General features: G+C 40.4%; 54 protein-coding genes (1 of these 54 running past the window's edge). 27 read left to right on the top strand and 27 right to left on the bottom strand.

Going from position 1 to position 57,671, the window contains the following annotated elements; translation table 11 throughout:
- On the bottom strand, positions 1-641 hold the beginning of the coding sequence (locus J8L97_RS03540; protein ID WP_247688514.1) for a YjbH domain-containing protein. It extends 1,489 nt beyond the left edge of the window; the window shows 641 of its 2,130 coding nt (coding positions 1-641); the start codon lies at positions 639-641; its stop codon lies beyond the left edge, outside the window.
- A gap of 486 nt (positions 642-1,127) precedes the next feature.
- Between J8L97_RS03540 and J8L97_RS03535 the strand changes: the two genes are divergently transcribed.
- Positions 1,128-2,708, top strand: coding sequence for a hypothetical protein (locus J8L97_RS03535; protein ID WP_211047872.1), 1,581 nt, complete (start codon positions 1,128-1,130; stop codon positions 2,706-2,708).
- 251 nt (positions 2,709-2,959) lie between these two features.
- Here J8L97_RS03535 and J8L97_RS03530 read toward each other — a convergent pair whose 3' ends face one another.
- Entirely contained in the window at positions 2,960-3,637 is a 678-nt protein-coding gene (locus J8L97_RS03530; protein WP_210995430.1) for a hypothetical protein, read from the bottom strand.
- 317 nt (positions 3,638-3,954) lie between these two features.
- On the opposite strand from J8L97_RS03530, the gene dusA reads away from it, so the two are divergent.
- The 7 genes from dusA (at position 3,955) to J8L97_RS03495 (ending at position 9,418) form a co-directional block, all read left to right on the top strand.
- Positions 3,955-4,968: a tRNA dihydrouridine(20/20a) synthase DusA gene (gene dusA, locus J8L97_RS03525; RefSeq protein ID WP_211047871.1), complete on the top strand. Its 1,014-nt coding sequence runs from the start codon at positions 3,955-3,957 to the stop codon at positions 4,966-4,968.
- Between the two features lie 228 nt (positions 4,969-5,196).
- The gene (locus J8L97_RS03520; RefSeq protein ID WP_210995432.1) at positions 5,197-5,874 is read left to right on the top strand and encodes a PspA/IM30 family protein; all 678 of its coding nucleotides are present in this window, start codon (positions 5,197-5,199) and stop codon (positions 5,872-5,874) included.
- Positions 5,875-5,943: 69 nt separating this feature from the next.
- Entirely contained in the window at positions 5,944-6,159 is a 216-nt protein-coding gene (locus tag J8L97_RS03515) for a PspC domain-containing protein (protein WP_210995433.1), read from the top strand.
- A gap of 10 nt (positions 6,160-6,169) precedes the next feature.
- Entirely contained in the window at positions 6,170-6,490 is a 321-nt protein-coding gene (locus J8L97_RS03510; protein ID WP_211047870.1) for a hypothetical protein, read from the top strand.
- Between the two features lie 88 nt (positions 6,491-6,578).
- Positions 6,579-7,103, top strand: coding sequence for a copper chaperone PCu(A)C (locus J8L97_RS03505; protein ID WP_192508376.1), 525 nt, complete (start codon positions 6,579-6,581; stop codon positions 7,101-7,103).
- Positions 7,104-7,105: 2 nt separating this feature from the next.
- Positions 7,106-8,092, top strand: a complete 987-nt coding sequence (locus J8L97_RS03500) for a DUF2333 family protein (RefSeq protein WP_192508375.1) — start codon at positions 7,106-7,108, stop codon at positions 8,090-8,092.
- A 564-nt stretch (positions 8,093-8,656) separates the two neighbouring features.
- Positions 8,657-9,418: a TIGR04219 family outer membrane beta-barrel protein gene (locus J8L97_RS03495; RefSeq protein ID WP_211047932.1), complete on the top strand. Its 762-nt coding sequence runs from the start codon at positions 8,657-8,659 to the stop codon at positions 9,416-9,418.
- A gap of 51 nt (positions 9,419-9,469) precedes the next feature.
- Here the strand turns inward: J8L97_RS03495 and J8L97_RS03490 are convergent, their stop codons facing one another.
- Positions 9,470-10,348 (bottom strand): TIGR03899 family protein, encoded by an 879-nt coding sequence (locus J8L97_RS03490; RefSeq protein ID WP_211047869.1) that lies wholly within the window; start codon positions 10,346-10,348, stop codon positions 9,470-9,472.
- Positions 10,345-10,854 (bottom strand): hypothetical protein, encoded by a 510-nt coding sequence (locus tag J8L97_RS03485; RefSeq protein WP_211047868.1) that lies wholly within the window; start codon positions 10,852-10,854, stop codon positions 10,345-10,347. Before J8L97_RS03485 ends, J8L97_RS03490 begins: the two co-directional genes overlap by 4 nt.
- A gap of 208 nt (positions 10,855-11,062) precedes the next feature.
- On the opposite strand from J8L97_RS03485, the gene J8L97_RS03480 reads away from it, so the two are divergent.
- Both J8L97_RS03480 and J8L97_RS03475 read left to right on the top strand, forming a co-directional pair.
- On the top strand, positions 11,063-13,279 hold the full coding sequence (locus J8L97_RS03480) for an EAL domain-containing protein (protein ID WP_211047867.1): 2,217 nt from the start codon (positions 11,063-11,065) through the stop codon (positions 13,277-13,279).
- A 143-nt stretch (positions 13,280-13,422) separates the two neighbouring features.
- The gene (locus J8L97_RS03475; RefSeq protein ID WP_211047866.1) at positions 13,423-15,603 is read left to right on the top strand and encodes a YgiQ family radical SAM protein; all 2,181 of its coding nucleotides are present in this window, start codon (positions 13,423-13,425) and stop codon (positions 15,601-15,603) included.
- Between the two features lie 71 nt (positions 15,604-15,674).
- On the opposite strand, the gene J8L97_RS03470 is transcribed toward J8L97_RS03475, so the two are convergent.
- Positions 15,675-17,000, bottom strand: coding sequence for a peptidoglycan DD-metalloendopeptidase family protein (locus J8L97_RS03470; RefSeq protein ID WP_211047865.1), 1,326 nt, complete (start codon positions 16,998-17,000; stop codon positions 15,675-15,677).
- Between the two features lie 149 nt (positions 17,001-17,149).
- On the opposite strand from J8L97_RS03470, the gene tyrS reads away from it, so the two are divergent.
- Positions 17,150-18,349, top strand: a complete 1,200-nt coding sequence (tyrS, locus tag J8L97_RS03465; RefSeq protein WP_211047931.1) for a tyrosine--tRNA ligase — start codon at positions 17,150-17,152, stop codon at positions 18,347-18,349.
- A 119-nt stretch (positions 18,350-18,468) separates the two neighbouring features.
- Here tyrS and J8L97_RS03460 read toward each other — a convergent pair whose 3' ends face one another.
- The 4 genes from J8L97_RS03460 to folE2 all read right to left on the bottom strand — a co-directional run bounded on the left by J8L97_RS03460 (position 18,469) and on the right by folE2 (position 21,866).
- Complete coding sequence (locus tag J8L97_RS03460) at positions 18,469-19,377, bottom strand: cobalamin biosynthesis protein (RefSeq protein ID WP_282098493.1); 909 nt, start codon at positions 19,375-19,377, stop codon at positions 18,469-18,471.
- Between the two features lie 49 nt (positions 19,378-19,426).
- A complete protein-coding gene (mtnN, locus tag J8L97_RS03455) occupies positions 19,427-20,134 on the bottom strand; it encodes a 5'-methylthioadenosine/S-adenosylhomocysteine nucleosidase (protein WP_211047864.1) in 708 nt (235 codons plus the stop codon).
- 123 nt (positions 20,135-20,257) lie between these two features.
- Positions 20,258-20,848 (bottom strand): DUF2726 domain-containing protein, encoded by a 591-nt coding sequence (locus tag J8L97_RS03450; protein ID WP_211047863.1) that lies wholly within the window; start codon positions 20,846-20,848, stop codon positions 20,258-20,260.
- Between the two features lie 97 nt (positions 20,849-20,945).
- Positions 20,946-21,866: a GTP cyclohydrolase FolE2 gene (gene folE2, locus J8L97_RS03445; RefSeq protein ID WP_211047862.1), complete on the bottom strand. Its 921-nt coding sequence runs from the start codon at positions 21,864-21,866 to the stop codon at positions 20,946-20,948.
- A 211-nt stretch (positions 21,867-22,077) separates the two neighbouring features.
- Here folE2 and arcB point away from each other — a divergent pair, with 211 nt between their 5' ends.
- Positions 22,078-24,411, top strand: coding sequence for an aerobic respiration two-component sensor histidine kinase ArcB (gene arcB, locus J8L97_RS03440; RefSeq protein ID WP_210995444.1), 2,334 nt, complete (start codon positions 22,078-22,080; stop codon positions 24,409-24,411).
- A gap of 89 nt (positions 24,412-24,500) precedes the next feature.
- Here arcB and arcA read toward each other — a convergent pair whose 3' ends face one another.
- The 5 genes from arcA to trmB all read right to left on the bottom strand — a co-directional run bounded on the left by arcA (position 24,501) and on the right by trmB (position 29,496).
- On the bottom strand, positions 24,501-25,217 hold the full coding sequence (gene arcA, locus J8L97_RS03435; RefSeq protein WP_192508364.1) for a two-component system response regulator ArcA: 717 nt from the start codon (positions 25,215-25,217) through the stop codon (positions 24,501-24,503).
- 107 nt (positions 25,218-25,324) lie between these two features.
- Positions 25,325-25,840: a YfiR family protein gene (locus J8L97_RS03430; RefSeq protein WP_211047861.1), complete on the bottom strand. Its 516-nt coding sequence runs from the start codon at positions 25,838-25,840 to the stop codon at positions 25,325-25,327.
- Complete coding sequence (locus tag J8L97_RS03425; protein WP_211047860.1) at positions 25,840-27,459, bottom strand: sensor histidine kinase; 1,620 nt, start codon at positions 27,457-27,459, stop codon at positions 25,840-25,842. Before J8L97_RS03425 ends, J8L97_RS03430 begins: the two co-directional genes overlap by 1 nt.
- 236 nt (positions 27,460-27,695) lie before the next feature.
- A complete protein-coding gene (locus tag J8L97_RS03420) occupies positions 27,696-28,733 on the bottom strand; it encodes a methyltransferase (protein WP_210995447.1) in 1,038 nt (345 codons plus the stop codon).
- 37 nt (positions 28,734-28,770) lie between these two features.
- Complete coding sequence (gene trmB, locus J8L97_RS03415) at positions 28,771-29,496, bottom strand: tRNA (guanosine(46)-N7)-methyltransferase TrmB (RefSeq protein ID WP_211047859.1); 726 nt, start codon at positions 29,494-29,496, stop codon at positions 28,771-28,773.
- 127 nt (positions 29,497-29,623) lie between these two features.
- Here trmB and mutY point away from each other — a divergent pair, with 127 nt between their 5' ends.
- Entirely contained in the window at positions 29,624-30,682 is a 1,059-nt protein-coding gene (mutY, locus tag J8L97_RS03410) for an A/G-specific adenine glycosylase (protein ID WP_211047858.1), read from the top strand.
- 34 nt (positions 30,683-30,716) lie between these two features.
- On the top strand, positions 30,717-30,992 hold the full coding sequence (locus tag J8L97_RS03405; RefSeq protein WP_010361512.1) for an oxidative damage protection protein: 276 nt from the start codon (positions 30,717-30,719) through the stop codon (positions 30,990-30,992).
- A gap of 71 nt (positions 30,993-31,063) precedes the next feature.
- Here J8L97_RS03405 and ispB read toward each other — a convergent pair whose 3' ends face one another.
- Positions 31,064-32,035 (bottom strand): octaprenyl diphosphate synthase, encoded by a 972-nt coding sequence (ispB, locus tag J8L97_RS03400; protein ID WP_210995450.1) that lies wholly within the window; start codon positions 32,033-32,035, stop codon positions 31,064-31,066.
- Positions 32,036-32,400: 365 nt separating this feature from the next.
- Between ispB and rplU the strand changes: the two genes are divergently transcribed.
- The 5 genes from rplU (at position 32,401) to J8L97_RS03375 (ending at position 35,336) form a co-directional block, all read left to right on the top strand.
- Positions 32,401-32,712: a 50S ribosomal protein L21 gene (rplU, locus tag J8L97_RS03395; protein WP_010361515.1), complete on the top strand. Its 312-nt coding sequence runs from the start codon at positions 32,401-32,403 to the stop codon at positions 32,710-32,712.
- A gap of 17 nt (positions 32,713-32,729) precedes the next feature.
- Entirely contained in the window at positions 32,730-32,987 is a 258-nt protein-coding gene (gene rpmA, locus J8L97_RS03390; protein ID WP_010361516.1) for a 50S ribosomal protein L27, read from the top strand.
- A gap of 173 nt (positions 32,988-33,160) precedes the next feature.
- Positions 33,161-34,321 carry an Obg family GTPase CgtA gene (gene cgtA, locus J8L97_RS03385; RefSeq protein ID WP_010361517.1) on the top strand — a complete coding sequence of 387 codons (1,161 nt, stop codon included), beginning with the start codon at positions 33,161-33,163 and terminating at the stop codon, positions 34,319-34,321.
- Between the two features lie 68 nt (positions 34,322-34,389).
- Positions 34,390-34,881, top strand: coding sequence for a type 3 dihydrofolate reductase (gene folA, locus J8L97_RS03380; RefSeq protein ID WP_312037119.1), 492 nt, complete (start codon positions 34,390-34,392; stop codon positions 34,879-34,881).
- An 80-nt stretch (positions 34,882-34,961) separates the two neighbouring features.
- Positions 34,962-35,336: a DUF3718 domain-containing protein gene (locus J8L97_RS03375; RefSeq protein ID WP_192508356.1), complete on the top strand. Its 375-nt coding sequence runs from the start codon at positions 34,962-34,964 to the stop codon at positions 35,334-35,336.
- 186 nt (positions 35,337-35,522) lie between these two features.
- Here J8L97_RS03375 and J8L97_RS03370 read toward each other — a convergent pair whose 3' ends face one another.
- Positions 35,523-35,882, bottom strand: coding sequence for a RidA family protein (locus J8L97_RS03370; RefSeq protein WP_210995451.1), 360 nt, complete (start codon positions 35,880-35,882; stop codon positions 35,523-35,525).
- A gap of 193 nt (positions 35,883-36,075) precedes the next feature.
- Here J8L97_RS03370 and J8L97_RS03365 point away from each other — a divergent pair, with 193 nt between their 5' ends.
- Positions 36,076-36,996, top strand: coding sequence for a DMT family transporter (locus J8L97_RS03365; protein WP_211047857.1), 921 nt, complete (start codon positions 36,076-36,078; stop codon positions 36,994-36,996).
- A gap of 22 nt (positions 36,997-37,018) precedes the next feature.
- On the opposite strand, the gene J8L97_RS03360 is transcribed toward J8L97_RS03365, so the two are convergent.
- Both J8L97_RS03360 and J8L97_RS03355 read right to left on the bottom strand, forming a co-directional pair.
- On the bottom strand, positions 37,019-37,834 hold the full coding sequence (locus tag J8L97_RS03360; RefSeq protein WP_211047856.1) for a sterol desaturase family protein: 816 nt from the start codon (positions 37,832-37,834) through the stop codon (positions 37,019-37,021).
- Complete coding sequence (locus J8L97_RS03355) at positions 37,824-38,231, bottom strand: hypothetical protein (RefSeq protein WP_211047855.1); 408 nt, start codon at positions 38,229-38,231, stop codon at positions 37,824-37,826. Before J8L97_RS03355 ends, J8L97_RS03360 begins: the two co-directional genes overlap by 11 nt.
- A gap of 57 nt (positions 38,232-38,288) precedes the next feature.
- Here J8L97_RS03355 and J8L97_RS03350 point away from each other — a divergent pair, with 57 nt between their 5' ends.
- Positions 38,289-39,266, top strand: a complete 978-nt coding sequence (locus J8L97_RS03350; protein WP_211047854.1) for an AraC family transcriptional regulator ligand-binding domain-containing protein — start codon at positions 38,289-38,291, stop codon at positions 39,264-39,266.
- 52 nt (positions 39,267-39,318) lie between these two features.
- Here the strand turns inward: J8L97_RS03350 and metK are convergent, their stop codons facing one another.
- Positions 39,319-40,470, bottom strand: a complete 1,152-nt coding sequence (metK, locus tag J8L97_RS03345) for a methionine adenosyltransferase (protein WP_211047853.1) — start codon at positions 40,468-40,470, stop codon at positions 39,319-39,321.
- Between the two features lie 268 nt (positions 40,471-40,738).
- On the opposite strand from metK, the gene tkt reads away from it, so the two are divergent.
- Positions 40,739-42,736 carry a transketolase gene (gene tkt / locus J8L97_RS03340; RefSeq protein ID WP_211047852.1) on the top strand — a complete coding sequence of 666 codons (1,998 nt, stop codon included), beginning with the start codon at positions 40,739-40,741 and terminating at the stop codon, positions 42,734-42,736.
- Between the two features lie 708 nt (positions 42,737-43,444).
- On the opposite strand, the gene J8L97_RS03335 is transcribed toward tkt, so the two are convergent.
- The 7 genes from J8L97_RS03335 to lptD form a co-directional block, all read right to left on the bottom strand.
- A complete protein-coding gene (locus J8L97_RS03335; protein ID WP_211047851.1) occupies positions 43,445-45,460 on the bottom strand; it encodes a methyl-accepting chemotaxis protein in 2,016 nt (671 codons plus the stop codon).
- A gap of 116 nt (positions 45,461-45,576) precedes the next feature.
- Positions 45,577-46,377 (bottom strand): symmetrical bis(5'-nucleosyl)-tetraphosphatase, encoded by an 801-nt coding sequence (locus tag J8L97_RS03330; protein WP_211047850.1) that lies wholly within the window; start codon positions 46,375-46,377, stop codon positions 45,577-45,579.
- Positions 46,378-46,383: 6 nt separating this feature from the next.
- Positions 46,384-46,773 carry a Co2+/Mg2+ efflux protein ApaG gene (apaG, locus tag J8L97_RS03325; RefSeq protein ID WP_211047849.1) on the bottom strand — a complete coding sequence of 130 codons (390 nt, stop codon included), beginning with the start codon at positions 46,771-46,773 and terminating at the stop codon, positions 46,384-46,386.
- Complete coding sequence (gene rsmA / locus J8L97_RS03320) at positions 46,757-47,563, bottom strand: 16S rRNA (adenine(1518)-N(6)/adenine(1519)-N(6))-dimethyltransferase RsmA (RefSeq protein ID WP_210995458.1); 807 nt, start codon at positions 47,561-47,563, stop codon at positions 46,757-46,759. The genes apaG and rsmA overlap by 17 nt, the downstream gene beginning before the upstream one ends.
- Positions 47,563-48,552, bottom strand: coding sequence for a 4-hydroxythreonine-4-phosphate dehydrogenase PdxA (pdxA, locus tag J8L97_RS03315; protein WP_211047848.1), 990 nt, complete (start codon positions 48,550-48,552; stop codon positions 47,563-47,565). The genes rsmA and pdxA overlap by 1 nt, the downstream gene beginning before the upstream one ends.
- A gap of 13 nt (positions 48,553-48,565) precedes the next feature.
- Positions 48,566-49,858, bottom strand: a complete 1,293-nt coding sequence (gene surA / locus J8L97_RS03310; RefSeq protein WP_211047847.1) for a peptidylprolyl isomerase SurA — start codon at positions 49,856-49,858, stop codon at positions 48,566-48,568.
- A gap of 16 nt (positions 49,859-49,874) precedes the next feature.
- Positions 49,875-52,121: an LPS assembly protein LptD gene (lptD, locus tag J8L97_RS03305; protein ID WP_211047846.1), complete on the bottom strand. Its 2,247-nt coding sequence runs from the start codon at positions 52,119-52,121 to the stop codon at positions 49,875-49,877.
- Between the two features lie 89 nt (positions 52,122-52,210).
- Here lptD and J8L97_RS03300 point away from each other — a divergent pair, with 89 nt between their 5' ends.
- From J8L97_RS03300 to djlA, 3 genes are read left to right on the top strand one after another with little or no spacing between them, the layout of a single operon-like run.
- Positions 52,211-53,221 (top strand): phosphotransferase, encoded by a 1,011-nt coding sequence (locus tag J8L97_RS03300; protein WP_211047845.1) that lies wholly within the window; start codon positions 52,211-52,213, stop codon positions 53,219-53,221.
- Positions 53,218-53,895: an N-acetylmuramate alpha-1-phosphate uridylyltransferase MurU gene (gene murU, locus J8L97_RS03295; protein WP_211047844.1), complete on the top strand. Its 678-nt coding sequence runs from the start codon at positions 53,218-53,220 to the stop codon at positions 53,893-53,895. Before J8L97_RS03300 ends, murU begins: the two co-directional genes overlap by 4 nt.
- Entirely contained in the window at positions 53,885-54,724 is an 840-nt protein-coding gene (gene djlA / locus J8L97_RS03290; RefSeq protein WP_211047843.1) for a co-chaperone DjlA, read from the top strand. Before murU ends, djlA begins: the two co-directional genes overlap by 11 nt.
- Positions 54,725-54,753: 29 nt before the next feature.
- Here the strand turns inward: djlA and J8L97_RS03285 are convergent, their stop codons facing one another.
- The gene (locus tag J8L97_RS03285) at positions 54,754-55,650 is read right to left on the bottom strand and encodes a DUF3530 family protein (RefSeq protein WP_211047842.1); all 897 of its coding nucleotides are present in this window, start codon (positions 55,648-55,650) and stop codon (positions 54,754-54,756) included.
- 187 nt (positions 55,651-55,837) lie between these two features.
- Here J8L97_RS03285 and J8L97_RS03280 point away from each other — a divergent pair, with 187 nt between their 5' ends.
- Together J8L97_RS03280 and J8L97_RS03275 are read left to right on the top strand one after the other, a co-directional pair.
- Entirely contained in the window at positions 55,838-56,566 is a 729-nt protein-coding gene (locus J8L97_RS03280; RefSeq protein ID WP_211047841.1) for a GGDEF domain-containing protein, read from the top strand.
- A 198-nt stretch (positions 56,567-56,764) separates the two neighbouring features.
- Entirely contained in the window at positions 56,765-57,640 is an 876-nt protein-coding gene (locus J8L97_RS03275; protein WP_211047928.1) for a DUF368 domain-containing protein, read from the top strand.
- Positions 57,641-57,671 lie beyond the last annotated feature (31 nt).

Here is a 57,671-nt window from a genome sequence, read left to right as displayed (position 1 = left end):
GCGAGGTTGTTGCTTAACCATGTGCTAGGTATATGTAATTTAACCCCTGAGCTTGCGGCTTCACCATCATGTTCGGCTGTAATACTTAGCCAATCAGTCGGATGCCACTGTACACCTGCAAATGCCCCGTCTAATCGATTTGTTAAATTATCAGTTGAGCCTGCACCCAAAGTTAAATCGAAATCACCTAAACGTTTTGTGGCTACTGCATAGTAAGCTTTATAGTTGTTTGCCGCGCCGCCAATATCTTGTGCACCAATGGCAAGTGAAAACCAGTTATTAGGAATGAATGGAAGCTGGTACTTGGCATTGAATGATAAATCACGAATTTGTTCTTCACCTCTTGCACTTTCATGAAATAGGTTATCGTGAATACTCACACTGGCAATTTTACCACCGACCTCTAGACCCTTAAACACACCCGCGTTAATAGTAAAATTATGTCCATCAACGATATCTTGCCTAAATTCGAGTTGGTTATTATATTGTGTATGTAAACTGCCAAAATCAGCAGTATAGGCATTAGGAATGTTAATTAATCCAGTGTAGCCATAAAAAGATTGATTATCCGTTATTGCAGCCATCGCTGGTGAGCTTGCAATAAGGCAAGACCATATCATAGTGTTGGTTTTTTTGCGCATGAGTCAACCGTATTGTTGTATTATTCCGTGTCGCAACAACTCAAAAAAGAGTTTATATGCGTTAAAATACGATTGTATCGAGGTTAATTAAAAATACCAATGGATTACGGCTAAGATATGTAAATTAAGAAGGAAAATTAAAAGTATTAGCTGAAATTTATGATTTATGACAAATGTTTATCATATTAATGTTGTAAAGTACGATCTAGTGTTACACATCGCCATTATTCTGTTGGAACTTTGAGCTTCATATGCTACATTTGTAACGCTATAAGTTAAAATCAGTTGCTTGTCTAAGCTTTAGGTATAACTTAATTTTGGCAGAAATTCAGGGAGTGAAAAAAGTCCCTGTTTAACTTTATTAAATTTTAATGTCTAAATTGCCATTAACTGCTGCTATGCATATAGTAGTAGTTGAATTTAATGTATTGTTAACAGCGCACTTAAAAGTAGTTGTTAATTTTGAAAGGAACACAAGGATCAACCATGTTTGCTAATAAAAAATCACTTCTCGCTCTATCTGTTGCTTCTGCACTAACCCTTACTGGTTGTTTTAGTGACGACGATAACAATGTGGTTGTAGAACCACCAGTAACACCTACAGACCCAGTTGTTGTAGCGCCAACGACACCAGATGCGCTGTCACTTGTAGTGAATGGTAGTGTTGTAGATACAGTTAACACGAATGTTATTACAACGGCAAAAATTTCATTTTTAGAAAACGGCGCAGCTACTGAAAATTTAGTTGATGCAAATGGAGCTGTTCTTGCGGCAAGCATTGACACGACCGATGGCGCATTTGTATTCACAAATAAAGAAGGTGCAACGTTAACGTCAGTGACTGCGACGGTATCAGCTGAAGGGTATATTTCTAAAAGTTTTATTATGGACCTAACGGGTGCATCAGGTGTAGTACCTGTGCAACTGGCTTTAACATCAGCAGATGATCCTGCTGTTGTAGCAGACACAGTTTCAGAAACAGTTGCTGGTGGAACGACTGATAAAGAAATTAAAGCAACAGTTGAAAAAGGCAAAGCAGGTGCGGAAGTAAAAATTCCAGCAGATACTGTACTGCGAGATGCAGCTGGTAATGCCATAACAGGTACCCAAGTTTCTTTAAATGTTAGCTCGGCAGATACGAGTTCTAATGTTGCGGGTGCAATCATCCCTGAGGGCTTAAACGCAGGTAGCACGACAACGGTAGCGCAGCCAGTCGGTGTTGCAAACGTTGTAATGACAGATGACCAAGGCAACAAAATTAAGAGCTTTAGTCAAGATATTGAAATCACGGTTGCGATTCCTGCATCGACAGTGTTAAGCACTGGTGAAACGGTTAAGACTGGCGATAAGTTAAAACTGGCTTCACATAATGAAGACACGGGTAAGTGGACTAACGAAACGAACGAAGTTACAGTTGGTGCGCAAACAGGTGATACATTTGCTGGTAGCTTCATGACTGACCACTTAACATTCTTTGCTGCTAATGATGTAGCAGCAATTTGTGCTAACACAATTACTCTTACAACCACTGGTGATGATGTGCCAGCATCTGGCTTATTTGCGGTTATTCAATCACCTAAGCGCTCTGAAACAGTACGTATTACTGGTAACTCAACCGCGCTGAGCTTAAGCGGTGTTGCTGCAACAGAAAATGCAACTGTCACAGTACGAGATGGCAATGGTAACCAATGGGGTACTACAACAGGTAACATCTGTGGTACTACCGAGGTTGCATTATCAAACCCAGTTACATTTGTGGCAGAGTCATTTGCTGTAACGGCAACGTGTGCAAACGATACTAACGTTAGTGCACCACTTGGTGGCGCGGTAGTGTCTTATGCTTTAGCTAATAAAGCACCAGCGGTTGCGTTAGAAACAACAGCGGGAACTTACGCTCTTCCAAATATTGTTGAAGGTACTACTGCTACTTATACAGTAAATGTTATTCCTCGTGGTGTAGTAGTGGCTGATGGTGCGACTACGTCATTCACAATAACGCCAGACGGTACAGATGAGACTGGTGATGTACGTGTAACGTGTGAAACATCAACAACAGGTGCTAACTAATTTAATTAGTTAATACCTTAGTTAAAAAAGCCGCTTTTTAGCGGCTTTTTTGCGCGTGTTTATTTGTATACGTTTAGTGATATGAGCATAGTGATACGCACTTACTTATACGTGTTTTTATCGTTATCTGGCTGCGTTGCCATATGACAGGGAAAAGGGGTCCTGTTTTTTGTGTGGGCCTGTAAGCCACAAAAGGTAATACGGTGTCACTGAGAGAGAGGTTTGGAAAGAGGTTGCCTTTTTATGGCATATCAGTGGTGTCGGGCTAAAAATCGCTGCCAATGTACGTTGTTATTAATCACCCGAATAGGGGCGACGACTTGCTTTAAGATAGCGAATGGCGGTGGCGCTGTTAACACCTCATCTTTTAACCCCAATAAATAATAAAAAGCCGATTTATTGGCTCTTTGTAGCGCTGCAATCCGTATCTGTTGTTCAAAGTTGAGTCTTAAGCTGCTGATTGCGGTTTTTTGGCCTTGTTGATCAATGGAAGGCAAGTCACACTTTTGTAAATAGCCTAACCGTTCACCTTCACCAGAAAACCATATTCTGACCTTTTCACTATAACGGCCCGACTTACTGGGTAAGTCATACAGTAACCGAGCGTGTTGTTCATCAGTTACATGTTTGATGTAATCTTCAAGGCCAGCTTGCCACAAGGCGGTATGAATGGGAATGAGTCGGTGGCGAATTTTCCCGTGTGTGGTAAAGCTAAAGCAATGTACGCCGTCTTTTTTAATGATATCAGATAGGTTAAGACTGCCAATCTCATCGCTATAAGCACCTGTATAGTAAGCAATTAATGGTAACCAAAAGTGCCAGTGTTTAGGTTGTTCGCGTTTCTGCCTTTCATCAGCGTAAATATAACCATTAAAAAGCGTGTGTAGTTCCATAGCTGAAAATGCTCGGCGGCCTAAATGCGACTTCATGTAAACTATTTACCTACTTAATACCTAAGTCGCTAGTTTATATTGTATTTGTACGCTGGAAAAGAGGCTTGGCAAATATGCAGGCAACTTTACATGGCAATTGGCCGCTTAGTTAACCAGCCTTTACTTACATGTGCTGATAATACCAGCCGAACCAAGTTACTTGGCGTAACTAATACCGAGGTGTGAATACATGCAGTTTTAAGGGGGATAGTGTATACTGCCGCTCCTAATTTATGCGCTGTTATGATTGGCTTATGGTATGTTTGCCTCGTAATATGATCGCGGTTTAATATCGTTTCTGGATGAGGTTGTCAATGAGCCAAATGAATCAAGTCAAAAGCAATGATCACTTAATAACACAATCAGGTGATTTTAGACGCTTTTCCGTGGCACCTATGTTGGATTGGACTGACAAACATTGCCGCACTTTCCACCGAAAATTAAGTAAACATGCAGTACTATATACTGAAATGATCACAACGGGTGCGATTTTGTTTGGCAAGGGAGATTACTTGGCATTTGGTGCGCATGAAATGCCAGTGGCGCTTCAGCTTGGTGGGTCTGACCCTAAAGCGCTGGCAGAATGCGCCAAGCGTGCAGGTGAATACGGTTACAATGAAATTAATCTAAATGTGGGCTGTCCATCAGACCGAGTTCAAAACGGTCGCTTTGGCGCGTGTTTAATGGCTGAACCTCAGCTGGTTGCAGAATGTGTGGCTGCTATGAAAGCAGAGGTAGATATACCGGTAACGGTTAAAACTCGTATTGGTATTGATGAGCAAGATTCTTATGCATTTTTAACTGCGCTTATTGATGCATCGAAACAAGCTGGGTGTGATGATTTTATTATTCATGCACGTAAAGCATGGTTGAAAGGGTTGAGCCCCAAAGAAAATCGAGAGGTGCCACCGCTTGATTATCCACGTGTATATCAGCTGAAACAAGATTTTCCAGAGTTACATATTAGTATAAATGGTGGCGTTAAAACATTGGAAGACTGTCAAAAACACTTAGTGCACCTTGACGGTGTGATGATTGGCCGAGAAGCGTATAGCAACCCGTATATGCTGAGCCAAGTTGATGCACTTTTATATGGCGAACCCGCTTTTACACTAAGTCGGCACGATGTTGTACGCAGCATGTATGATTATTTTGAAGCCCAAATGACGCAAGGGGCTAATTTTTGGCACATTGCGCGTCATATGCTGGGTATTTTTCAAAGTCAGCCTGGAGGCCGCGCGTTTAGGCGTCATTTGTCTGAAAATGGCCATAAACAAGGGGCGGATATCCGCGTGATGGAAAAAGCGTTGGAATGCGTGCCTGAGTAATTACTAGGCTACATTTATTTAATACAACCATGCAATTAAATTGTGTGGTTTTTTAGTTTAAAACACCACTTTTTAGTCAAAATCATCAATTACCTTTTTTCATAATTTTATTTATCTCATGTTAACTAGCTGATTTTTAGTTTCTTTTTATCTTTGGCATAAAGATTGGAATGTATTGTTTATACATTATGTCAGTATTTTATTTACGCCAATGCAAAGGAGCCGACCATGGCCTTAATTAATCGAATTGAAGATATTATTAAATCAGAAGTGTCTGCGTTTTTAGATAAAGCTGAAGATCCACAGAAAATGACATCTCACATTAAAACCGAGTTACGAGATGCTTTGGCTGAGTGTCGATCTATGGCAGCGACCATTATTTGTGAACAAAAGGCACTCACACGGCAAATTGAAACAAAACAAAAGCAAGCTGATGATTGGCAGCAAAAAGCCGAGCACGCATTAACTAAAGCACGGGATGATTTAGCAAAAGCAGCGCTAAATCATAAATATACATTGATTGGACAGATTGATGAACTACAGCCTCAGCAATTAAAGCTAGCTCAAGCGCTTGAACAGTTAAATGCTGATGCAGACCGCTTAATAACTAAAATTAATGCGTTAAGTCATACCGAACAACAGTTGTTGCGACGTGAGCGCGTGGTATCAGCACAAGTACGAGTGAGACAAGCGCTCGCATCAGATAATGTTGACAATGTATTGGCTAGGTTTGAGCATTTAGAACGAAAAGTTGAGCGGATTGAATCTGAAGTTGAAAGCTATGATGTTGGTCAACAGAGTACACAAGCACAATTTGATGCGTTAGATAAAGAGGAAAAGTTGAGCAGTGAATTGGCGTTATTGAAACAGCAAATAGCGGCACGTACATCTCAGGTTAGCGCTTAACTAAAGCCCGTTTTTTTGCAAGTCAGTACATAGCAATAAAGCAACAACATCAGTTATTTTGGAGTTATTATGTATACACAATCTAAATCGAATTTTAAACAGCAGTGTTTTCGTCATATAAAAAATAAGAAGTTGGGCGGTGTGTGTGCTGGGCTTGCAGAGCGGTTTAATATGCCGCGTTGGCTGACCCGCGTTGTCGTCTTGTTTTTATTCTTAAAGTTTCCGGTATTAACCCTGATTGCCTACGGTGTTGCTTATTATACACTGCCAACAAAGAGCCATTAAGGAGGGCGCCATGAAAACTGTTTTCTTAATTCTGATTGCACTTTTTCTTTATTCAACGATTTCATGGCTAAACGCGCCACTTGCATGGCTGAGTATCTCAAATTTTATGGGTGAACTGAGCTGGGTTGGTATGGAGTTAGCGGGGTTGCTTGTTGGGATTGTCGCGGTTATCGCTTTGTTTGCGCTGGTAAGTATCGGTGTGGTTGGCCTTGGTTTAGTGTTACTTGTTGGAGGTATACTGGCTTTATTATTTAACTCTGTGGTTATTGCGATCCCGCTATTGATGCTGGTGGGGGTCGGTTGGTTACTAAGTGAGGGGGTGTCGACATGATTTTACACGCTATCATAGGCTAATTAGCACGAAATAGCTGACTTCATGGTATGATTTGAACCGTGGCTGTTTTATTTAAGGAAAGCATATGATTGCTAAGTATATTATGTTGAGTTCGAGTTTATTTTTTACAACGTTCGCTTTTTCTAATCAAAATCATGAGCATGTATCTGCTGGTGCACAAAAGCATCATCACAGTGAGGCGTATGTATCGATTGATGATGCAAAAATACGGGCTTTTCTTCCTGCTGCAAAATCAACTGCAGCCTACTTTACTTTAGAGAATAAGAGAGATACCAAACTGACCTTGGTTAAGGCAACCATTTCAGGCCTTGGTCGCGTAGAGATCCATGAGCATGTGCACCACAATGGTATGATGAAAATGCAGCAAGTAGACAAACTTGTTATCAAAGCAAAAACGCAAGTGAAATTTCAACCTGGAGGTTATCATTTAATGGCTTTTGAGCCAAAATCAGCGTTAACGACAGGTGAAAAACGCAAATTGACATTACACTTTGCAAATGGCGAACAAGTCTTTACACAAATACACGTTGTTTCTTTAAAAGACTCATTCAAAAAAGTTAAAAACGCACACCATCATCATGAGGAGTGATCATGCAGCAACATTTAAATAAAGTAATAGCAGGCTTCATTACCTTGTTGTTCGGTGGCTATATACTTGCTATTTATTGGAGTTCTGAGCCAGCGTTGTTTGATGTTATCGCTGCAGCTGAGCAGCAATCACAGCAAGGAACACAGCAGCGAGTGGTTGGCTATGTGACGGCAAATACATTGGTTGAAGTGAGCACGACGTTGTTAGACAAGCCCGGTGGGTATTTGTCGAATGATGTGCTGCCGCCAAGTGTGTTTATGGATAATATGCCAGCATGGGAGTACGGCGCACTGGAAATGGTACGTGATTTGGCCTTGTCTATGCGCAAAGACTTTAGTCGTTCTCAGTCTCAATCTACAGAGCATTTGGCACTTAAAAAAGCCCAACCTCAGTTCAATATTAGTTCTACAGCGTGGGCTTGGCCGAGCGCTGAAGGCGAATACCGAGTAGGTATTGAGCATTTAGTGGCGTATCGCGATCAGATTGCTGATCCGAATAACCGAGATAGTCAGTTTTATGCCAGAGCCGATAATTTACGAGGGTGGTTAAAAGAGGCTGAAAAGCGTTTAGGGAGCTTAAGTCAGCGATTGAGTGCCAGTGTTGGCCAAGATAGAGTAAATACAGACTTAGCTGGGGACAGCGCAGCTCATCAAGCAACCTATGCACCGAGTAGTACCCAAGTTAAAACGTCTTGGTGGAAAATTGATGATGTATTTTACGAATCGCGTGGCGCGAGTTGGGCGTTGTTACATTTTTTAAAAGCCGTTGAACACGATTTTGCAGATGTATTGGAAAAGAAAAATGCTCGAGTGAGTTTACAGCAGATCATTCGTGAATTAGAAGCGACTCAAGAAACCGTGTGGAGCCCGATGATCTTAAATGGCAGTGGCTTCGGCTTTGTGGCGAATCATTCATTGGTGATGGCAAACTATATTTCGCGAGCGAATGCTGCACTCATAGAATTAAGTGAGCTATTGGCTCAGGGATAAACTCGTGTTGCGATGTTACTTTGTTGCGTGCTGCTCATTATTTAGACGAGCAGTCGAGTTTATCTTCAATTGACTACGGGGCGCATTACAGTAATCCCTATTCGGGATGAGGTATTACTTGTGGTGAGTTACACTTGAATATGACCTCACTCTAGCGTCCAAATAAGGATATTATTAATAACGGCTATTCATCACTGTGGTGTATAAAAAGGCTTGTATAAAGCCTTTTTAGTACGCGTTATAAAATAGTCGGGTGTTTTACAAAGCTGCTTTACTATACCTATCTATACTTAGTGCTTTAGCTGAATGACTTAGACTGCGAGTTTTAAGTCAGTGCGGGTTAGAATCTATCGTTAAATAACTCGGTGGTTATGTATTAATCTAAAGGAGGGATGATAAGGCTTAGCACATTACAATAAACTACAAAAAATAATTCTAATTCCCTCATATCTTCATATTTTTTCTGTATAGTTAGCCTAAGTTTGGAATAATTATGGCACGTTTCAATGTATGGCTGAAATAGCTAGTATTGAACTTAGTGAACTCTTAGCGCAAGGATCAAAAATGAAAAAGTACTGTTTAGTCGCTGCTTTGTCTATGGCAAGCTTAGCACCCGTAGCACATGCTGATACACTGCTTGGATTATATTTAGGAGCTGAAGGCTGGCAGGCCGATAGCTCGGGTAGTTACCAAGAAAAAGGTAATGCACAAACATTTGATTTTGAAGATGAAACTTTTACAAGTTTTTATGCTGCGTTGGAACATCCGGTTCCACTGGTCCCTAATATAAAGCTCAGGTACACAGAGCTTGAGCTAAATGGCTCGGCAACGCTTACAGAAACCTTTGAGTTTAATGGCAAGAACTATACCGTTGGTACTCAGGCTAATACCATAACTGACTTAAACCATATCGATTACACTTTGTATTATGAATTGTTTGATAATGACTTAGTGTCATTTGACTTTGGTGTTAACTTTAAGCAGTTTGATGGCTCAATTAAATTGACCGGTACAGCCGATGGACAGTCAGTGACTGAAAGTAAAGACTTCTCTGGTGTGGTCCCTTTGGGCTACGCGCGGGCAGAAGTTGGACTACCAATGACTGGGCTCAGCTTATTTGCTGAAGGAAGCATGCTTGCCATTGACGATAGTAAGATCAGAGATTATCAAGTGGGTATTGCGTGGGAGTTTATTGATAATTTAGCGGTAGATGTCGCTGTACGTGCGGGATATCGTTCAATGAAACTTGAACTTGATGATGTTGATGACATTAGTACAGATATTGAATCATCAGGGCCATTCGCTGGTATTCAGCTGCATTTTTAAGCAATATTACCTTTAAGGTATTGTAAAAAACCCTGAGTGTTCAGGGTTTTTTTATGTCCATTGACACTCAAACTCTTCACTGAATATGTGCTCTAGCTGGTTTTTATATTGCTTATTGATGGGCATGGTGATCAGTTTTTTAAGTTCATCACCAGTTTGTGTTAACTTGTAATAGCTGAGTACAAGTTCGTTGCTTTTGGGGGTTAATATGAGTTTTTTTCCTTGAAAAGACAGCGTAAATGCGGTTTCGGGCTTTAGGTTTGATGATTCTATTTCTTTTCTGTAAAGTAAACCAATATCCATTAAAGTCAGAATATTAGGAAAGCTTAACCCCGCTTTACTTAAATTAATCGACTCCTTATTACCTTTTTTCAGCAAGTCAAAAAATGATGGTTTTTTGTAATAGCCAATCAAAATTAAGTAGCTGTCTTCTTTTTCTAAGTAGCCGCAAAGTGGCGCACACTTTTGTAGCGCAGTGGCTTCTCTTTGCGTCATCAGTTTCAATGTTTGCAAGCTTTTTATTGAAAAAGTACCAGGCGAGACAGTTTCACCAACGAGAATTTTGGCCCACAGTTTTTGCATGGCTTGGTTCGCAATGTCCTCAGCTAATCCAATAAAGTGTTCTAACCAGTCAGGGTCGGGCCGACCTCGGCTTGTGACATCGGGGCACAGTGCTAATGCTTGACCCATAATGGTTTCGATATTTAACTGTCTTTGAATTTTACTCAGCTGTTGACGCTTTAGCGCGCGTTTCAGCGGACTTTGATTACTTTGCACAACGTAATCAATTTGCGTTTTTCCTTTAGCGCTATAACTATCATCAGAGCCACTATGATTGCCCCTAAAAGGCTTTTTAATCATGGTGATCCCGAGTTTTTCTTCGATTAATAATGCCAGACTGGATTTAACTTGTGCATTTTTTACGGTCATGGGTCTGCCTGTAATTTTAACTGTGAGTTTAGGTTGTTTGTAGCTGAGATAATCATTTGTTTTAAAAAGAATTCACAGTAAAGTGCCATATACCCTCCGAGTATGCTCGAATGAATGGTTCCGTTCAAGTACCATTCAATTTTTGTACTAGATCCTGTAGGCGTAATGGTGAGTTTTCCGTATCCTGTGTGCTCGTCATTAATGAGCACAGAAAACGCCATTCGGTTTGTGGTTTGCTCTACAATGGTTATTTCTAAATAGCCAATGGTATGTTCAAGTTTTATATGTGCACCTATACCTGTACTAGGAGTAGATATTTTGGGAGACGTTAACCCCGAGTAGGTATGCCAAGCCATGATTGCAGGCCAATTTTTAAGGTCTAACAACAAGTTAACATCTGAAGTGTTTTGAGTTTGGATTGTTCTGCTTTGAGTAACTTGATATTGATGTGGCAGTATTAGCCCAAAGATTATGGCTAATAGCACAACAGATAGCAGTGCTTTCACAGCAGATATAAATAGTTTAATAATTAACTCCTAGCTTTATTTATCAACTTACTTCACGCAAGTGTTTGAACATCGTCTATAATATTTCTTGGGTGTTAATAAATTCTGAACGTGGTAGTAAAAATGTACCACATTTCGTAGTATGGTAAACAAGCGATTAAGCGCAAAGCTTTAACTTTAAAGCGGTAAGTGAGTTGAAGGATAGAGAATGGCGTCTGAGCAAGATGATTTTTTGTTTTTAGATCATGATGAAGATACGCATGAACAAGTGACAACCAGTGACTTTTGGGATGTACTTGTTGTAGATGACGATCCTGAAATTCATTCAGTGACGAAATTGGCTCTCTCTGGAGTTGAATTTTGGGGCCGTGCACTTCGTTTTCATCATGCTTATTCAGGAACTGAGGCGATTGATGCTTTAGTACATAATCCTGAAATATGCATTCTGTTACTTGATGTAGTAATGGAAAGCGATGATGCGGGGCTTACCGTAGTCAGACGTGTGCGCGATGAGTTACAAAATCATAATGTTCGTATTATTTTGAGAACGGGACAACCTGGGTATGCGCCTGAAGAGCAAGTGATCCGTGAATACGATATTAATGACTATAAAATGAAAACAGAGCTTACTCGCAGCAAACTTGTCACTTCTTTAATGACAGCGATCCGTTCCTATCAACAAATCTGTGAACTGGAGGCACAAAGCACAGCATTAACACGTATTCTTGAAGCGTCTCATGCCATTTTAGGGCATAGCGATATGAAAACGTTTGGTTTAGCCGTGGTTATGCAGTTAGCTAAAATATTGGGCAGTGAGCCCAACGGTATTGTCAGTGGTAATCATGGAGATGATAAACGCATTGTGGTACTTGGAGGTACATCGGATTATCAAGCTTTTTTTGGTCAAGGGTTGGAGCAGCTAGACAATGGCAGAGTTATTATGCAGGTTCAGAACTGCTTTGACTTTGCCAAGCATCAACAAACAGAGCACGACATTACGGTGTTGCTGCAAGGAAAAAACCGCCGTGCAGCAGTCTATCTAGAGCTCGATGTTAAACCAAATGCAGCGCAGCTGCAGTTTATGGAAATCTTCCTGGCGAATGTGAGTGTTGGTTTAGATAACATAAAATTATTCAATGAATTACGAGACGTAGCTTATAAAGATCCTTTAACAAAATTACCAAATCGAAGTAGTTTTTCTCAACAAGTTGAACGTTATTATATCGGAGATAGTACGACATCGTCGGCAGTAAAGAGTGAACTGCTTTTTGTTATTATTGATATAGCGCAATTCTCAGATATTAATAATGGTTTAGGGCAAGAAGTCGGTAATCAGTTGCTATTAGCTGTGATGCAACGGTTACAGCAAGAGTTTATCGATGCGGAGCTTATCGCAAGAATTGGTGCCGATGTATTCGGTTTGCTACTACCTAAAAGCAGCTTTGATGAGCAACATTTTATTGAAGCGTTAATGATCCCCTATCAAGTTAACGAGCATATTTTAACGATGCATTTTCATGTAGGGATTTGCGAACAAAGTGATTTCAGTAAACTGGGTATCGATACTTTAAAGCTTGCGTATATTGCGTTGAATCAAGCGAAACAAGGTAAAAAGTTTATCGACTGGTATTCACCAGATTTAGAAGAAAAAATGGCGTGGCGGTTAGGACTCATCCGACAGTTACGACAAGATTTCGAACAAGGTAAACTTGAAGTGTGGTATCAGCCCCAATTATCTCTTGATACGTTAGCGGTAATAGGGTGCGAAGCTTTATTACGCTGGCCTTCGGGTAATGGCCGCTATATTTCGCCGGCCATCTTTGTACCACTTGCAGAAGATGCTGGGTTAATTGTGGATATTGGACAGTGGGTTTTAGAACAAGCCTGTCAACAGCAAAAGCTGCTTGTGAGTGTTGGGCTAGATATCAGTGTTGCAGTGAACGTGTCGGTCCCACAGTTTAAAGTTGCAAATTATGCTCAAGGTGTAAAGAATACATTATTGGCACATCAAGTTGATCCAAAAAAGATAGAGTTAGAGGTTACTGAAAGTGTGGTTATGGACGAAATCGGGGTTGTTATTGACACTTTGCAAGAGCTTCAAGAGTTTGGTGTTGAAGTCGCAATTGACGATTTTGGTACTGGGTTTTCATCATTAAGCTACTTGCAGAAGTTGCCTCTGGCACGATTGAAAATTGACCGTGCATTCATTAAAGATATTCCAGACAATGACAGCGGTGCAATTGCAGATCTTGTGGTTTCATTAGGGCGTCACTTAGGGCTAAAAACGATAGCTGAAGGGGTCGAGACACAAGCTCAAGCAGACTTACTCAAGCAATTAGGGTGCGATGAAGTGCAAGGCTTCATGTATGCTAAGCCAATGCCGAGCCACGAACTCATGGACTTTTTGAAAAACTATAAACCTTAACCGTAATCAAAGTGACGTATCAAAAGGTGTATGTTGCTTGTTCCTATAGCGCATTTGTTTATCCGGTTCATTGGAATATTCTATAGTATGAGCATGCAGATAATTAAGTTATAATTCGACTCTTTTTTCCTGCAGGTACCACTATGAGCGCACTCAAAGCAGAACGATCGTTATTTTCTTACCCAAAATATTGGGCTGAGTGTTATGGCGTAGCCCCATTCCTACCGACGACACGTCAAGAAATGGATGAATTAGGTTGGGATAGCTGTGATATCGTACTTGTAACGGGCGATGCTTATGTTGACCACCCTAGTTTTGGTATGGCGGTTATTGGCCGAGTATTAGAGGCTCAAGGGTTTCGGGTGGGTATTATTGCCCAGCCAGATTGGTCAAGCAAAGATGCATTTATGACATTGGGTCAGCCAAACCTATTTTTTGGGGTAACGGCCGGTAATATGGACTCGATGATCAATCGTTATACCGCTGAAAAGCGTATGCGCCATGATGATGCTTATACACCAGGTAATGTAGGGGGAATGCGTCCCGATAGAGCTGTTGTTGTTTATAGTCAGCGTTGCAGAGAAGCATATAAAGAAGTGCCTTTGATCATCGGCGGTATTGAAGCCAGCCTTCGTCGAATAGCACATTATGATTACTGGCAGGAAAAAGTACGCAGAAGTATTATCTTTGATGCAAAAGCAGATATTCTAATTTATGGCAATGCAGAACGGCCTCTGGTTGAAGTTGCACATCGTATTGCCAAAGGGGATCCGGTAGCCTCCATTCAAAATATTCGTGGTACAGCAGTGATCCGTAAGGAGCCCTTGCCACAATGGAGAGGGAGTGACTCTACCGCGATTGATAAAGTGGGTAAAATAGACCCTATCCCAAACCCTTACGGTGCGGATGATGTGGGCTGTAGTAAATCAGAGTTTGCCAAAGCAGGTGTAAACCTAGCAGAAGAAGCAGCAAAACCGATAACAGTTCAGCCCCCAAGATTAAAGCCTTGGGAAAAAGTGTATGTAAAATTACCTGCTTTCGAACAAGTTAGTGTTAACAAACCTCTGTATGCACATGCATCTCGCATTTTACACCAAGAAACGAACCCCGGTTGTGCTAGAGCGTTGTTTCAACGCCACGGCAATCGATCCGTATGGGTAAACCCGCCTGCATTCCCTTTAGAAACCGAAGAAATGGATAGGGTGTTTGGCCTGCCATATCAACGTATACCGCATCCAAGTTACGGAGATGCGAAAATTCCAGCGTATGACATGATAAAAACATCAGTCAATATTATGCGTGGGTGCTTTGGTGGCTGTAGCTTTTGTTCTATCACCGAACATGAAGGGCGTATTATTCAAAGTCGCTCTGAAGAGTCTATTATTGAAGAAATAGAGCAGATCAGAGATAAAGTACCTGGATTTACAGGGGTGATATCTGATCTTGGCGGTCCGACGGCAAATATGTATAAGTTGCGCTGTAAAAGTAAGAAAGCAGAAAGTACATGTCGCAGGTTGTCTTGCGTCTATCCTGATATATGTAAGCATATGGATACTGATCACACGCCTACAATTGATTTATATCGAAAAGCCAGGGATGTGGAAGGGGTTAAAAAAATTCTCATTGCATCGGGGGTTCGTTATGATTTAGCGATTGAAGACCCTAGGTATGTTAAAGAGCTCGTGAGTCATCACGTGGGGGGCTATTTGAAAATTGCGCCAGAGCACACAGAGCAAGGGCCGTTATCAAAGATGATGAAGCCTGGTATGGGAACATATGATAAGTTTAAAGCGCTATTTGACAAGTACTCAAAAGAAGCGGGCAAAAAACAATATTTGATCCCTTATTTTATCTCAGCTCACCCAGGTACCACTGATGAAGATATGGTAAATATGGCGCTGTGGTTAAAAAGTAATGATTTCAAACTTGATCAAGTACAAAATTTTTACCCATCTCCAATGGCGAATGCAACCACGATTTATCACACCGAAATGAATTCATTACGGAATATTAAAAATAATAAGGAATCAGTTGCTGTGCCTAAAGGTGCTCGGCAGCGTCGTTTACATAAAGCGATATTACGTTACCATGATGCATCAGGTTGGCCTATGATCCGTGAAGCACTGCGTAAAATGGGTAAAGCAAACTTAATTGGTAAAGGGCCTAATTGTCTCGTCCCTGAAGAAGGGCGCAATGAAAAAGTAGCCTCTAATAAAAGGGGAACTCGTCCAGCTTTAACAAGGCACAGTGGGTTCAGCCAGTTTAAGAAAGCTAATACCAAGCCAAAAGTGACAAGTAATAGACAAAGAAATAATGCAAGATAATAGGCATTATTCCCATAAAAAACCTCGCTAATGCGAGGTTTTTTATTTTTTGATCTTTTGGTAAGTGGACCTTAATTATTCAGTGCTAATTGCAGCTCTCTATGACGCTGTAGCTGAGCCAATCGTGTTTTTGCAGCGGGTTTAAATTTAGCTAACTCATTTTTTGGTAAAGATTGAGATTTTGGTAGTTTTACTGTTTTTGGATTCTTATGTACGCCATTCACCAGAAACTCGTAGTGTAGATGCGCACCAGTGACACGGCCTGTTGCACCAACGGTTCCAATTTTTTGACCTTGCTTAACTTTTTGACCACTACGTACGTGTCGTTTATTTAAATGTAGATACTTGGTGACGTACTTACTGCCATGTTGAATGAAAACGTAATTACCATTGAGGTGATTGCGGCCTGACTTTATGACCTTACCGTCACCAGACGAGACGACAGGGGTACCTGTTCTTGCTGCATAATCAATCCCCCTATGTGCAGAACGTTTTCCTGTAACTGGGTGAAGGCGGCGGGGGTTAAAGCTCGAACTGATATACTTAAAGTTGACAGGGGCACGTAAAAAAGCTTTTCGCATACTGCGTCCCTGAGCAGTATAAAAGTTATCATCTGTGTGACGAATTGCGGTATAGCGCTCCCCTTGATTAATGAACTCCGCGGCGATTATTTTTCCATTGCCTATTTCTTCACCATCAACAAAGTGGGACTCGTACACGATGGAGAATTGATCGCCTTTACGAATATCATTTGCAAAGTCTACATCCCAGCCGAAAATATCGGCAAAGTTCATTATTTGGCGTTCGCTTAATCCCGCAGCAATACCTGCAGTCCAAAAGCTAGATGATATAGCACCACCCGCTGACTTTTCTACCGTCTCAATTTCCTTGCTTTGTATGGCTGTATCATAACGGCCCTCAGTGTTGCGAGTGACGAGCAAAGTATCTGTTTTTGATAATATGTACTTAAGCTGAGCAAGGTTGCCTTCAGGGCTGGTTGCAAAGCTTAACACTTCCCCTGGATGGATTTTTTTAAGTTTTCGTGTTTCAGCATTGGTGTTAACTAAGCTGTGCAGGGTTTTTGCTGAAAAGCCTGCCCGTTTAAATATTGTTGCTAAACTGTCACCCGATTTAACTGCGTGATCTTCAAAATCAAATATAATCTGTGACTCAACATTTTCTGTAGTCACTGAATTTAATTCTGTTAACTGCTCAGGTGATTCACTGACTTTAACCGGCAATTCATAGCGCTTGCCAATTTCGAGTGCCTTCTTATCATGATCTTTAGATGCGGTTGCTTTTTCTGATGGGATCAAAGCAATAATAGCCATTGCCGATGCAACGCCCAGAATTAGCAGTTTGTGTTTTTTAGGGAGCTTGTGCACCACGTTAACCATAAAGCGCCTTTTCTGATGTCAAGAAATATTATAGATATTATTGCAGGATATACGCAATAAAGCGCTAATACCAGTATTTTGTGCATTTAAACTGATCCCAATATAGGCTAGAATCGACAGATAAACTGAAATTTTTGGAGCGATGAATGGTGGACTTAGATACTGCATTTGCAGAGATAAAGCGCGGTGCAGAGGAAATCCTGATTGAGGACGAATTAAAAGAAAGACTCAAGTCAGGTAAAAAGTTAAAGATCAAGGCAGGTTTTGACCCAACAGCCCCTGATTTGCATTTAGGCCACACTGTTCTAATCAATAAGTTAAAGACCTTTCAGGACTTAGGTCATGAGGTGATTTTCTTAATTGGCGATTTTACAGGGATGATAGGAGATCCAACCGGCAAAAATGTAACACGAAAGCCATTGACTCGTGATGATGTGCTAGCCAATGCAGAAACCTATAAAGAGCAAGTATTTAAAATATTAGATCCTGCAAAAACGACAGTTGCGTTTAACTCCACTTGGATGGAACAATTGGGCAGTGCAGGCATGATAAAGCTTGCAGCTAGCCAAACTGTTGCTCGTATGCTTGAGCGTGATGATTTTAAAAAGCGTTATGCTAATGGTCAATCAATTGCAATCCATGAGTTTCTATACCCTCTAGTTCAAGGTTGGGATTCGGTTGCATTGAAAGCTGATGTTGAATTAGGTGGAACAGATCAGCGTTTTAATTTGCTGATGGGCCGAGAGCTGCAAAAATCAGAAGGTCAAAAGCCACAAACGGTACTAATGATGCCGTTATTAGAAGGGACCGATGGCGTTCAAAAAATGTCTAAGTCTTTAGGTAATTATATCGGGATCACCGATGCACCAACGGAAATGTTTGGTAAGGTGATGTCTATTTCAGACGATTTGATGTGGCGTTACTATGAATTATTAAGTGCCTTATCACTTGAAGAAATAGCGAGCTTAAAAGAAGAGGTTACGAATGGTCGTAATCCACGAGACATCAAAATCGAATTTGCAAAGGAAATGATTGCACGTTTTCACAGTGAAGAGGATGCACAAGCAGCGCATCAAGATTTTATTCAGCGCTTTCAAAAAAATGCGCTACCAGATGATATTCCAGAACTGACCATTGAAATTTCAGACGCCACAACGTTTATTACAGCTTTGTTGAAAGAAGCAGGTTTAGTTGCAAGTACTTCTGAAGCCATGCGTATGATTAAACAAGGTGCGGTTAAGCTAAATGGTGAAGAAAAAGTGACTGATACCAAGCTCGTTATTGAAAAAGGCAGCACGGCTATTTATCAGGTCGGCAAACGTAAATTTGCTAAAATAACCGTAAGCTAAATAGCGCGTCCCTTCGTTTAGGGTAAAGTAAAAATGGTCAGCAGTGCTGGCCATTTTTGTTTGCGTATTTTGAACTCACGTGTCAGCTAAGTATGGATTTGTCAGCCAGAATGATTGCGTTAAGAGTAGTTAACTAGAGTTTGATACACTATCCAAACTAGGGTTAATACTAACGCACTAAATAGGCGAACGCGGTTCAATAAGGTAAGTAACTGTATTAAGTCATCAGGCTCAGGTGGTCTACCACTGCCAATACGCATTTTATTAAACCGTTTAGCTTGGTACATACAAGGACCGCCTAGTTGGGTGTGTAGATTTGCTGCAAAGAAGCATAAAATCCAACCTGAGTTTTGTTGGTAAAAAAAGCGTGCGTAATGCTTTAAGTAATGGCGAACTTTTTTATAATTGAGACTGAGTGAGATCAAGAACACAAATGCACGGATAGGAAACCACTCTATAACTGTAATAATGGTATTTAGTGGCTTCATATAATGTATGTTGGGGGCAAGGTGCGCTCGCCATGCGTGATTACAGAGCAGCAGTAGTTTGTATATGAGAGCCAGTACAGGCCCACCAAGTAAATAGAATATAACCATTACGTAGTAATGTCTTATGGTCCGTAACGCGGTACTATCAATGCAGGCTTTTGCAATCCCCATGCTTGAAAGGTTTGCCACGTCCCGTGCAACGATAGTGGCCAAAAGTTGCTTTGCTGTGGCTTTTTGGCCCAGCTTTAATAAAGTGGCAATGCGTTTAGTACGATTTGTTGTTTGAGTGTCAAGACACAAATACAGTGCGACACCTCCTAACCATTGAGGATGAAATGCAAGTACGCTTATACCGACGGATAAAAGTAAAAATACTAGAATTGGAAGGCAGCAAGCCAGTGTGCCTGATAAGTATTGATGTGCTTTGTTGTTTGATGGTTGGTAGACGCGCTCAGCAATACCTTTAAAAACCAATTCTAAAAGAGTAAATGGGTGATAATTATAGTGCATAGGAAACAGATGAGCACATGCTATAGCCATCACAAAAATAAGCAAGCCCTGCTGGGCCTGCAGTAGCTCGAGTATCACGCTAAAGGGTTACGGTTGTTAGTTGCTCAAGCAGTTCGTTAACCAGCTTTGATGAGTTAATAGAAGCAACTTCCAAGTATTCTTCAAAGGACTGTGGCGACTCTTTTCCTGCAATATCAGATAATGAGCGTATCACAACAAAAGGAGTATGCAGGACGTGACAGGCTTGGGCAATGGCTGCTCCTTCCATCTCAACCGCGAGCATAGTAGGGAAATCTGTACGGGCTTGTTCAATGCGTGTCGGTTCACACATAAATGAATCACCAGTACAGATCAAGCCAATCATAGTTTGTGTATTGGGCAAGGTTGCAACACTTTTTTGAGCTGCTTCAATTAAAGCTGGATGTGCCGCAAAGCCAGCAGGCATCTGGGGTACTTGACCAATCTCATAACCAAACGCTGTAACATCAACATCGTGGTGACGTACTTCGCTTGATATAACCACATCACCGACATTCAATGAAGGCTCAAAGCCACCTGCTGAACCGGTGTTAATAATACAGTCCGGTTCGAAATTATCGATGAGTAAAGTTGTTGCAACGGTTGCAGCAACTTTACCAATGCCCGACTGAACTAGCGTCACGGTATGACCCGAAAGTTCGCCAGTATAAAATGTAAAGCCACCTTTGCTGGTTTGTGTTTTGTTGGCAATAGCATCTCGCAATATGGCTACTTCCGGCTCCATGGCACCAATAATACCTATTTTCATGATTTAGTTCCTAAACAAAGTTATTGAATATTATACCTAAGGTTGGCTTAAATGCGAGTTTGTAAAATATGCGTTTGCACAACAGAAAATAGCAGGAGGTTACCTGCTATTTTATTCTAAGTGTTAAATTTCTGCTAAATTAGTTGAATGGGCTTTTGCTTGTGAAGGCGACATAACCGCAGGTTTCTCGACTCGAGATCGTGACTTTTTAGGGGGGGGTGGGGTTTTACCTAGTTTAAATAAAATGGCGTTGCGTACTTCACTTGCTTTGTATCCGGCTTTAACTTTCATACGAATATGGGGGATATTGGCAGATTCAAGAGCACCATTGACGAACCAATCTCGTTGCGCTTTGTGCCCACCTTTATTACTGTTGTTTACTAGATCAACGGCAGCGACAATATTCAATGTTTCTTTATCGACAAGTACGTAATCGAGTTGTTTGTTTTTTGCTTTTGTGAGGGCTGCTCTGCGTGCTTTTTTTGATAAGCCGGGTTTACATTCAATTAAGTCAATGAGTTTTACCCGGCTCACAATTTTGAATTTATCACCAACAGCGCGCTCTAATAAAGTAAGAAATGATGCTTCAACAGTACTAAAAACAGATTCTTTACGGCTAAACGGATAGGGGTTGCCACCGGCATCACTATATTTTGCCGCAACAATCGACGCAACAACAACCAAAGCTAAAATAGATAATAAAGCGAATTCCATAGAACACTCCACAACAACAATTTGACACTTAATATCATTAAGCAAATGCTGTGCCGAGTTGTAGAGTGGTTCTAGTTTATTTTTAGATTGGCTACGATTAAGCTTTGTAGCCTTGATCTATGCCTTTGACTGCGTAGGCAACCGCATCGTGCGCATGCAGTGATTCATAATGGTTAATTTTCACAAAAAAATCTTGGTAGTTGGTCTGGTTGAACAGCGCTTTAAGTTTTCTGGCCGCGTCTTCGCAAAACATGAGATTTTGACCGTTTAAACGTGCAAACTCTTGCTCGTCTTCACGCTTTACGGCTGCTTGGACTGGGGTCTTTAGTTCATCTTCAACTTGATTAATGAGGGTCAATATATCGAATTCTTCGCAGTCGGATGCTAGTAAAACCTTTATATTGGCGATACTTCTTTGTGAGTGAGGTGTAGCAAGAACTCCTTCAGTGGTACCTAACCATGCATGGACTTGCTTAGTATCAACGGTTTGTTGTTGAAACTTGTCTGCAAAAGCATTTTGAATTAGCTGTCTAGCTAATGCTGCTGAACACGGGCAAGTGGATGAATAAGTAACGTCAACACCGAGCTCAATACGCGCAACACCATCGTTGAGTGTTGCGGTTACTGTCACGGGGTAACTTTTCCAACCTTGCTTTTGACTTAATAATGACTGACGGCGCAACGGTAATTCGAAGTGAATTGAGACTTTAGCCGCATTGCTTAAATCTTGGTGACTTGAGATAAAGCTATCAAGAACTTGTGTGAGCGTTTTAGGCGTAAGACTTTGTTCACACGATAACGTGTCTAAAGCCAAAAACAGCCGTGACATATGAATGCCTTTAGCATCTTCTTTTTGTAAGTTTACAAATGCATCGGCTTTTGCTGTAACATGCGTATCGCTTAGACCTTTACTGGCAAAAAGTAGTGGTAGTTCGATATTGCCCATGCCTACCCAGTCTAGCTTGCCTGTTTGCAAAGCGTCGGCTGAATGTGCGATGTCTGGCATTGTTGTTTGCATGTATACCCTCATTGTCACGACAATTAAAGTCGCGCATATTACACTAAAACTTGACCATTTGCCTATGAATGTAAAAGAAATGGTATCGATAAAGTGTCATTTCGTGCAGTTGGCTATACAGTATAGAAACAAGCGATACGAATAACAGGGATAATTAGCTTCTTATTAGTGCTTAGGTATAATGGGCAGGTTAATAGGGTAAGTGGTAACTATGATTGAATCTTCTTTTGGCCCGTGGGGCCGTGTATTGGTAAGCCTTCTCAATAAGTTTGGTGATAAAGCAGCTGGATTATTTTGTTATGCATTTTTGTTGCTCGTATCCCTTATTTTATCTTGCATGTTTTATTACATTGCATTGGGTGAAATAATCATTGTTGATGTGTTAGCTGTACTATTTTTTGCAGGTGTAACGTCCCCAGTACTGATTTCGATAACCATTTATGCAATGCGGCAGCTGGAAGCATCGAAAATTTATTTAGAATCTGCCACTCAGCAAGAAAAGCTATTAAACCAAACACTCAAAGACAATATTAATCGTTTAAATAATGAGGTTGATGAGAGGAAAATGGCATTGCACGCAAAGCATCGTGCAATCGAAGAGCTGCGTAAAGAAATAGCTGAACGCAAGAAAACGCAGCAAGAGCTTGCACAGCAAAGTATGCTATTACGCTCAATAGTCGACTCTTCTCCTGATTTATTTTATTACCGAGATCAACATGGCATATTTGCTGGGTGTAATAAGATGTTTGAACTGGTTATTGGCAAAAGTAGTGGAGAATTAATTGGTCAGTCGGTTGAGAGCATTTACCCTCAGGATTACTTACCAGAGGTACTTCGTACTGATACTGAAGTGGCGACAACACAACAACCCATGACCTTAGATGTAGAGTACCCAGTTGATGGTGAAAGTCGTTGGTTCGAAATGCGAAAACTTCCTTTTATTAATGATAAAGGGGAATACATCGGATTACTCGCATTTGGCCGCGATATTACAAGCCGTAAAGAAGCTGAGCAAGCATTGGAAACCGCTTATAAAGACAAAGGTAAATTTATTGCAACCTTAAGTCATGAATTAAGAACTCCACTGAATGGTATTGTTGGTCTTACTCGTATGATGCTGGACTCCGAGCTCACCCAGCAGCAGAAAAGTTGGTGTAATACTATTTTTTCTAGTGCGGAAACACTTGGCAATATTTTTAATGACATCATTGATTTGGATAAAATTGACAGAGAGCAGCTTGATATTGCAACCGACAGTATTAATGTCTCTGATTTTATTAATGACGTGGTCAATTTTACCGGTCTTATAGCGGATCAAAAAGGTTTAGAGTTTTTAATTCATCGCACAGGAATTTTGGACATTTACGCATTGTTAGATCCAACTCGTTTAAGGCAAGTATTATGGAATTTGATTAATAATGCGGTGAAGTTCACTCATCGAGGCAGTGTGACATTAGAGTTTAAAAGAGAGAACCGAGAGTCGGGTCAGTGGTTATCATTTAGTGTTATCGATACTGGAATGGGCATACCCAGTGATCAGCAAGCGCGTATCTTTGACATGTATTATAAAGCGCCAGATACAACTGGTGCGAATGCGATTGGATCGGGGATTGGCCTGGCCGTAACAAAAGCGTTGGTTAGCGCTATGAACGGACAAATACATGTTAGCAGTATCGAGGGACAGGGCAGTCGATTTGATGTTGAAATACCACTGACACTTTGCAGTGCACCTAAGGTGCAAAGCTATGCAGGTAGAAGCCTATATATTTTGCTGGTGGAAGATGTGCCATTAAATGCTGAAATAGCAACTAATTTATTAGAACAGCGCGGGCATGAAGTGATCTGGGCTGAAACGGGTGAAGATGCTTTATCGCTGGTCGCAACAGAAGATGAACTTGATTTAATTCTACTGGATATGCAACTCCCTGATATTAATGGCGATGTAGTAGCAAGGGAAGTGAGGGCAGATAGTCACTATGATAATTTACCAATTGTTGCCCTGACCGCAAATGTGCGAAGTGCAGAGCAGGAGTTGCAAGGGATTAGTATTCAAGGCGCATTGGCGAAGCCAATTAATACAACACGTTTAGATAAAATGTTGGCAGAGTTATTTGGAATTGACTCAAATAAAGCGCATACAGGAGGCGACGAACAGTCAGTGATAGTGCTCAATAGTGAAGATTACCATTTGCTTGATGTAGAAACGATCATCGATTTTGTCTCCTCTATGGGTGTTAAGCCTTTTAAGCGCAGCAGTGATTTATTTGAAACGTTAAACCCTAAATATTGTGAAGAATTACGCAGTGCATTAAGTGCTGGTGACATTGAAGAGTATAGTTCGGTTGCTCATAAGCTTAAAGGAGCCGCAGGCTCTGTGGGTTTACAGGAAGTTCAGTTACATGCCAAAGTAATGGAACTCGATGCAGATAACGTTGGTGCTGACAAGTTAAGTCAGTGGGTTGTTGAACTCGAAGAGAAAATAAAAGACGGTCAAGCATCGTTAAAAGACGCAATTAGCGTACTCGGTTCTAATGAAGAGAGTTAGTGTTTCTTTAGCATGTTCGTATGTAGCATTAAGAATAAATAAAGGGGCTAAATAAGCCCCTTTATATAACTGCAAAACAGCCAGTATAATTAACCGTCAATTTTACCGATAAAACGATAACCTTCACCATGAATCGTGCTGATCAGTTCGCTGGTATTGCTGTCACTTTCAAAGTGCTTACGTATACGACGTATCGTTACATCAACGGTACGGTCATTAGCACGAAGTTCGCGACCTGTCATATGCTTAATTAATTGCTCACGGCTAAAAATTCTACCCGGTGAATCTAGCATTAAACGAAGTGCTCGATACTCACCTTTAGGCAAGCGCTTTGCTTCTCCCGCAGGAGACGTTAAGCAACGACTATTTTCATCTAATTCCCAACCATTAAACGTGATCACACCATTACTCTCGATGGCTGACTCTTCACCTGCTGAACCAGTTCTAGAGATCAAGTTACGAGCACGAATAGTTAACTCTCGTGGGTTAAATGGTTTTGTGATGTAATCATCAGCACCAATTTCCAGCCCAAGGATGCGATCAACATCGTTATCGCGACCAGTTAGGAAAATTAAGCCGATATTTCTTTTTTGGCGTAGTTCACGCGCTAAGATTAAGCCGTTTTTACCTGGAAGATTGATGTCCATAACAACAAGATTGACGTCGTCATGCGTTGTCAGTTTGTCATGCATGTCATCGCCATCAATGGCTTCAATTACTTTGTAACCTTCTGCTTCAAATAAACTAACGAGGTTCAGGCGAGTTACGTCTTCATCCTCTACAATCAGAATGACTGGCGTTTGCATTATAAATTAACCTTTTCGGAATATATTATTTACATGTTATTCGGTGCTATCTAATAAAACCGAATATTTACGATTATAGGAGTATATCCAATTGTTAACAAGTAAAATCAGTTGGGATGAAACTTAGAAACTGCAAGTAATCTAGATAACACAGTAAAATTATGCTGTGTGACCTGTTGCTTATTTATATACAGTCGGATTTTACTCCCTTCTTGGACCAATGAAGCGACACCACCATCTTTTAGAAACTCTATGCTATCTCCAACCAAAACCATATTTAAAGAGGTTGTATCGGTCCAAGTAGACAGTATATCATTTTCATTCGTTTCATCAATGTATGTGATATCACACTGTTGAGAAAGTTCCATTATATTTGAACTATTTTCTATTTTAATAACTTCGATTGGCCGTTTTCTTATTTTTAGTTTTTTATTTTTAGCTAAAATAGCACCAGGCCCAGTATTTATTTGATAAAAACAAAAGCGAGTCGATATTTTTGTTTGTTGATTAGGGAACTCAATAAACTTAGCCATTTGATATAAAAAAGCAGAACGTACCTCATTTGGGCTTTTTGCACAGGCAGGATATGCAAAAAGTACCAGTATAATAAATATACTTCGCATTACCCTATCTCTACCAAAGGCAATGTAATGATGAATCGAGTGCCGTTGTCATATGCTTCATCTAACGCGATATTACCATTTAAAGCTTGCGTCACTAAATTATAGACTAAATGCATACCAAGGCCGCTGCCCCCTTCACCTCTTTTCGTGGTGACAAAGGGGTCAAAAATTCGTTTACGAATGGAAATGGGTACTCCATCGCCATTGTCAGTGTAAATAATGGAAAGCTGTCCACTAGTCCGTGTAATATTTATATGAATTATGTTGTTTTCGATGCTTTTAAAAGCGTGGATCAACGAATTAGAAATGAGTTGCTCGAAGACTTGTTGTAAAGGGCCTGCTTTACTACTAACGGTTAAGTCTGTGGAGCATTGAACATCTATAACTGGTTTTTTGGTTACAATATCAGCTTTCATTGCTGTCATAATATTGTTCAATAAGCTGGTTACGTTTACATCAGAGCTGAGCTCTAGATCTTGGCTAACTGCAACGCGTTTAAAGCTAGAGATAAGATCGGCAGCTCGATTTAAGTTTCTATAGATTAAATCAAGGTTTTCTATACCATCACCAATGAATCGTTCGAGTTGCTTGGATGTTAAACTCTTTTGTTCGAACGCTGCTTTTATATCAGATAACTTGTCGCGTAATAGAGTAGAGCCTGTAACGCCTAAACCGATAGGGGTATTTACTTCGTGAGCAACGCCTGCAACCATTTGTCCAAGCGAGGCCATTTTCTCGTTTTCAACAATCTGATTCTGGTATTGGTGCATTCTTTCGAGGGTATTGAGAAGTTCTTGATTTGCTTCTCTTAACGCGATAGTTCGTTGATTTACTTTTTCTTCTAGGCTTTGATTGAGTTGTTTTATTTCTTGTTTATCAGCTTTATGGCGCTCTAATTGGTTTTGAGTTCGCGCCAGCATAACGTTTAAATTGGTTGCGAGTGTATTAACTTCTTCTATATTACTTCGCTTTGCACGTGCATTGTAATTGTGGTTTTTGGAAACATCTTGTAATAATAGAGATAGTTCCTCTATTGGGGTTGCGATGCGTTTTTGTATCCCTCTAGCAACCAATAACACTAACAATAAAACAAATAAAGTTAACATTATATCAACGAGTATTTTTGTATTAATATACTTATTTAACCTTTCCAACCCTCCTCGAATATAAACATAGCCTTCTATTTTCCCTTCATAAACAACTGGTTTAACAAGTTCAATATAATCTGCTGTTATTCTAGGGACTTTTAAGTCTTCTACACTATTTACTTTTAATGGAACAGGGGGGGTTTTGCTGGCGTTATAACTCGTGAAAAAAACGGGTTTATTGGTGACATCGTCAATGTCATAAATATGAATATTTTTTACAAGTTCAACTTTATTGAAAGATTTTAAGCGTTTTTCTTCTGTTTTTCTATCTTCGAATATCAAGGTGATTTGCGCATTAAAAGCGATGATTTCTGCAATCATATCAAGCTTATTGATAACCAGTTGCTTTTGTTCTTTGACATCTAGATAGGTAGAAATTGAAATTGATAGCGATAAACATAACGCAGTGACTAACATCACAGCGCTGACTAGGACTTTTCTTATACTTGTTTTTGGTGTCTGCTTAGCCATTAAGGACCTTTATTCAGCGTTTGAAAAACTTGATCCAAATGTGTTGATATGAATACATAACGCTTATCAATTGTGCTGTAGGTATTAGCTGTATTTGGAACACATACAACATCAATATTTGATTCAATGATTGTAAACTATTCACAAGTGTAGCAAAGAGAATGGATAAAATAACAATAAAATCCCTGATTATTCGTGTTATTTTATCCAGTAGGGTGAGAAGTCGGCCTGTCTGATTAGTTTTTATTAGCCTCATAGACAGTGAATTTGGTATTTCTTGCTAAGGTAGAAAAAGAACCAAATTGTTGTTCAAGTATTGGGGTGTACTTTAAGAAGTTATTGGCAACAATTTGTATTTTCCCTTTTGACTTTAAAAACCCTCGACTGTCGCTTAAAAAGCGGTCGGCAATCCCGTAGTCGGTTGCGATGCCCGTATGAAATGGTGGGTTGCTAATTACTAAGTTGAATTGCCCCGTTACATCCATCAGGCCGTCACTGAGAATCAATTTTGCTGATAGGCCATTTACCTTTAAGGTATGCTCGGTAGCATACAATGCAAGTGCATTTACATCTAGACAGTTAAGCGTGAGAGCAGCTTGCTTAATACCCATAAATGTCGCAATCAATCCAGCACCACAACCAAAGTCTAAAATAGCTCCTTTGTATGGCACATCAATATTCTCGAGTAAAAGTTTAGTCCCCACGTCAAGTTTTCCGTGATTGAATACGCCAGGTACGCTGACAGCGGTAAACTCTAATTCACCTACTTGTACTTGAAATTCAGACTGGTATTGTGCGATATCAAATTTAGGTAATAGGTGAAGGTCAGAGAATTCATACAAAACACAGTGTTTTGCGCTATCTAATTTGCAAAATAGATCAGCGTGTGGTTTGAGTTGTTTCTCAATTGATTTCACACCGCCTTTGTTATGTCCTACAACTAATAACCTAGTGTTACTGGTCGCAATAGCTCTAATATTATCGAGCATCATCACCGCTTCCGGCTTGGATTTAGGGTAGAAGTAGATGATGAGGTCTAAGCTGTCAATTGATGGCAGACTATGGTCAACAGAACTCAATATACCAGAGTGTTTTTCTGCAGCTTGATGATCTGCAATATTATAACTAAAAGCATGTACATCACTATTTGGGTTTAGTTGTTGTAATTGCAATAGGAAGCCATCCCTGTTTGCATTGATCACAAGAATCTTGTTTGCTTGCAACTCATCATCATTGCGCATTAACAACAAACTAGGGTTTGATAACTGACTCATAAGGCCTCATTAGGTTAGAAAGGGCAGGTGCTTTCAATTAATTACTGCGTTTAAACATAAGATCCCAGACCCCATGCCCTAGGCGATGACCACGTTGCTCAAATTTAGTCAGAGGTCGGTTATCAGGGCGGGGTATATAATCAGATGTTTTTGATAAGTTTTCGTACCCGGGTGCTGCATTCATTATTTCAAGCATATGTTCAGCATAATTTTCCCAATCAGTTGCCATGTGAAATACACCACTGACTTTTAATTTACTTCTAAGGCTTTCAACAAACTCTAGTTGCACTATGCGGCGTTTGTGGTGACGCTTTTTGTGCCATGGGTCAGGGAAAAAAAGTTGCATTGTGGTTAAGCTTGCATCTTTGATGCAATCAGCCAGCACTTCTACCGCGTCATGCTCAAATACACGTAAGTTGGTAATACCCGCTTCATCCGCTTCCATTAGGCACGCCCCAACTCCGGGTTTATGAACTTCAATGCCAATAAAGTTTAGGTGAGGTGCATTTTTTGCCATCTCGACCAATGATTTACCCATACCAAAGCCAATCTCTAGTACCACGTCGTTGTCATTGCCAAAGACTTCTGATAAATCTAGTAAACCTTGGCTATGCTCGAGGCCTATAGTAGGCCAGCATTTTTCAATTGCAGCCGCTTGGCCTTTGGTTAAACGGCCTTCGCGCTTTACAAAGCTGCGTATTCTGCGGATATATTTGCCTTCTTGCTGAGCTTGCTCAAGCCTAGTTTTACTCGAATCGTTCATAGTCATTCTGCACAGTGAAAAGTGGGCGCATATTATCCCTGTTCGACGCGATAAGTACAATAGCTTGACTGTTTTTAAAAGCTCCTTACACTGGCGGCCAAGTTGAATTAGTAAAGTTGCACCGTCAATGCAAGTATCAAATAGTCAGGGTTCGTGGTTTGCTGAGCAAGTAGTTAGTTGGTATCACCTTCATGGTAGAAAAACACTGCCTTGGCAATTAGAAAAAACAGCATATAAAGTATGGGTGTCAGAAGTGATGCTGCAACAAACCCAAGTTGTGACTGTTATTCCTTATTTTAATCGCTTTATGGCACGGTTCCCAACCGTTATTGATTTAGCTGATGCACCTGAGGATGAAGTATTACATCATTGGACTGGGTTGGGGTATTACGCCAGAGCTCGAAATTTACATAAAACCGCTAAAATTGTGCGTGATAAGTATAAAGGTTTGTTTCCAGAAACCATGGAGCAAGTAGTCGCTTTACCCGGTATTGGCCGCTCTACCGCTGGCGCCATTTTATCATTGGCTTTAGGGCAACATTATCCTATTTTGGATGGCAATGTGAAGCGCGTACTAGCAAGGTTCTTTATGGTTGAAGGCTGGTATGGTGTTAAGAAAGTAGAAAATAACCTTTGGGATTTGATTGAAAAAATAACCCCGCAAGATAATGTGACTGAGTTTAATCAGGCCATGATGGATTTAGGTGCGAGTCTGTGTTCTAGAGCTAACTTTGATTGTCAGGCTTGTCCACTAGTGACGGACTGCTCAGCGCATAAATACAACCAAGTAAGAGATTTCCCTAACTCAAAGCCAAAAAAAGCGAAACCGAAGAAAACGGTGTACCATTTAATTATTAAAGCAGAAAATAAACTGTTGATGGAAAAAAGGCCAAGCTCGGGTATTTGGGGCGGATTGTTTGGCTTTTTTGAATTTGAAGCTCATGAACAGGTAGAGCTATTTATAGCGCAACAGGGCATTGACGGTAATATACAATCATTAGCGCCTTTTGTGCATATATTTACTCACTTTGAACTTACTATCAATCCAATAATCCTGCACCTAGATAGTGTACCTGATTGCGTGCATGAACAGCCATTATTATGGTGTGACTTACATGACCCTGCACAAGTTGGTTTAGCTGCACCGACCAAAAAGTTAGTTAAAGTCATAGGCACAATGAGTTAAACTAACAGTATCTTCCTTAAGTAGGTAATAAGTTATGGCTCGTACTGTATTTTGTCAAAAATTACAAAAAGACGCACCTGGATTAGATTTCCAGTTTTACCCGGGTGAATTAGGTGAAAAAATATTTAATAACATCTCAAAAGAAGTGTGGCAGCAATGGCAGCATAAACAGACTATGTTGATCAATGAAAAACACTTAAATATGATGGACCCAGCACATCGAGAGTTACTTGAAGAGCAGATGGTTGGTTTTTTATTCGAGAATAAAGAAGTGGAAATTGAGGGTTATCGCCCACCAGAGCAAAAGTAAGTACGGTGATACTCAAAATCGTTTTAAAAAAGCCGCACTGCGGCTTTCTTGTTACGTCGACGGTGTTTGGGTTAGTGATCTCTTGAGACTGATATTTCGGCTAACCCAATTAATGCCTGCTTATACGGCGAATCAGGCAGAATATTGAGCATTTGAATGGCTTTATTAGCTTCAACTCTCGCTTTATCCATAGCAAATTCTAGGGCATTCGTTTCTGTTAGAGTGATTAGTATATCATCTAAATACTCTAACCCGTTGCCTTGCTCTATAGCATTACGTATTTGTGTAATTTGTTCAGCTTTTCCATGCTGCATAGCATATATAAGAGGTAGAGTCGGCTTCCCTTCAGCAAGGTCATCACCTAAGTTCTTGCCCATTTGCTCAGCATTTGCACTGTAATCCAATACATCATCAACAAGTTGGAACGCTGTGCCTAAATGCATTCCATAATATTTGAGAGCGTTTTGCACATCGGTTGATTGCTCAAGTACAACAGCAGGGAGTAGCGTTGCAGCTTCAAATAATTTTGCCGTTTTACTATATATAACCTGCATATAGCTTTCTTCTGTGGTGTCTGGGTCATTACAATTCATTAATTGCAACACTTCCCCTTCAGCGATTACATTTGTCGCATCAGCTAAAATTTGCATCACTTGCATATTTTGTAAGCCAACCATCAATTGGAACGACCGAGTGTATATAAAGTCGCCAACCAATACACTGGCTGCATTACCAAACTCAGCGTTTGCGGTTGGTTCACCTCGACGTAATGCTGATTCGTCAACTACGTCATCGTGCAATAATGTAGCAGTGTGAATAAATTCAACGATAGTTGCTAAAGTGACGTGCTTTTCACCTTGATGACCAAGCGCTTTAGCAGCCAGTAATGTCAACATGGGTCTTATTCTTTTTCCACCACTGTTAACAATATACAGACCAAGCTGGTTAACTAATGCAACGTCAGATTGCATTTGTGCGTGTATTAATTCATTGACGTTAAGCATATCGGTTTCGATTAACGCCTGGATAGCCTTAATATCCATCTTACTCCAAGCCAGGTTAAATAGATAAACGAGGCGAGTGTACTACAAAATTCCATTTAGCTCGATATTTTGTCAAAGAACAATAAAAAAAAACCTCTTAGCAGGCCATGCTGTTGAAAATACGTTCAAATACCGATGTTTTTTTGAGTTATAGAAGGTTGTCGTAAAAGAAGAAAAAAGCGCTTTGGTTTATGGCTTTTTTTGGATAGACTAGCAGAAAATAATGATTCGCTCTCTTAGCCGCTATTTTTTATTCAGTTTATAGAAAAATGGGCTTGCACGTAGGTTCGCATTAGCGTAAACTTCGCGCCCTATTGAAGAATATTAAGTTGCGTCGATTTGAGGGCGCACAAGCGGAGTTAATTATGTACGCGGTTTTCCAAAGTGGTGGTAAACAGCACCGTGTGACTGAAGGTCAAACGATTCGTCTAGAAAAATTAGACGTTGAGACTGGTGCAGCAGTTGAATTTGATTCAGTACTTTTAGTTGCTGATGGTGAGAAAATCGAGATCGGTGCACCGTTCGTAAACGGTGGCAAAGTGACAGCTGAGGTTGTTTCACACGGTCGCGGTGAGAAGATTAAGGTCGTTAAATTTAGACGTCGTAAGCATTCTCGTAAGCAGATGGGCCATCGTCAATGGTTCACTGAAGTTAAAATCACTGGCATTAGCGCTTAATTTAGAGGTACAGAAAGATGGCACATAAGAAGGCAGCTGGTAGTACTCGTAACGGTCGCGATTCAGAAAGTAAACGCTTAGGTGTGAAACGTTTTGGTGGCGAATCAGTTTTAGCGGGTAACATCATCGTACGTCAACGTGGTACTCGTTTCCACGCTGGTTCTAACGCAGGTATCGGTAAAGACCATACAATTTTTGCAAAAGCAGACGGTAAAGTTGTTTTTGAACAAAAAGGTCCATTAAACCGTAAATACGTTAGCATCGTTGCTGAGTAATCGGTAAAGATTAAAAAAAACCCCGCTACGGCGGGGTTTTTTGTTTTTATAGAACCTCCTAACGAAGTGATATGCAGTGGCAAAGTGAAGCAAACTGCAATAATGACTAAAGATTTTGTCTTATTAGTATTATACTTCGGGAATCAGAACCCCCCAGTCAAAAGAGAGTAACCATGAAGTTTGTCGATGAAGTTGAAATTCGCGCAGAAGCGGGCGATGGCGGTAGTGGCATTGTGTCATTTCGTCGTGAGAAATACGTCCCTGATGGCGGCCCTGATGGCGGTGATGGTGGTGATGGTGCAAGTGTATACTTACTAGCAGATGAAAACTGGAATACATTGGTTGATTACCAATTTGAACGTTTTCACCGTGCGGAGCGTGGAACGAATGGACAGTCACGTAATTGTACGGGTAAAAAGGGTGTTGATCTTTACTTGAAAGTACCAGTAGGAACGCGTGTAAGCGACGTTGATACGGAAGAGTCACTTGGTGATTTAACACAGCATGGGCAAAAATTACTTGTTGCAAAAGGGGGCTTTCATGGATTGGGGAATGCGCGCTTTAAGTCAAGTGTAAACCGTGCACCTAGACAGAAGACGTTAGGTACTAAAGGTGAAGTTCGTAACTTAAAATTAGAATTATTACTACTCGCTGATGTTGGTTTGCTTGGCCTACCCAATGCTGGTAAGTCGACATTTATTCGCAGCGTTTCAGCAGCAAAACCTAAAGTGGCAGATTACCCATTTACTACCTTGATCCCAAACTTAGGTGTTGTTCGCCCTGAGGCAAGTAAGTCGTTCGTAATCGCTGACATCCCAGGCCTTATTGAAGGTGCGTCGGATGGTGCAGGCTTAGGTATTCGCTTTTTGAAGCATTTAGAACGCTGTCGTGTACTTTTACATATTATCGATGTGATGCCTGTTGATGGCACCGATCCAGTAGATAATGCATTCTCAATTATTAATGAGTTACACCAATATAGCCCTAAACTAGCAGAAAAGCCTCGCTGGTTAGTATTGAATAAAATAGATCTATTGCCCGAGGACGAAGCTGAGGCCATTTGTGAACGTATTGCACAAGAGCTTGATGCAGAGAAGGTGTATCAGGTCTCCGCTATTAATAAACTAAATACCCAGCCATTATGCTACGACATTATGACATTGCTAGACAGCATGCCTAAAGACAAGTTTGAGGTAGAACAAGAGCAAGAAGAAGTCGAGTTTAAGTGGGATACCTATCATCGTAAAGCAGCTCAAGAAGCACAAGACGATGATGACTGGGATGATGATTGGGATGAAGATGACTACGATGTAGAAGTTGTCTACGAACGATAGCCTGAGATGGTAGTATTAAAAAAGGGCTGTAAGCCCTTTTTTAATACTTAATAAGCATAGGAGTGAATGTGATAATTTCAATGATTGCAGCAATGGCGGATAATCGAGTGATTGGGCAAGGTAATAAAATGCCTTGGCACCTACCGGCAGACTTACAACACTTCAAACGAGTTACGTTGAATAAACCAGTCATTATGGGTCGGAAGACTTTTGAGTCTATAGGGCGCCCTCTTCCCAATAGACGGAATATAATTATTAGTCGCAATCTAGATTATAATGCGCAAGCAACGGAGGTTGTTACATCTGCTGACGCTGCACTTGCGTTGGTTGAGGGGGAAGCAGAGGTTATGATAATAGGAGGGGGCTTGGTATATGAACAATTCCTTCCTTTATGTGAACGACTTTATTTGACTTTCATTGACTTAACGGTTGAAGGAGATACCTGCTTTCCAGATTATGAGAAGGTAGGGGAATGGCAGGAGATGGAAACGCAACATAATGAAGCGGATGATAAAAATATATATAGTCATAAATTCGTAACCTTACAGAAAAAATTATGAGTTTGTTGCTAACAATTATATAGATTGCTACAATTATATAAGTGTTGGGGTACGAATAAAGTATTATTGAAGGGTCTAAAATGAAATTAACTACCGTGCTAGTGTCAGCTTCTTTATGTGCTGCGTCTTTGTCTTTTAGTCAAAATGCACATGCTGATGCACAGCTTGCAGCATCTTTGTGTGAATATGTTGCCGCTGATGACAAAGGGCGTTTACGTAAAAAGCTAAAAAGCTCACGAGTGAAAATTCGTAATATCTACGATGCGATTCAATGTAATGGTAATAACTTGTTACGCCATGCAATTGCGAGCAATGCTGCAGGTGCAGGTGAATACATAGTTAAAAATTTACCGAAAAGTGCGCTAGTTGATGGTGCTGATATTTCATGGGCTGAAGGTAATGGTCACAGTGGTTCGCCACTTATCGCTGTTATTAAAGCGCGTGCAGGCCTATAAATTATTAAACGCGGATTTCGTGTTTATGTAAAATAGGTTGAAAACCTTGGAAGTATCCAAGGTTTTTTTTGACTAAGGTAGTTCCCTTTTTTAAAACTTAATCGCTATTAATAATTGTATCCAGATGTTGTACATCACACTACTAGCGGCTGCGTGTAAGCTATAAAAGGATTTTGGGTTTACTACTTACTTGTTATTTTTTACTGCTGCTACGATAGAGACCTCAACGAGTAACTCAGGTCTAGCCATTGCAGCTTGCACACATGCTCTAGCTGGTGCGTGCCCCTGAGGTACCCACGAGTCCCATACTGCGTTCATTTCTTTAAAATATGTCATGTCACTAATATACACGGTAGCGCTGAGTAAGTGGTATTTGTCACTATTAGCTTCAGTGAGTAATATATCTACTTTGTCTAACATGGTTTGTGTTTGTTCTGTTATCCCTTTGGTTGCATCACTACATACTTGGCCACATAGATAAATTGTATTGTTATGGATGACAGTCCGACTCATTCTTTGATTGGTTTGTTTACGCTCAATATTCATTCAAGATCCTAACAGTAATAGTTACTCTAATTATAAACAGGTAACTAGCCGATATGTATCCAAATTATATAGTCTTTTTACGTATATATAATGGATAAGTGCTATGACTGAGGCCGAAGTATCCGCTCCTATTTTGATGTACACTGAAGGTAAAAACGTTACACCATTATAAATAGTGAGCTAAACAGGGATTATGATTAAGACTAAAGACTCTACAGAGACTGTATTGATAATTTCACTTATTATCGCAATGTTGTTATGGGGGACAAGTTGGGTTTCTGGGAAAATTATTGCTGATATGGCGCCGACCAAAGTAACAACATTTTACCGCCTGGCGATAGCTACTTTGAGTATGCTACCAATATTGTTTGTTGTGCGCAGGTTTAAATTTGTGACGCTAAAGTTTTCTCGTAACGCTTTGCTGTGGTCGTTACCAGCAGGGGCATTGCTTGCTGGATACAATCAACTATTTTTTCTCGGACTTCATAATGGCTTACCTGGAAAGGGTGGTATGCTTGTGACGACGATAAACCCGTTATTCACGTTTTTATTAACGAGTCTTGTATTTCAACAGAAGCTAAAGGTAGTGCAAGGTATGGGCCTAACATTTGGGCTAATTGGTGGGTTGTTTATGATTGAAATATGGAGTTTCAACTTAGATCAATTACTTGCATCAGGTAATCTCTACTTTATTCTCGCGGCTTTCACGTGGGCCATTTTAACAATTATTAGTCAAATAGGCGGCCGATACGCCGATTTCCTACTGTTTAGTACGTTTATGTATGGGTTCGCGAGCTTAATCAGTTATGGGTTTGCGTATAGCTACTCACCACTGAAGTCGATGGTAATATATTCTTTAGAGTACTGGTTACATATGGCTTTTTTATCAACTGTCGTGGTAAGTGTTGCTACGAGTATTTTTTTCTTGGCGACACAGCAGCTAGGCTCTAGTCGTTCAAGCTCTTTTATTTTTGTCGTACCTACTTCAGCGATGGGGTTGTCTGCGTTGTATTTTGGTGAAACATTGTCTGCACCAGTTGCTTGTGGTGGCGTGTTGGCTATTTCGGCTGTTTATTTACTGAATTTTAATAAAGAAAAAGCGAGCAGTAATTGATTGCTGGGAAGGGGGATATTGTTTACTTGTGCTTTAAAGGTGCTCCAAACAGTGTTTTTATTATGTTTCGTACATTTTTTTGTTTTTTTAAATTATTAAAAAGTATGCCCCATGGTGTAAAAATAACGTCTAAAAATGACATCGAGTAGCGATGTTCATTAACACCAAATACGAGTACCTCATTAGGGTTATAAGTTTGAAAGGTACCGAATAGTTTATCCCAAATAATAAGTACTCCTGCGTAATTCCTATCAATACAATGTGGATTCGTTGCATGGTGAATACAGTGGTGACGGGGAGTATTAAAAATGCTCTCAATGTATTTTAATTCAGGCCCTATTTCGGTATGAATAAAAAATTGAAAAGCTAAGTTCAATGCAACTAAACTGAAAACGAATTGTGGCGGGTAACCAATTAAGATCAATGGTATCCAAAACAGCCACATCCCCGTTAGAGGATAAAATAAGCTTTGTCTTAAAGCGGTTGAAAAATTCATGTGGAGTGAGCTGTGGTGGACAACGTGTGCACTCCACAACCAAGCACATTGATGGCTAGCTCGATGAAACCAATAATAAAGAAAATCTTGTAATACAAAGGCTGGGAGTACCGCTAAAAATGAGATTTCAAATGAAAATAAAGAAAAGTTTAAGTGTAGCCAGATTAATAGTGGCATAAGCAATATCATGACAAGCATATCTACTATTTGATGCGACAGGGCCAAAGAAATATTTAAACATAGCTCTTTGAGTGAATATTTATTTTTGAGCTTTAACCGCTCTAGCACAATCGCAGTTATAAACAGTGGACTAAGAAGTATGAGTATGTATTCAACTTTCATTGAGTACGCTCCACAAGCGTTTACCAGCCCGTTTGAAATCGTAATATAGCACAGCTTTTAATAGCCACGCGGGTAGCCAGGTATTGCTGGTTCCTGAAATTTTATAGTGCAAAAAATGTTGCGTATTTGAATTGATGTAATTAATTTCACCGAGGTGCAGCTTAATTGGACCGTTACCTTCTATCTGATAAGTTAGGGACGTATCTGAAAGTTGGATAACACGCTCTGTAAATTGATGTCCTCGCATTGAAACAAGCCGACGCTCTGTCTGTTCTTTATTGTCGAGAGCTGTAATTTGGGCGCGAAAAATATGACTTAAAAACTGACAATCAGTCAGCTGATAAAAGTTGAATTCACTTTCTTTAGGTAGCTCTATGATTATATCAAGTAAAGTCATTTGCGTTCTTTCTACAATAAAGTCAAAGCTAGCATATTGTATTTAAGGTGGGCATACTTGACTGAAGAAGCCATTAATTTGTCATTAGGCGCCAAAGTGTCAGATGTTAGTCAAGAATATTGTAAAGTCGTTGCGCACTATTTACCTGAACGGTATTGCGATTGCAGGCGCATTCCTATGGCTGCTTATTTACAAGCAATCGATACAGCCGTAAAAATACAAGGTGATAGTTTATGGGGGTTTAATACCGGAAAAGCGATTACGAGTGCAGAGTATGGCTTATTGGGGTATTTGGTAGAAACCAGTGATACCGTCGGATGCGCAATAGATTGGCTACTGCAATTTGACAAAACGGTTGCTAATATTGGTGATATACAATTCACGGTTTGCGATAGCAGTGCAACACTTGTGTGGCGACCTTACTTTCATAACCGTCATGCAGTACTGAGAAACATGACTGCATGGGTTGCAACAGTTAGACGGATATCAGGGCAAGCCTTAACACCGAGTGAAATGCATTTTAGTGATGCGTTTACGCATGAACAGCTACGTTTGATGGAAGTGTGGTTTAATTGTCCAGTTAAAGATAAGCAAACATCGAATAGAATTGAATTCCCAGTTTCATTGTTAGCTGTGAAATTAATCACCCGTAATGAGGTAATTCAAGCTCATTTATTAATATCGATAAACGAGCTTGCTAGTGGCTCTGCTGGTGAGCATCAATGGCTCTCTCAACTACAACTTGTTTTACATAGTTGTGATTTACATACTCTCACGTTAAGCGTATTAGCCCAACACTTGAGCGTGTCGACACGGACTTTACAACGAAAACTAACAGCACAAAAACTGAGTTTTAGCCAACTAAAAGATAAAGAGCGGTTACGGCGTTTTGGGCAATTTGGGTATGCTATGCGAAAACAGGAATTAAGTGATTTGTTGGGTTATAAAGAGCAGGCGTCATTAAATCGAGCTGTACGGCGTTGGTATGGGATGTCGCCAAGTGCATACTTAAATGAGACTAAAAATAAGATATAAAAAACGCGGTGTATGGTACACCGCGTTTTTCAGTAGTATATTTCGGGCTAGATTATAACCCAGCGGCAGCTCGCAGAGCATTTGCTTTGTCAGTTGCTTCCCATGGGAACTCTTCACGACCAAAGTGGCCATATGCCGCTGTTGGTTGATAAATAGGGCGTTCAAGGTCAAGCATCGTTAATAGTCCGTATGGACGCAGATCAAAGTGTTCACGAACAAGTTCAACTAAGCGAGATTCTTCGAGTTTACCGGTGCCGAAAGTTTCAATACTGATAGAGGTTGGTTCAGCAACACCAATGGCATAAGAAACTTGCAGCTCACACTTATCAGCCAAGCCAGCCGCTACAATGTTTTTAGCAACATAACGAGCGGCATAAGCAGCTGAGCGGTCAACCTTTGATGGGTCTTTACCAGAGAAAGCCCCACCACCATGACGCGCCATACCACCATATGTATCTACGATGATTTTACGGCCAGTTAAACCACAGTCACCCATAGGGCCACCGATCACGAAACGGCCAGTAGGGTTGATGAAAAACTTAGTTGCTTTAGAAATAAGCTCAGCAGGCAATACTGGTTTGATAATTGTTTCCATTACAGCTTCAACTAAATCAGTTTGCGAAACAGTATCACAATGCTGAGTTGAAAGAACAACAGCGTCAATACCAACGGCTTTGCCATTTTCGTATGCGAATGTCACTTGAGACTTTGCATCAGGGCGCAACCAGTTAAGCTCACCGCTTTTACGTACTTGCGCTTGACGTTGTACAAGGCGGTGAGAATAAGTAATTGGGGCGGGCATGAGTACGTCAGTTTCATTACATGCGTAACCAAACATTAGACCTTGGTCACCTGCACCTTGCTCTTCAGCTCGAGCACGGTCTACACCTTGGTTGATGTCAGGAGACTGTTTACCAATTGTGTTTAAGATGGCACAAGAATCAGCGTCAAACCCCATATCTGAATGAGTATAACCAATATCACGAACGGTCTTACGTGTAAGTTCTTCAATGTCTACCCACGCGCTAGTAGTGACTTCACCACCAACCATGACCATACCGGTTTTGACGTAAGTCTCACACGCCACACGTGCTTTTGGGTCTTGTTCAAGAATTGCATCAAGTACCGCATCGGAAATTTGATCGGCGATTTTATCCGGATGGCCTTCAGACACAGACTCAGAAGTAAATAAATGTTTTGCCATTGTATGTATGCTCACAAATATGCGCTTCACAAACAACAGAGATAGCGCAGGAAATAAAAATGTATATTCACTATTCTAACCAAAACAAGCAGCTCTGCATAGTTTTTTTACGCCTAGACGTCTAAATAGCTTCTCTAAAAAGAATGTGAATATAAAATTCATCTTGTACCTTTTTTTTTCTAAGAAATGTCGTTGCAGTCAACCATTGAAATGAGTAAGAATGGGGTACTTAACAATTATACCCGCGAATTTTAAGGTAGGAGAATTCATGCCATCTCGCAAAGAACTAGCAAATGCAATCCGCGCCCTGTCAATGGACGCAGTTCAACAGGCCAAATCTGGTCACCCCGGTGCCCCTATGGGTATGGCGGATATCGCCGAGGTACTTTGGCGCGATTATTTAAAACATAACCCAAACAACCCTGAATGGGCTGATCGTGACCGTTTTGTATTGTCAAATGGTCATGGTTCAATGCTCATTTATTCTTTGCTACATTTAAGTGGTTATGATCTATCAATTGATGACTTAAAGAATTTCCGTCAGATGCATTCGAAAACACCGGGTCACCCAGAGTATGGTTATGCGCCAGGTATTGAAACAACGACGGGGCCATTAGGCCAAGGTATTACTAATGCTGTAGGTATGGCGATTGCCGAGAAGTCATTGGCAGCACAGTTTAACCGTGATGAACACGATATTGTTAACCACTTCACTTACGCATTTTTAGGTGATGGCTGCTTGATGGAAGGTATTTCACATGAAGCTTGTTCACTTGCTGGTACGTTAGGGCTGGGTAAACTTGTCGCTTTTTGGGATGACAATGGCATCTCAATTGATGGGGAAGTGGAAGGCTGGTTCAGTGATGACACTCCTAAACGCTTTGAAGCCTACGGCTGGCATGTTATTGCTGATGTTGATGGGCATGATAGTGATGCCATTAAAGCTGCAATCGACGCTGCGCGAGCTGAAACAGGTAAACCAACATTAATTTGTTGTAAAACGATTATTGGTTACGGCTCACCAAACAAATCAGGCAGCCATGATTGTCACGGTGCTCCACTTGGTGACGAAGAAATCAAAGCGGCACGTGAGTTTCTTGGTTGGCAACATGGTGCATTTGAAGTACCTGATGATGTATATGCAAAATGGGATGCATCTGCGCGCGGTCAGCAAGCTCAGAGCCATTGGCTGATTAAATTTACTGAGTATCAAATTGAATACCCAGAATTAGCGGCGGAATTTGAACGTAGAATGAAAGGTGAGTTGCCGCAAAGTTGGACTGAACAGTCAGAAGCTTATATTGCACAACTTCAAGCGACCCCAGCAAACCCTGCAACTCGTAAAGCATCGCAAAATGCGTTAAATACTTATGGTCCTTTGTTACCAGAGTTTATGGGTGGCTCAGCAGATTTAGCCGGATCAAACTTAACTATTTGGGATGGCTCAAAAGGATTGACTGCTGAGGACGCTTCAGGTAACTACATTTATTATGGCGTACGTGAGTTTGGGATGTCGGCTATTATGAATGGTATCGTGCTTCATAAAGGTTTTATTCCATACGGTGCTACGTTCTTAATGTTTATGGAGTATGCACGCAATGCTGTTCGTATGGCTGCACTCATGAAGCAACCGAGTATTTTTGTTTATACGCATGATTCGATTGGTCTTGGTGAAGATGGACCGACGCATCAACCTGTAGAGCAAATTGCAAGTATGCGTTTGACTCCTAACCTTGTTAACTGGCGTCCGTGTGACCAAGTTGAATCAGCTGTATCTTGGCAACAAGCCGTTGAGCGTAAAGATGGTCCTACGTCATTGATATTTACTCGACAAGGTTTACAACAGCAAAGTAGGGATGAAGCGCAAGTGCAAGCCATTAAGCAAGGCGGCTATGTATTAAGCTGTGATGGTAACCCGGAGCTAATCATTATTGCGACGGGTTCTGAAGTGCAGTTGGCAGTTGATTCAGCTCGTGCGTTACGTTTAACAGGAAAAAAGGTGCGCGTAGTATCTATGCCATCAACGGATGTATTCGATGCCCAGTCAGCTGAATATAAAGAAAGCGTTTTGCCTGCTGCCGTAACACGTCGTGTTGCAGTAGAAGCGGGAATAGCAGACTACTGGTACAAATATGTTGGTTTAAACGGTGTTGTTATTGGCATGACAACATTTGGTGAATCAGCACCTGCTAGTGAACTATTTGAACACTTTGGTTTCACTGTAGACAACATAGTTACCAAAGCTGAATCATTATTCTTAGCTTAAGATGTGACAAGTATTGAGGTAGATTGACACTTACTTCATATTAAAACGCCTGATGAGTTTTCATTGGGCGTTTTGTATTTTACTCCCGTATGTGGCATCGTGGGGTGCCTTAGTTGGAGCTACTATCGTTTGGATCTCCTACCTTAATAAGATTTCGTTAGATAGTGCTACTTGCGGCTATTGTATCTGTCGCTCATTGAGTGCAGTAGCAAATGAAGCTTATTAATGTATCGATATATAGACGGGGGACTAAGTAACCTGATTAAAATGAGCGGGCAAACAAACCTCGTTTGGCTATGGAGGAGGTCGGCCAATTCATGCTAAAGGCGATATAGAGTCGTCGGCTTAGCGTATTCGATTGAATATTACAGCGACAATTGAAGTGCGGCTTATGCACTCGATACAGCACAACGTCAGACAAAATACGACTCAGAAGAAGCTCGCTGAATTCTATTTAATTCCCCTTTTACAGCATGACACTCTTATATGAATGTTGGACACAAGCGTGCTTACATATCAGTTGGTGCTGCCATTTACTGCTCCTCGATGATAACGAGAGAGGTATTTGAGTATTATAAATAAATAAGTGAGAAATGAATCAAGTTATCTAGAGTTAGGTTGCCCAATAAAAAAACCTGCAATAGCAGGTTTTTTTAGTGTTTTTATCTTTAAAAATAAACGTTTAATACTATGTTTGATCTATATTCATTAAACTTTAAATTGGTCTACTGACAAGCGGAGCTCTTCTGCAAGCTTGGCCACTTCAGTACTTGAAATAGAAGTTTGATTTGCCCCTTCCGCAGTTTGTTCAGCAATCGATACGATGGACTCGAGTCGCTCACTGATTTCCTGTGAAACTTGTTGTTGTTCATTGGCAGCAGTGGAAATCTCTTCGCTCACATCATGCGCTTGAGAAACCGCCTGAGTGATACTGTTCAATGCTTCATTTGCTAAATCACTTTTATCCACACATGATTCAGCTTGTTGTTTACCCTTTGACATAGCTGTTACAGCTTCTTCAGCCCCTGCTTGTAAGGACTCAATCATTGATTGTATCTCTTGAGTCGACTCTTGTGTTTTACTTGCAAGAGAGCGGACTTCATCAGCAACAACAGCAAACCCTCGGCCCTGTTCCCCAGCCCTAGCTGCTTCAATGGCCGCATTTAGTGCTAATAAATTGGTTTGTTCCGCAATGCCGCGGATCACATCTAGAATGCCTCCAATTGAAGCACTATCTTGATGTAATTTGTTGATAACTCTGGAAGCTTCGTCAACTTCTTTCGCTAACTGTTCAATGGTATGTTTATTATCGTGAGAAATACCCTTAACACGCTCAGCTTCTTTATCAGCATTTTTGATTTCAAGTAATGCTTGATTAGCACTGTTACTTACGCCGTGAGATGTACTACTCATTTCTGTTGTTGCGGTAGCTGCTTGTTCAACTTGTGCTTGCTGGTTTCGAATTGCTTGACTTGATTCTGTGGTAATCATTGAAGTTTGTTCTGAGGCCGCAGCTAACTGTGTCGAGCGTGATACAATTCCGGTTATTAACTCCCTCAAACTACTAATTAATGCATTACAGCTGCGAGAAAGATCACCAAACTCATCTTTAGCGCTATCATCTAGTCGTTGTGTCATATCGCCGCGGGCAACGATAGTCAGAACACGGTTGACTTCAGCAAGAGGTTTGGTGATCAAGTTAACTGTGACGAAAGCGACAACAATAGCGATAATCGTCGCAATTACCATCCCAACCCATGTCCACAAGTTTGCTGCACTGACATCTTCGCTAACACCTTTCTGTAGATTAAATGCCACTTTACTCGCTTCATTGAGTAATTGATCAAGTTGCTCTAACGCCGCCTTGGTAGCTTGCTCAGCTTCTGCTAATTCACTTCTTGTCATACTGGTGGCGTTTATCAAGCGTTTTTTGTTAGCTGAAAGACTATTTGACCCTGAGGCATCGGTTTTTAACGTACTAAAGTAAGACTCTAAGTCTGAAAACAAGCTGTCATCAATTGCAATAACTGCTGGTTTCATTAGCTCTATGTTTCTTTGCAACTCTTCGAGCAAGTAATCTTGATCTTTTTTGACAATATCTAGGGTATTTAAATTATCAACGGTCAGCATGTCAGCACTATTTGTCACCAAAACAGAAAAGTTATTTTCCATACTATTGGCTGCTTGATATGCACGGTTGCTGGATTCTTTTAATCCGTCTAAATCAATAATATCAAGTACTGCTGTTGTTGCATCTTCTGCATTGAGTTCAATATCTTCCAATTGCGATGCGGTCGTTTTCTTAAGCTGTAACTCGAGGGCTTTGTCACGAAGTAGATTGTTAACCGATTTGAGGAAATCAGAGTATGAGTTGCCAACACTTTGAGAGTTGCGCGCTAAGCTTTGGTTACTACTGACAATATCTTGTAGTTGCGCATAAGTTTTATCAAATACAACTTGTCGCTCATTAAACTGTGCCTTAAGCGCATTTAATTCTGCAGGTGTTTGCGCATAAAAGCTACCTTGCGCGACCTTGCTCATTAATGAAAACTCAACTTGCAGCTCTGAACTTTTATTTAGAGCCGGAAGAGATAAGCTATTCACTTGTTGTGTAGAGCTATCTATGTTTGCAATCCTTAGCAAAGAGTTTCCACCTATCATTAGGAGTAGTGAGGTGATAAGAATAAAACCACCCCAAATTCGTTGGCTTACAGTCAAGTTCATACAATTTCCATCAATTTTACTAGCAGGATTGAGTACTTATCGGTTTTATTGCGGATAAGTTAAGTATTTTATAGCAGATGTGACTAAAAAATTCAGTAAAAAGGGGCGAGAATAGATTATTTGCTTAAATATTGTTCGTTAGTTGCAATATTCAGCATACTCATCGGTCCACCCCAGACACATCCAGTATCCAACGCAATCACGTTTTTCATGTTAGTGACGCCTTTAAGCGCTGCCCAGTGACCAAATATAAAGGATGTTTTTGACTTTTTAAAGCGTTTGCAGTCAAACCATGGAACTAATGTTGGGCAATCGTTAGTACCACCTTTATTTACTAAGTCTAGCTCACCTTGCGTAGATAGATATCGCATTCGTGTAAACGTATTCACGATTGCTGTGAATCGAGCTTGCTTAGAGAGCATACTTAATTCGCCTACAGGATGCTTTGCATACATATTTAGGTAGTATTCTTTGGCATCTTTTCCACGATAACATTGCTCCACAAAGTGTGCATACTCTAGTGCATCTTGAATTGACCAAGTCGGATGAATGCCGGCATGAGAAATGAAAGAGTTATAATTTGATAGGTGGACGGCAATAGGTTGAGCACGCAATAAGTCTAAATATTGGGGAAGTTTAGGGCTATCAAAAACCGCTTGTAGTTTATCTTTTGGATTCGGCGAGCGATTTAACGTCGTACAAGCGAGCAAGTGCAGGTCATGATTACCTAATGTAATAGTGATTGCATCACGGTGGTGATATAAAAATTCTAAACAAGCAAGAGAATCAGGACCTCTTGCTACAACATCTCCAACGAGATAAAGGTGATCTTTACTCGGATTAAAAGCCACCATATCCAATAGTCGAGAAAGAGGCGCAAAGCACCCTTGTAAATCACCTACTGCGTATAATGCCATAAGATATCAATGTAACGCTGTTAAACAGGTCAGTCTAAACACAGGAATGGGAGCTTCAAATTCAGCCCCAAATTCATTACGCATTAAGTAATGCCCTTGCATTGTTCCTAGAGGCGTATCAAGGACAGCACCACTGGTATATTTATAACTGTCGCCAGGGGCAATAGATGGTTTCTCTCCGATAACGCCTTCACCATCGATTTCAGACTCTTTACCATTAGCATCGGTTATAAGCCAGTGGCGGCTCTCCAGTTTCACACTACACAAGCTATGGTTTTTAATGGTAACCGTATAGGCGAACACATACTTATTTTTTTCAGGTTGTGATTGAGCTTCCACATAAAAGGTTTCAACAGAAACCTTTATGGGAGAGCCTAGATTACTGCTTATTGTCATAAATCCAGTTTGCTATATCAATAAATTGAGAAAGGGACAGGTTTTCTGCACGTTTAGTCGCATCAATACCAATTTCAGCCATTTCGTCACTTGTTAACAAGTTTGATAGACTGTTTCTTAATGTTTTTCGACGTTGGTTAAACGCTTCTAAACATACCGTGTTTAGAACTTTTGTACTTTTTGCAGATCTTTGCTCTGGTTTTTTAGGTATTAGACGGATCACCGCAGAGTCAACCTTTGGCGCGGGTTTGAAACACTCTGGTGGTACATCTATAACAGGCATGGCGTGACAGTAATATTGTGTCATCACACTCAATCGGCCAAAAGCTTTAGAGTCAGGGCTTGCAACCATGCGCTTTACAACTTCTTTTTGAAGCATGAAGTGCATGTGCTCCACATGGTCCGCAAATTCAAATAAATGAAAAAGTAAAGGAGTTGACACGTTATATGGTAAATTACCAAATATTTTCAGTTTTTCACCATCTTGAATAAGCGAAGAAAAATCAAACTTCATTGCATCGCCTTGGTGGACTGTTAGCTTGTCACTCATAAATGGATGTTTTATGAGACGCTCAGCTAAATCTTTATCAAGTTCAACAACGGTAAGTTTGTCACTTAATTCCACCACTGGCTCAGTAATAGCACCAAGGCCAGGACCAATTTCGACTAAGTTGTCTGTTGGCTTAGGGTCAATGGCTGTTACTATTTTGTCGATGATCATGTCATCGTTTAAAAAGTTTTGGCCAAAACGCTTTCGGGCACGATGCCCTAAATGTACTTTATCAGTCATTAATTCTGTGCTTTTTTATGGGCGAGCTTAATTGCTTCGCGGATAGCTAAATCAAAACTACCTACCTCAATGTTACCTGTAGCGGCTAAATCTAACGCGGTACCATGGTCAACAGAGGTTCTTACAAAGGGTAGTCCAAGGGTAATATTAACCGAATTACCAAATCCTTTATATTTTAACACAGGTAAGCCTTGATCGTGATACATTGCAAGCACAGCGTCGGCATTATCTAAATATTTTGCTTGAAATAAGGTATCAGCAGGCAGTGGTCCTATGAGGTTCATCCCTTGTGTATTTAATTCTGTGAGGGCTGGAGTAATCGTCTCTATTTCCTCTCGCCCTAAATGACCATCTTCACCAGCATGCGGGTTTAAACCACAAACTAAGACTCGTGGATTATTAATACCAAACTTACTTTTGAGATCATCGTGTAAGATATTGATAACTTTAGTCAGTCGTTCTGTCGTAACAGCTCTCGATACATATGCTAGGGGTATATGGGTGGTGACTAACGCAACTCTAAGGCCCTCAGTTGCCAACATCATTACCACATCGGAAGTATTGGATTGCAATGCGAAATATTCAGTATGGCCACTAAAAGAAATGCCTGCACGGTTAATAATGCCTTTATGAACAGGTCCTGTAACCACTGCATCAAATGTACCATCCATATTTTTTTCAGATGCAACTTTTAATGTTTCCAGTACATAATTACCATTTTTTTCATCAAGGACACCCGCTTGTACATTACAGCCTTTTTCTACTTGTAAATAATACAAACAGCCTGCTGGTGCAGGCTGTGCCTCTTCATTCGCATTGAATGGCAGCAATGTGATAGGGATACCTAGCTCAATCGCGCGCTTTTCAATAATAGTACGATCGACGACGGCAATAATTTGCGCGGACCATACTTTTTGAGCCAGTTTAATAACCAGATCGGGTCCAATACCAGCAGGTTCCCCTGGCGTAATTGCAATTCTGAGGCACATATTTATATCCATTTTATTCTGTAGGGAATACATCAATATGTGCTTGTTCCCGAATTTCACGCTGCCACTTAAAGCTTTCTTCTTTGAACTTCCTGTTAAATAGTAGCCCGTGAGCACGGCTTAGTTTCGCTTGGTCTGTTTTGTCAGCTGTACGTGTATCTAACAATTGAACTATGTGCCAACCAAATGTACTTCTAAATGGTTCACTGATCTCATTCTTATCTAGTGAAAGAAGGGTGTTTTTAAATGCGGGTACGTAAGTTGTTGGATCTGTCCAATCATATTCGCCACCTTTGAGTGCAGAACCTGGATCTTCGGAGTGCTCTTTTGCCAGTTCTGCAAAGTCAGCCTCACCTGCGCGAAGCTTAGTCGCGAAACCAGAAAGCATATCACGGGCTTTTTCTTCACTGAGGATAATCGAAGGCTTAATGAGAATATGACGTGAGCGTACTTCAGTTGTTTCTACAACTTCACGCCCGCGAATATCTTGTACTTTTAGAATGTGGAAACCGGCACCAGAGCGAACGGGCCCAACGATGGCATCTTTTTTCTGGCCTTTAATTGCCTCTGCAAATAACGATGGCATTTCATTAATGCTCATCCAGCCTAATTGTCCGCCTTCAAGCGCTTTTGGACCACTTGAAGAAGCGATTGCAATACGTTTAAACTCTTTACCGTCGTTTAAAAACTCCATTACGTTATCAGCACGTTCACGCGCATCTTGAATCTCTTCCGGGGAGGCTTTATTTGGAATTTTAACAAGAATATGACCAACGTCGTACTCTTCAGGGGTTCCTGTTTGTTGTTCTAGAATTTTTTGTAAATTAGCAACTTCTTGTGTACTAATATAAATGCGTCGGTCGACATTTGCTCGGCGAACTTGACCAATGGTGATTTCTTTTCGAAGCTCCTCTCTGTAAGCTTGGAAGCTTTCTCCACTGGCTTCTACTGAGCGTCTGAGATCAGCTATAGTCACATTTTGATCCTTAGCGATATTTGATATCGTTTGATCCAGTTGAGAGTCTGAGATCTCCATACCCATGCGCTCAGCAAGTTGTAGCATTAAGGATTGGTCGACTAGTCTGTCAATAGCTTGTACTCGAAGCGTTTTATCGGAGGGTAATTCCGTGCTTTGCTGTTTAGCTTGCTCTTTAACCCGAGCAATAATTTGATTAACCTCACTTTGTAATATGACACCTTCGTTTACAGTGGCAACAATCTTATCCATCTGAACACGTTGAGCCAGTGTTGTGTGACTTATACTGATACCCAATAGGGTAACTAACAATAACTTTTTAAAATTCATAGTAATCTAATATTTATTAATTATTTAAAAAATAAGGTCGACGGTAGCCGAAGATACCTTGTTGTAATCGCTGACTTACAGCATTATTTGATTTGCCACCCAATCCATTTAATACAAAATTAAACCCAATGCTGGTGTCGAATTGTGCATCATCATGTGTAATCGTTTGGTTTAAATCTGTTTCTATGTGTCTTCCACCCGTTATTTGAATAGCCCAACAGCAACTTTCGTATTGTATACCGGCGAAGACTTCGACACTCCGAGAGGCATTTAAGTCTCGGTGATAGCTTGCTATAAATTGCCAATTATCATTGATTGGTAGGCTGCTAAACAGACCAACTTGATCAATTTCATATCCTGAGACACTATTTGCATAACGATGGTTCAATTGTACTAACTTATTATTGTCTCCTCGGTAGTCTAGTGTCGTATGAGACTGAATTAGCTCTTTAGAGTCTGCGTCATACTGTATTCCAGCCGAGAAATACCAACGACGATGCCAATGTACCATGGTTTCCGCTGCAAACAATGCATTGTAGTTGGTTTCTGAATTATTGGCTTGTTCAGTAGGCTTTACATCGTCACTGAGGTAAATTATTTGGCCGATACTGAAATTGAATCTTTCTGTGTTTTTAGTATCAAAAAGGCGTGTTGTGGCACCTAGAGTAAATTGGTTCGCTTGCGCTATCCTATCAACACCTGAGAATCGTTGTTCACGAAATAAGCCAGCAAAGTCATCTTGCATTTTGGTTGTATCAAAAAGACCTATGCTGTCTTGCTCTCTTTTTGGTGTGTACAAATATTGAATTTGCGGTTCTAAAGTTTGCGTGCCACCTTCACTAAAAAATAGCGTGTCTCTTTCCAAATTCAGCTGTGCATGCATTCTTAATTTTGGCATGGTTCGAGTAACAGAATCTTCATACGGTGTATTGTGTAAATCACCATGCTGCTCATATCGTGTATGTAATAAGCTAGATTCAGCTAAGAAAGACCATGCGTATTCTTCAAATGATAGGCTAACTTTTGGCTCTAAGTGCAACCGAGAAGCTTCTGTTATTGTTAGTTCGTCATTCCGAAAATGACTGAACTCACCCAATATAGATAGTTGCAAGTGGTGCCACTGAAAAGGTACTCTGTTTTTCCAAGTTATTTGTGGTAAAGCAGCGTATGACTCTGTGTGGTCGCCTAGTACCTCGAAGCTTTGTAATTTTATATCAGTGATCCAGTCATCGCCGAGGTAGCTGATGATACCAGTACGATACAGTTGAGTATCGGTTTCGTTGGCGTATTTTGAGCCTAAATCGGTTAGATATGCATCATCACTGACATTGGTAATGTCAATATTTAGGCGCCATTGGTCGGTTAAGTAACTCTGTTGCTGCCAATGGACTAAATAACGGCTTTCTAGCTGGGGGTCTGCATCGTCTTTATCTATATACTCAACACCTAAAAGGCCTTGATGTTGTTTGGTTAGGTACCTAAATTCAGAAGTAACTTGGAGCCCTTTGTTTGACATATACCTAGGAGTGAAGGTCGCATCATAATTGGGTGCTATATTCCAATAGTAGGGGGTTGCCATTTCAAACCCGTATCGACCAGAACTGGTCAAAGTCGGAGTTAGTAGGCCAGACTTTCGTCGTTCATCTATGGGAAATGTGAAATAGGGAATATAGATGATAGGTGTATCAAGAATCTTCAAAACTGCGTTGTAAGACTCCCCCCACCCATTGTGCTTAGATAATGTGATAGTACTTGCTTCAATTTGCCAAAAAGGGGCTTCGACTGGGCAAGTGGTAAAAGTTGAATTATATAAACTAATTTCAGATTCTGATGCATATAGCTTCTCAGCACCACCACGACCAATTTGTTGTGTTAATTGATAGTCAGCGCCGAGTAAGCTGATATCATTATTATTTAAATCTGCGTATAAACCGGTGCTATTAACGAGAGTAAAAGCATCTTGATAGACAAGTGGGCCTGTTGCATTGAGCAAACCTCGTTCTTTGTCGATTAAGGCTGAGCTTGCTGATAGATGCATTTTCTGGGTGTTGACATCGACGTTACCTGAAAACTCAGCACTGGCTGTGCCTTGCATTTCAACGTTATCTGCCTGAATATCTATAGCATTGGAAGGCAAAGATTTAAGAGGTTGCCAGTTTGTCGGTTGAAAGTACTGACTGCACTGCATCGGTGTAGAATTTGATATTGCTAACGCTGGTGCGCTACTGAGTGTCAGTGCGACGACCCCCCAAGTTTTACTCATTTATTAACCTTGTTGGCCTAGTATAATTATCTAAGCAAGACATAATAAAGTAAAACTCAGTTAAATACAGTAATTAAGAATGGAATTTTGTGACAAATAATAAAGAAAGACAAACCTATATCGAGCAGTTTCTAGTTGGGTTTTTTAATGATGAAGCATATCGTTGTGAAGTTGTAACCGCAGATGCGAGTTTTCGTCGCTACTTAAGGGTATATCATGGTGAGAAAAGCTACATTTTGATGGACTCAGAGCCCAATAAAGTAGATAACCAGCCGTTTGTAGATCTTAATGCAAATTTTGCCCTCGCAGGCATAAAAGTACCTAAAATTTTAGCGCAAAATATGCCGCATGGCATTTTACTGCTAGAAGACTTAGGCGCAGAGCATTTGGCTGATCATATCAGTGATCCGAGTAGGTTGGAGCACTATATGGCCATTTTAGATATTTTACCATCAATAGCGACAGTCACTAAATCAACGTCTATGAAACCGTATGATGATGGTTTTATAACTCAAGAGTTGGAAATATTTGAAAATTGGTTATTAAATTCTTGGCTTGACTATGAACTCGAAGGCACTGTTAAAGAGCGATGGCAAGAAACGAAATTGTCATTGGTAAGTAGCATAGTAGAGCAGCCAAAAGTCACGATGCATCGTGATTTTCACAGTCGTAATATTATGCGGCATGACCATCAATGGGCTGTGATAGATTACCAAGATGCTGTTCAAGGGCCTATCACATATGATGCTGTATCCTTATTGCGAGATTGTTATTTTAAGTTACCAGCAGATGACTTTTTAATACTTCAAAAATATAGTTATAAAACACTGAAAAAAGCACAGTTATTGGGAGAAATGACATATCTCGAATATCAGTATTATTTTGATTTAACTGGGTTGCAACGGCATTTGAAAGCCGCAGGTATTTTTGCCCGATTATTATTAAGAGATAATAAAGCGGGCTATTTGGACAATATAATACCTACATTACAGTATGTTGTAGAAGTAGCTAAGCGGCATGACAATTATCAATGGCTTGCAACTTGGTTAGTGAGTGAGATAATACCTTTAATTAACAGTCAGCTGAATAAATTTAAATGAAAGCAATGATCCTCGCTGCCGGACGTGGCCAACGAATGATGCCGTTGACAGAAAGCACGCCAAAACCAATGTTGCAAGTCAATGGGCAACCCTTACTGACTTATCATATCAATAGATTAAAACTCGCAGGCATTAGTGATATTGTCATTAATTTAGCGTGGTGTGGCGAGGTAATCGAACAGTATTATGGAGATGGAAGTGAGTTTGGGGTCAAGGTCACTTATTGCTATGAACCCGCTGGAGGCTTAGAAACAGCTGGTGGCATTGTAAATGCGTTGCCTTTGCTAACGGAGAGTGAGGACGCATTTATTGTTGTGAATGGTGATGTTTTCACTGATTATGATGTGGCTGCGTTAACACAATTACAGTTATACGCAGGGGAAGCGCATATTGTGTTGGTAGAAAACCCAGAACATAATCTAGATGGGGATTTCTGTTTGGCAAATCAAATAGTAAATACTCAAAAGTACACCTTTTCAGGTATTGGTTTATATACGCGTGACTTCTTCTCATCCTTGTCGGTAGGTGTTCTTCCTTTAGGTCCATTATTGAGACGAAGTATTGAGACCGGTCGAGTTTCAATGGAATTATATTTGGGTCTATGGTCGGATATTGGCACTCCGCAGCGGTTAATGGAAATAAATAAAAATCAGGAGCAAAACAGTGTGGGGTAAATTATTAGGGGTTTGTTTCGGGTTTATGTTTGGTCGTTGGCTAGGCGCTATATTTGGTTTCTGGCTTGGGCATATGTTCGATAAAAGTTTAAAGCAGGACTTTGATAAGGTGGGCGGATTTCAAGGCTTTTTTAAAGGTGATGATTTGCACCAGCGTCAAGCATTGTTTTTTTCAAGTTGCTTTGCCGTAATGGGCCATATTGCGAAATCGAATGGGCGAGTGAGCGAAACCCATATTAAAGCTGCAACACTATTTATGGACGAAATGGGACTGCACGGGGAAGATCGTCAAGAAGCCCAAAATGCATTTAGGTATGGCAAAGGTAATGATTTTGAATTAAAAGGTGCGGTTAACGATTTTAAAGAGGTTTTTTCTCGTCGTTACGATTTGCTGCAGCTTTTTTTAGAGATTCAAATTCAAATGGTGTTTTCAGATGGTCATTTAGCGCCTCAGGAAGTGCAATTATTGCAAAAGGTGAGTCAATTACTCGGTATTTCGAATACGCACTTTCGCTTTATTTTGAAACGTTATCAAGCCGAATTTAAGTTTCGAGAACAACGCGCGCAACATGGCGATTATCAAAGGCAAAAAGGTTCTCAAACAGCTCCGCAGTCAGAAAGCATAACTCGAATGCAAGCATTGGCTGTTTTAGGATTAACTGAACAAGCGACAGATAAAGACGTAAAACGCGCTTATCGAAAATTGATGTCGCAACATCATCCAGATAAGCTGGTATCCCAAGGGTTGCCTCAACATATGATGGAAGTCGCTAAAAAGAAAAGTCAAGATATTCAAGCTGCTTACGAGTTTTTAAAGCACCCATCCTAGTGTTAGATAAAAACAAGCAGCCTAGGTGGTCATAATTGACGAAGAAAACCGTCAACTTCTTTCCTCAGCCGTTGATGTTGCCTGGTTTCTGTCGTTAATCCAAAGAGCTGGCGTTGTCGATAGTCAAATTTACTATTGCGTTTTACCCACCTTATTCTTTCGGGCATGCTGCGAGTAACAGTAGGGTTATCATTGGTATAAAAGATATCAAGTAAAGGTGGGCTGATCACAGATAGGTTTGCAGGTAAGTGACGCTGCCTGCTGCTATTTGGTAACTGTGCACTAATGGCCACAAAAGCGTCGAGTTTTATGTTGGGTAAATCAGCAAGGTATTCACTAAACACGCCGGCGCTAGTACCTTGTGCAATGACAACAAGCTGTTCTTTCTCTAACATTGTTAATTGTGAATATAGTGCTTTGAAAATGTCTATGAGTTGTGTTTTATAGTCGTCTAGTGAATTCTCAGGGACTCGCTCAGCCAGAAATTTAGCGGGTTTTTGCATTTTTTTTTCAGTACTTTCTTCGCTGACTGTTTCTGTATTACTGGAATTACTTGCGTCATCTTTTGGTAGTGTATCATTAAATGCAATGTCTGGAATTTGTATGGCGTAGGTATCAAACCCGTCATCGGTTAACGCGTGGTGTAGGTAATTGAATCCATTATATGAAAGAGGAGGGTGGCCAATATCAGGAATCAAAATGACAATGCCACGTTTGGTTGAGGCCATATATGGAGAATAAATAGCAAAACTATTCCCTTTTGATGTTTCAATATCAATCAATGCATTTTCGTCGATAAATTTCGTTAAATCTCGTTTTTCTACCTCTTGCTTTGCCTCTGGTATGACAAAGTCTGCTGATGAGGCGCTTTTGCATAGTACTAGTGCGCATATTAATAAGAAAAGGTTTATAATTCGCTGAGACATAATACTTCGTTGCTGCTAGGGTTTGATAAGTTATCGGCATAAGTACGTTATTGTTTAGCAGAACACACGAAAAAATAATAATGTACATTGTTGTATATCGATTTATTCTATGTTTCCATAAACGGTCCTATTGCAAGGTATATAGGCAAGATAGTCATTATATCTGTATTGTTGAGAGAGTTTTTTTATGTTGTCTGGCCGTATTAAGCCTTTAAAAATCAACTACAGGCAAGAGTTATTCATTCTTTTTGTTGTCAATATTCTTTGCTTTTTCATTTTTTCAAGTTATGACACGTTAGAGTGGCTTTATCACTTTTCAAGGTCCCATGAAGATTTAGAGTTAGACGAGTTTATTCCCTTATGCTTTTCACTGACAGTAACCTTCGCCTTATTTTCTTATCGGCGTTGGAAAGAAGCACAATTGTTTTATGTTGAGATTGAATACCTGTCGTTTCATGATAGCTTGACAGGATTATTAAATCGCAGAGGGGCGCAGTTAAAAATGGCACATATGCCACAAATCTACACTGAAGCCGCTGTTGTATTTATCGATTTTGATAATTTTAAACAGATCAATCAATTGTATAGTTATGAAGTGGGGGATGAAATACTAAAGCAAGTTGGTAATGCGTTAATGCGTAATTATAACCACGCAGTACTCGCGCGTTGGGCCGGTGAGGAGTTATTAATAATAGCTCCATGTATTAGCCGTCAAATGCTCCCAAGCTTTGCTGATGAAGTTTATCGATGTATCACTAAAAGCGTTGCACTTTCAGCCTATTCAGTCTCCGTAAGTATGGGGGTAGTATGGGGAGATGCTCAGTCTGATAGTCAGCATTTACTTACGTTGGTTGATGAAGCGTTATTGCAAGCTAAGCGTCGAGGTGGTGATCAAGTTAATGTCTTCGATCATTAATGAGTCGCTCACCTAAAAGTTTGATACATAATTACGTATAGCTTCGCTGTTCGTCGTGCCATAATCAGGATAAGATCTAATTATAATAGTATTTTTCTGCGTTACACTTGCATTTTATTTTATACGGAGAGTTCGTCAGTGACAAAACGGTCTGATTCTAAACGAGACTATATTTTTTTATTTTTAAAAGGCGCAGGCATGGGGGCAGCTGATGTTGTACCAGGAGTGTCGGGTGGGACTGTAGCATTTATTACTGGGATCTATGCTCGGTTTTTAAGTGCGATAAAAAGTGTAAATTTCGAAGCCATCGCATTATTGAGACGGCATGGCGTTAAAGCAAGCTGGGACTATATTGATGGTAGTTTCTTGGTAGCTGTTTTTGCTGGTTTAATAACCAGTGCTGTGTCTTTGGCTAAAGTGATTACTTACTTGTTATCAAATCACCAACTGCTAGTGTGGTCATTCTTTTTTGGCTTGATTTTGGCTTCTTTTATATTTATAGCTAAGCAAGTTAAACAATGGCAGTTAGGTACTATTGTAAGCTGTATTACAGGCGCCATTATTGCTGTGATTATCACATCACTGGCTCCTACCGAAGCAGAGCCACATTGGTGGCTTTATTTTATTGCTGGCGCTATTGCTATTTGTGCCATGATTTTACCTGGAATTTCAGGTAGCTTTATTTTGTTACTATTGGGAATGTATGGCCACGTATTATCAGCTATAACTCATCAAGAAATATCACTAATCGCGCTATTTATGATGGGCTGTGTTGTTGGTTTAATATTATTTTCTCGTGTTCTTTCTTGGTTACTCGCATCATACCAAGAGGTAACGTTTGCGTTATTGGCCGGATTCTTACTAGGGTCCTTAAACTTGTTATGGCCATGGAAGGTGGTAGTCTCAACGTATATCAGCTCAAGTGGTGCAGAAAAACCCTTAAACCAACAGAATATATCTCCACTTGATTACGCAAATTTGGTGGGGCAGGAACCGCAGACATGGTTATGTGTTGGTTTGGCTATATTGGGCTTAATACTGATTTTAGGTATTGAGAAACTAACTGCCAAATAATGCATTTTAGGGCCCATCTTAATGGGCTCTG

This window comes from Pseudoalteromonas sp. MMG012 (assembly GCF_018100875.1).
Classification (GTDB): Bacteria; Pseudomonadota; Gammaproteobacteria; order Enterobacterales; family Alteromonadaceae; genus Pseudoalteromonas; species Pseudoalteromonas aurantia.
Note: the sequence above shows the minus strand (reverse complement) of the source record. Positions and strands in the feature narration are given on the sequence as shown.

Bases quoted from the DNA above. Each gene is read 5' to 3' on its own strand.
- ispB (WP_210995450.1), bottom strand. From the start codon at position 32,035: ATGGATATTAAGGCTATCCAGGCGTTAATCGAAACCGATATGCTTAAC.
- rplU (WP_010361515.1), top strand. From the start codon at position 32,401: ATGTACGCGGTTTTCCAAAGTGGTGGTAAACAGCACCGTGTGACTGAA.
- rpmA (WP_010361516.1), top strand. From the start codon at position 32,730: ATGGCACATAAGAAGGCAGCTGGTAGTACTCGTAACGGTCGCGATTCA.
- J8L97_RS03355 (WP_211047855.1), bottom strand. From the start codon at position 38,231: ATGACTTTACTTGATATAATCATAGAGCTACCTAAAGAAAGTGAATTC.
- mtnN (WP_211047864.1), bottom strand. From the start codon at position 20,134: ATGAAAATAGGTATTATTGGTGCCATGGAGCCGGAAGTAGCCATATTG.
- J8L97_RS03405 (WP_010361512.1), top strand. From the start codon at position 30,717: ATGGCTCGTACTGTATTTTGTCAAAAATTACAAAAAGACGCACCTGGA.
- apaG (WP_211047849.1), bottom strand. From the start codon at position 46,773: ATGACAATAAGCAGTAATCTAGGCTCTCCCATAAAGGTTTCTGTTGAA.
- J8L97_RS03275 (WP_211047928.1), top strand. From the start codon at position 56,765: ATGGGGGCAGCTGATGTTGTACCAGGAGTGTCGGGTGGGACTGTAGCA.
- J8L97_RS03430 (WP_211047861.1), bottom strand. From the start codon at position 25,840: ATGCGAAGTATATTTATTATACTGGTACTTTTTGCATATCCTGCCTGT.
- J8L97_RS03375 (WP_192508356.1), top strand. From the start codon at position 34,962: ATGAAATTAACTACCGTGCTAGTGTCAGCTTCTTTATGTGCTGCGTCT.
- J8L97_RS03520 (WP_210995432.1), top strand. From the start codon at position 5,197: ATGGCCTTAATTAATCGAATTGAAGATATTATTAAATCAGAAGTGTCT.
- J8L97_RS03530 (WP_210995430.1), bottom strand. From the start codon at position 3,637: ATGAAGTCGCATTTAGGCCGCCGAGCATTTTCAGCTATGGAACTACAC.
- murU (WP_211047844.1), top strand. From the start codon at position 53,218: ATGAAAGCAATGATCCTCGCTGCCGGACGTGGCCAACGAATGATGCCG.
- J8L97_RS03490 (WP_211047869.1), bottom strand. From the start codon at position 10,348: ATGACCGTAAAAAATGCACAAGTTAAATCCAGTCTGGCATTATTAATC.
- J8L97_RS03425 (WP_211047860.1), bottom strand. From the start codon at position 27,459: ATGGCTAAGCAGACACCAAAAACAAGTATAAGAAAAGTCCTAGTCAGC.
- lptD (WP_211047846.1), bottom strand. From the start codon at position 52,121: ATGAGTAAAACTTGGGGGGTCGTCGCACTGACACTCAGTAGCGCACCA.
- pdxA (WP_211047848.1), bottom strand. From the start codon at position 48,552: ATGTGCCTCAGAATTGCAATTACGCCAGGGGAACCTGCTGGTATTGGA.
- arcB (WP_210995444.1), top strand. From the start codon at position 22,078: ATGATTGAATCTTCTTTTGGCCCGTGGGGCCGTGTATTGGTAAGCCTT.
- rsmA (WP_210995458.1), bottom strand. From the start codon at position 47,563: ATGACTGATAAAGTACATTTAGGGCATCGTGCCCGAAAGCGTTTTGGC.
- J8L97_RS03330 (WP_211047850.1), bottom strand. From the start codon at position 46,377: ATGGCATTATACGCAGTAGGTGATTTACAAGGGTGCTTTGCGCCTCTT.
- J8L97_RS03495 (WP_211047932.1), top strand. From the start codon at position 8,657: ATGAAAAAGTACTGTTTAGTCGCTGCTTTGTCTATGGCAAGCTTAGCA.
- J8L97_RS03365 (WP_211047857.1), top strand. From the start codon at position 36,076: ATGATTAAGACTAAAGACTCTACAGAGACTGTATTGATAATTTCACTT.
- J8L97_RS03280 (WP_211047841.1), top strand. From the start codon at position 55,838: ATGTTGTCTGGCCGTATTAAGCCTTTAAAAATCAACTACAGGCAAGAG.
- surA (WP_211047847.1), bottom strand. From the start codon at position 49,858: ATGAATTTTAAAAAGTTATTGTTAGTTACCCTATTGGGTATCAGTATA.
- J8L97_RS03470 (WP_211047865.1), bottom strand. From the start codon at position 17,000: ATGGTTAACGTGGTGCACAAGCTCCCTAAAAAACACAAACTGCTAATT.
- J8L97_RS03480 (WP_211047867.1), top strand. From the start codon at position 11,063: ATGGCGTCTGAGCAAGATGATTTTTTGTTTTTAGATCATGATGAAGAT.
- mutY (WP_211047858.1), top strand. From the start codon at position 29,624: ATGCAAGTATCAAATAGTCAGGGTTCGTGGTTTGCTGAGCAAGTAGTT.
- J8L97_RS03535 (WP_211047872.1), top strand. From the start codon at position 1,128: ATGTTTGCTAATAAAAAATCACTTCTCGCTCTATCTGTTGCTTCTGCA.
- tkt (WP_211047852.1), top strand. From the start codon at position 40,739: ATGCCATCTCGCAAAGAACTAGCAAATGCAATCCGCGCCCTGTCAATG.
- J8L97_RS03500 (WP_192508375.1), top strand. From the start codon at position 7,106: ATGCAGCAACATTTAAATAAAGTAATAGCAGGCTTCATTACCTTGTTG.
- J8L97_RS03450 (WP_211047863.1), bottom strand. From the start codon at position 20,848: ATGGAATTCGCTTTATTATCTATTTTAGCTTTGGTTGTTGTTGCGTCG.
- J8L97_RS03505 (WP_192508376.1), top strand. From the start codon at position 6,579: ATGATTGCTAAGTATATTATGTTGAGTTCGAGTTTATTTTTTACAACG.
- J8L97_RS03510 (WP_211047870.1), top strand. From the start codon at position 6,170: ATGAAAACTGTTTTCTTAATTCTGATTGCACTTTTTCTTTATTCAACG.
- J8L97_RS03285 (WP_211047842.1), bottom strand. From the start codon at position 55,650: ATGTCTCAGCGAATTATAAACCTTTTCTTATTAATATGCGCACTAGTA.
- arcA (WP_192508364.1), bottom strand. From the start codon at position 25,217: ATGCAAACGCCAGTCATTCTGATTGTAGAGGATGAAGACGTAACTCGC.
- J8L97_RS03460 (WP_282098493.1), bottom strand. From the start codon at position 19,377: ATGGCTATAGCATGTGCTCATCTGTTTCCTATGCACTATAATTATCAC.
- J8L97_RS03360 (WP_211047856.1), bottom strand. From the start codon at position 37,834: ATGAAAGTTGAATACATACTCATACTTCTTAGTCCACTGTTTATAACT.
- J8L97_RS03515 (WP_210995433.1), top strand. From the start codon at position 5,944: ATGTATACACAATCTAAATCGAATTTTAAACAGCAGTGTTTTCGTCAT.
- J8L97_RS03420 (WP_210995447.1), bottom strand. From the start codon at position 28,733: ATGAGTCAGTTATCAAACCCTAGTTTGTTGTTAATGCGCAATGATGAT.
- J8L97_RS03335 (WP_211047851.1), bottom strand. From the start codon at position 45,460: ATGAACTTGACTGTAAGCCAACGAATTTGGGGTGGTTTTATTCTTATC.
- J8L97_RS03370 (WP_210995451.1), bottom strand. From the start codon at position 35,882: ATGAATATTGAGCGTAAACAAACCAATCAAAGAATGAGTCGGACTGTC.
- J8L97_RS03475 (WP_211047866.1), top strand. From the start codon at position 13,423: ATGAGCGCACTCAAAGCAGAACGATCGTTATTTTCTTACCCAAAATAT.
- trmB (WP_211047859.1), bottom strand. From the start codon at position 29,496: ATGAACGATTCGAGTAAAACTAGGCTTGAGCAAGCTCAGCAAGAAGGC.
- cgtA (WP_010361517.1), top strand. From the start codon at position 33,161: ATGAAGTTTGTCGATGAAGTTGAAATTCGCGCAGAAGCGGGCGATGGC.
- metK (WP_211047853.1), bottom strand. From the start codon at position 40,470: ATGGCAAAACATTTATTTACTTCTGAGTCTGTGTCTGAAGGCCATCCG.
- dusA (WP_211047871.1), top strand. From the start codon at position 3,955: ATGAGCCAAATGAATCAAGTCAAAAGCAATGATCACTTAATAACACAA.
- folE2 (WP_211047862.1), bottom strand. From the start codon at position 21,866: ATGCAAACAACAATGCCAGACATCGCACATTCAGCCGACGCTTTGCAA.